The sequence below is a fragment of the Streptomyces sp. Sge12 genome (assembly GCF_002080455.1).
Classification (GTDB): Bacteria; Actinomycetota; Actinomycetes; order Streptomycetales; family Streptomycetaceae; genus Streptomyces.
Genome location: NZ_CP020555.1, coordinates 2,913,402 through 2,970,757, shown reverse-complemented (window position 1 = coordinate 2,970,757; position 57,356 = coordinate 2,913,402). Strand labels below are relative to the sequence as shown.

Genomic DNA, 57,356 nt, shown 5'->3' with positions numbered 1-57,356 from the left:
CCGAGGCCGATGCCCAGCGCCGTCTGAAGACCATGTTCGTGGAGAGCGCGCCGCCGCCGCTGTCCGCCGGACTGCTGGCACGCCTCCAGGGACTGCCCGGCGGCGGTCTCGACGACCCGTCCGGCCCCGCCGGTCCGCCCGGCCCCGGCGCGAGCGACCCGTTCGAGGCCTTCGCGTACGGGCTGCCGGTCGCCGTACGTCCGCAGCAGCAGGAGGGCTTCCGGATCCATGAGGTGGGCCGTCCGCGACGCCGGTTCGCCTTCGTGGCCGCCGGAGCCGTCTCGCTGGCCGCGCTCGCGCTCGGCGGCTCACTGCCGCTGGAGGCGGACCCGAACCTGCGCGGGGACTCCCCGGCCCCGGCCTCCCGGCCCGGTCCCGCCCTGCCCGTGACCGACGCGGGCGCCCGTGACCGCATGCCCACCCCGGCGGCCGTCCCGAGCCTCATGTCGGCCGTCGCGACCCCGCTGCCCCCGCTCCAGCCCTCCCCGCAGATCCCGGCCCGTCCGGTCTCCCTGCTGCGCTGACGCGGGACCTGATTGAATCTGCGGCACATGCGCATAGGTACGCGGGGAGCGCCGATGGCCGACAGGCAGCAGACCGATCCGGCTCCGCAGTGGTGGAGCCGGCCCGAGGGGACGCCCGACGAGGGCCGCCGCGGAGGGGTTCCCGCGCCGCGGCCCGAAGCAGGGGACGAGGCGGGCGCCGGGAACGGCGTACCGCTCCAGGACGCCTCCCCCGCCCCGGAGACCGCCGCACAGACCGCCCCCGCCGCCGACGCGGGCGACGGGGCCCGCCCGGTGCGGTACGACCCGTGGGCCGTGGAGCCCCTCCAGGTCGTGGACCGGGGCCGGGAGCCCCGCGGGATCCGGCTGTGGCAGGTGGTGGCCCTCGGCGTCGGGACGGCGCTGTTCGCAGGCGGGATCGGCGGATACCTCGGCGTGCTCGCCGAGCGGCAGAGCAGCACCCGGCTGGAGCTGCCCCAGGCGGCGGCCGCCGCCGACAAGGGCCGGGCACCCGAGAGCGTGGCCGGGATCGCCGCCACCGCCCTGCCCGGGGTCGTCACCCTGCACGTGCGGGGGGAGAAGGGCAGCGGCACGGGTACCGGCTTCGTCCTCGACCAGCAGGGCCACATCCTGACCAACAACCACGTGGTCGCCGACTCCAAGGAGATAGCGGTCACCTTCAGCACCGGCGAGAGCGTCACCGCCGAGCTGGTGGGCCGCGACTCCGGCTACGACCTGGCCGTGGTCAAGGTCAGCGGGGTGCGCGGGCTCCAGCCGCTGAGCCTGGGGAACTCCGAGAACGTGAAGGTCGGCGACCCGGTGGTGGCCATCGGCGCGCCGTTCGACCTCTCCAACACCGTCACCGCCGGCATCATCAGCGCCACCGGCCGGCCCGTCACTGCGGGCGGCGACAAGGGCGACGGCAGCGACATCAGCTACGTCGACGCGCTGCAGACGGACGCCCCCATCAACCCGGGGAACTCCGGCGGCCCCCTCCTCGACTCCAAGGCCCGCGTGGTCGGCATCAACAGCGCGATCCGCGGGGCCGACAAGGACGACCCCAGCCGGCAGGGCGGCTCCATCGGCCTCGGCTTCGCCATCCCCATCAACCAGGGCAAGCGCGTCGCCGAGGAGCTCATCCGCACCGGCCGCGCCACGCACCCCGTCATCGGGGTCACCCTCGACATGGACTACACGGGCGACGGAGCCCGGGTCGGGGACAAGGGCGAGGACGGCAAGCCGTCCGTGGTCGCCGGCGGACCGGGCGCGCGCGCCGGCATCCGGGCCGGGGACGTGATCACCAAGGTCGACGGCCAGCGGGTACGCGGCGGTGACGAGCTGATCATCAAGATCCGGGCCCACCGCCCGGGCGACCCGCTGACCCTCACGGTCCTGCGCGACGGCCGCGAAAGCACCCTGAAAGTGGTCCTCGGATCGGCGAACGGCTCATGATCGTGTCATGACGGCCGGGTGAAACCGCGGCGGAGGTGGTACGCAGGTATGGGCCCGCGGGCAACGGCGGGTACCGTGTGTCGGGGCCCGAAGTGATGGAGAGCCGAGGAGCGGCAAGGTGTTCAACGACATAGGCGCACTCGAACTTGTCACGATCGTGGTGCTCGGCATTCTCGTCTTCGGACCGGACAAGCTGCCCAAGGTCATTCAGGACGTCACGGGCTTCATCCGCAAGGTCCGTGCGTTCTCGGACAGCGCGAAGCACGACATCCGCTCCGAACTCGGCCCGGAATTCAAGGATTTCGAGTTCGAGGACCTGAATCCGAAGACCTTCATCCGCAAGCAGCTGAACGAGAACGAGGACCTCAAGGACCTCCGCAGCAGCTTCGACCTCCGCAAGGAGCTGAACGACGTCTCCGACGCGGTCAAGAGCTCCGCGTCCGACCCGGGCGCCCCGGCCTCCCCGAACACCGCCGCCACGCCCGCCGTGACCGGCCCGGACCTGCTGAAGAAGCCCGCCGCACCCGCCGCGGACCAGCGCTCGCGCTTCGACGCCGACGCCACCTGACGCGCGGCCTGCCCGGCGATCCGCGGTCGGATGGCTATCCTCCATCTGTCCGGATCGCAGGACGCCCGAGGGAGGGGGTCCCCCCAGCACAGCGAGGGGGAGGGCCGTTCCGGACCCCACGGAACGAGAGGCCGCCCAGATGGAGACGACGAGCAGCAGCCGGGTAGGGGCGCAGACCGCGGAGGCCCTCGCCCCCGCCGACGCGCCCGGCCAGGAGCCGGATACCGGACCGCACAGCCATACGCAGCCACAGGAGGCCGCCGCGCCCGTACCGGCGGCCCGCCGGACGGCCGAGGGGTTCCTGGCCGCCGACTTCCCCTGGTACGGGCTGGACGGGGCCTTCACGGGCCCCCGGTGGCTCATGCAGGTGGCCGTCGCCGCCGACGGCACCGTGGAGCACGGCTCCACCGGCCACGGGGACGAGCCCTCCGCCCGGGGCGAGATCGCCACCGGTGAGAAGGAGCGCTTCGCGGTGGTCATCACCGTGGCGAGCAATCCGCTGCGGCGCAGCGGGGACGGCACCGGCGTGCTGGAGGCCACCTCGGTCGCCTCGGCGGCCTGGCTGGCCGGCTCCGGGCTGCTGGCGTACAGCTGGCCCGGACAGATGGACCACTCGCTGCGCGACGACTGGCTGGACCAGCAGACCGAGGCCGCCTGGGAGCTGGCGGACGACCTGGACGGCGAGGACTGGTCCACGCTGTCGCTGCCGGTGGACGGGGAGCCGACGCCGTTCCACTACCGCGAGTCGGAGTTCGGGTGGGTGCTGGCCGGGTCCACCGGCAGCGGTGTCCACCTGGGTGCGTTCGGCCGCGGCATGAGCGCGTACGGGCTCGGCTTCGCCGCGATCGCGGACCTCGGTTCGTACGAGTGACGAGCAGCCGGTCCTCGGCGGCCACCGACCGCTGAGGACTGAGCACCGGCCCGCGGCGCGATGCGACGGACCGGTACGCGGAAGGGCGCCGCTCGGCGAGCGGCGCCCTTCCGCGTGGTGCGGGACCCGTCAGAACTTGTTGCGCGGGGTGATGCCCAGGGACATGCCCGACAGGCCGCGCGCCCGGCCGCCCAGCTTGCCCGCGATCGCGCGCAGGGCCGCGCCGGCCGGGGAGTCCGGGTCGGACAGGACCACGGGCTTGCCCTCGTCGCCGCCCTCGCGCAGCCGGACGTCGATGGGGATCGAGCCCAGCACCGGCACCGTCGCGCCGACCGTCTTGGTCAGGCCGTCGGCGACCTTCTGGCCACCGCCCGAGCCGAACACGTCGACCATCTCGTCGCAGTGCGGGCACGGCAGGCCCGACATGTTCTCGACGACGCCGACGATCTTCTGGTGGGTCTGCACGGCGATGGAGCCGGCCCGCTCGGCGACCTCGGCCGCGGCCTGCTGCGGGGTGGTGACGACGAGGATCTCCGCATTCGGCACGAGCTGCGCCACGGAGATCGCGATGTCGCCGGTGCCCGGCGGCAGGTCCAGCAGCAGTACGTCCAGGTCGCCCCAGAACACGTCGGCCAGGAACTGCTGGAGCGCGCGGTGGAGCATGGGACCGCGCCACACCACCGGCGCGTTGCCCGGGGTGAACATGCCGATGGAGATGACCTTCACGCCGTGCGCCGACGGCGGCATGATCATGTTCTCGACCTGGGTGGGACGCCCGTCCACACCCAGCATGCGCGGCACGCTGTGGCCGTAGATGTCCGCGTCGACCACACCGACCTTCAGGCCGTCGGCCGCCATCGCCGCGGCCAGGTTCACCGTGACGGAGGACTTGCCGACGCCGCCCTTGCCGGACGCGACCGCGTACACGCGGGTCAGCGAGCCCGGCTTGGCGAAGGGCACCTCGCGCTCGGCGGTACCGCCGCGCAGCGTGGCCGCCAGGTCCTTGCGCTGCTCGTCGCTCATCACGTCGAGGGTGACGGCGACGGAGGTGACGCCCGGGACCTTCTCGACGGCCTCGGTGACGTTCTTCGTGATGGTCTCGCGCATCGGACAGCCCGACACCGTGAGGTAGACCGTGACGGCGACCTCGCCGCCCTCACCGATCTCCACCGATTTGACCATGCCGAGCTCGGTGATCGGCCGGTGGATCTCGGGGTCGTTCACCGTCGCCAGTGCGTCCAGGATCGCGTCCTGCTCAGGCACGGCGGCGGAGCTTGTGTCGGTAGCCATGTACCCGATGGTACGGCTCGGCAGCAGGCCGCAGGAAAGCCCGTCAGCGGTCGCCTTCATCACGTTCGGCGGGGAATAGACGGCGCTCGTCCATCTCCTTGATCAGGTCCTGGAACTCGGACCTGATCCAGTCGCGCGTGGCGACCTCGCCCAGGCCCATCCGCAGGGCGGCGATTTCCCGCGTCAGGTACTCCGTGTCGGCGATGGACCGCTCGTTCTGCTTGCGGTCCTGCTCGTGCGTGACCCGGTCGCGGTCGTCCTGCCGGTTCTGCGCGAGCAGGATCAGCGGGGCCGCGTAGGAGGCCTGGAGCGACAGCATCAGCGTCAGGAAGATGAACGGGTACGGGTCGAACCGCAGGCCGTCCGGCGCGAAGATGTTCCACAGCACCCAGACGATGATGACCAGGGTCATCCAGACGATGAACCGTCCGGTGCCCAGGAACCGCGCCACCCGCTCCGAGAGCCGCCCGAAGGCCTCCGGGTCGTACTCGGGCAGCAGCGACCGGCGCGGCGCGCGCGGCTGGTCCAGGCGCACCCGCGAGCGCGTCAGCGCGCTCGACCCGGTGCTCGACGGCTTCGCCGGTCTTTCGCCGGAACGTTCCGCCGCGTCCGCCGCCAGCCCGTGCTCGCGGGCCTGCATCCGCGCCTGCTCGCGCCGCTCCCGGATCTGCTCACGGCGCCGCTCGCGCGCCTGCTCGCCCCGCCCCCGGTCGAAGCGTCCTCGCTCAGTGGCCACCCACGGCCTCCTCGGAATGGAAGTCCGTCTCCCGCCAGTCGTCCGGCAGCAGGTGGTCCAGTACGTCGTCCACGGTCACCGCGCCCAGCAGCGAGCCGCTCTCGTCGACCACCGGCACCGCCACCATGTTGTAGGCGGCGAGGTGCGTGGTCACCGCGGGCAGCGAGGCGTTCGGCCGCAGCGGCGGCAGGTCCGTGTCCACGATGGAGCTGACCAGCGTGAACGGCGGGTCCCGCAGCAGCCGCTGGAAGTGCACCGTGCCCAGGTACTTGCCCGTCGGCGTCTCGTCCGGCGGCCGGCACACGTACACCTGGGCCGCCAGCGCGGGCGACAGGTCCGCCTGCCGTACGCGGGCCAGCGCGTCCGCGACCGTCGCGTCCGGCCGCAGCACGATCGGCTCGGTGGTCATCAGACCGCCCGCGGTGTTCTCCTCGTAGGACAGCAGGCGGCGCACATCGGCCGCGTCGTCCGGCTGCATCAGCGTCAGCAGCCGCTCCTTGTCGTCCTCCGGCAGCTCGGACAGCAGGTCGGCCGCGTCGTCGGGGTCCATCGCCTCCAGGACGTCGGCGGCGCGCTCCTCCTTCAGCTTGCCGAGGATCTCCACCTGCTCGTCCTCCGGCAGTTCCTCCAGCACGTCCGCGAGCCGGTCGTCGTCGAGGGCGTTGGCCACCTCGGCGCGCCGCTTGGGCGTCAGGTGGTGCAGCACGTTCGCCACGTCGGCCGGGCGCATCTGCTCGAAGGTGGCGACCAGGTTCTCGGCGCCCTGCCCGTGCTCCTCCAGCGAGAAGCCCGTCACCGCCGACCACTCCACCGTCAGGGCCTCGCCGCGCCGGCGCAGCGCCCCCGACTTTCCCTTCCGTACGAAGATGCGGTCGATCTCCCAGTCCCGGCGGGCCGGCAGCTGCTGGATGGCCACGTCCAGGACGGTGACCTCCTCGCCGCTCGCGACCAGCGTCACCCGCCGGTCCAGCAGCTCGCCCAGGACCAGGCGTTCGGTCGGGCGCTGCTCGAAGCGCCGCATGTTGACGACACCGGTGGTGATGACCTGCCCGGACTCCACACCCGTGACCCGGGTCATCGGCAGGAAGATCCGGCGCCGGCTGACGACCTCGACCACCAGGCCCAGCAGTCGCGGCGGACGGCCGCCGACCCGGAGCATCGCCACGAGGTCGCGGACCCGGCCGACCTGGTCGCCGTTGGGGTCGAAGACGGGCACACCCGACAGATGCGAGACGAAGATCCGCGGGGCGCCTGCAACCATCCGAGCGCCTCCTAGAGCGTCGATCAAGAGTCGTGCCGCCCCTCAGGCTAGCCCGTGCCGCGGCCAAGCGTCCTGGTGGGGCGGTCCGCCCGGGGGCCGGTGCACACCGGGGCGCGGTCGCGGGACGAAGCCTACGGGCGGGTACGCTGCCTGCTGCTCGCAGACGACCGACGAGAGGCACCCACCCGTGACCGCCTACTTCCCTGCCGCGCGGCTGCGCCGGGCCGCCTTCATCGGTGCGCTGTGCGCAGGCCTCGCCGTCACCGGTACGGGCTGCGGGGACGATCCCGACGAGGGCACGAACGGCGTCGGCAAGCTCTCCGCCGACAAGATCGAGGCGAAGGCGAGGGCGGCCGCCACGGAGGCCGACTCGGTGCACCTGTCCGGCACCCTGGTCAGCGGCGGCAAGTCCTTCACGCTCGACATGCGGCTGAAGGCGGACGGCGGCTCGGGCGAGGTGAAGTCGAAGGACGACACCTTCCAGCTGCTGCGCGTGGGGGAGCAGCTGTACCTGAAGGCGAGCGCGGCGTTCTGGGGCCAGTCCGACTCGGCCGGCAAGCTCGGCGACAAGTACGTGAAGGTGCCCGAGGGCGACCCCTCGTACAAGCAGTTCCGCGGCTTCACCGACATGGACGTGCTGCTGGACGGGCTGCTCGGACTGGAGGGCAAGCTCGCCAAGGGCTCGTACACCAAGGTCGGGCACACCCGCGCGGTCCAGGTCACGGCGAACGAGGGCAAGGGCGGCAAGCTGTCGGTCTCGCTGGAGGGGACCCCGTACCCGCTGATGATGGAGCGGGCGGGCGGCGCCGGCCGGGTGGAACTGGCGGAGTGGGGCAAGACGTTCCCGCTGGAGGCGCCCGCGCAGGACCAGACGGTCGACTACGGGTCCCAGCTGCCCACGACCAAGGACCAGGGCGCCGGCTCCGCCCCGGCCCCCTCCAAGGGCTCCGGCCAGGGCGCGAACCCGACCAAGCCCTAGGCCGTCTTCCTGCGCTTCAGCAGCAGCTTCGGCAGGCCCGCCGGGATGGCCCGGCGGGTCGTCGCCGGGGACGGCAGCGGGGCCGCGACCAGCGAGCCGTCCGGCAGCCGGTCCCGGACCGCCTCCGGCTCCAGCCGCAGCAGCCGGCACTCCCGGGCCCACCGCTCCGTCATGTTCTCCGAGTCGGGCGCGTTCAGCCGCTTGCCCTTGAGCTCGGCGACCGCCGCCGTCCACTCCTCGCTGCGGGGCGCGATCTCCCGTACCGTCGCCGTCCAGGCCACCAGCCGGCCGCCCTTGTCCTTGCTCCGTACGGTCACCTCGGCGGTCGCACCGTCCGCCAGCCCGGGGAACGGCTGCTCGCCGGGCCCGTCGCCCAGCACGTGGGCCGCGCCCTCCACCCAGGCGTGCCACAGGGCGCGGTCGGCCCCGCCGCCGCGCACCCAGATCAGGCCGGACTTCTTGGTGGCCTCCTCGACGAGGGCCAGGTCGAGCGTGCTGAGAGTCATGCCGACAGGGTAGGCGTTCCGCCGGTACGCGCGAGCGGGCGTCCGGGGGACGGGCGGCCCGGGTCAGAGCCAGCCGTTGCGGCGCAGCGCGCGGTGGATCGTGAAGCAGGAGGCGGCGATCGCGGCCATCACCATCGGATAGCCGTAGCGCCAGTGCAGTTCGGGCATGTGCTCGAAGTTCATGCCGTACACCCCGCAGATCATCGTCGGCACGGCGATGATCGCCGCCCAGGAGGTGATCTTGCGCATGTCCTCGTTCTGGGCGACCGTCGCCTGCGCGAGGTTGGCCTGGAGGATCGAGTTCAGCAGTTCGTCGAAGCCCACGACCTGCTCGTGCACCCGCGCCAGGTGGTCGGCGACGTCCCGGAAGTACTTCTGGATGTCCGGGTCCACCAGCCGCATCGGCCGCTCGCTCAGCAGCTCCATCGGCCGCAGCAGCGGCGAGACCGCCCGCTTGAACTCCAGTACCTCGCGCTTGAGCTGGTAGATGCGGCCCGCGTCGCCGCCGCGCGCACTGCCCTTGGCGGGGGCCGCGAACACCTCGCTCTCCACCTCGTCGATGTCGTCCTGCACCGCCGCGGCGACCGCGATGTAGCCGTCGACGACGTGGTCGGCGAGGGAGTGCAGGACCGCCGAGGGGCCCTTGGCGAGGAGGTCGGGGTCGTCCTGGAGACGGTGGCGCAGCCCCTTGAGGGAGCCCTGCCCGCCGTGCCGGACGGTGATGACGAAGTCGGGGCCGGTGAAGCACATCACCTCGCCGGTCTCCACCACCTCGCTGGTGGCGGTCAGTTCGGCGTGGTCGACGTAGTGGATCGTCTTGAAGACGGTGAAGAGGGTGTCGTCGTAGCGCTCCAGCTTCGGACGCTGGTGCGCGTGGACCGCATCCTCCACGGCCAGCGGGTGCAGTCCGAAGGTGGCGGCGATCCCGGCGAACTCGGCCTCGGTCGGCTCGTGCAGGCCGATCCAGGCGAATCCGCCGTCCTCGCGGACCCGGCGGATCGCCTCACGGGGCGTCAGACAGGCCGGACCCAGCATCCGGCGCCCGCCCCGGTACACGGCGCAGTCGACCACCGCGCTGCTCGCCGACGGGTCGCGGGTGGTGTCGTAGCCGGGCTGTACGGGGGTGGCCCTGCGCAGGGACGGACGTACGGCCGCACGCAGGTAGGGCAGCATCGACATGGCAGGCTCCTTCTCGCGCACGGCTGCGGACCGTACGGGTGGGAGACCCTCCACCGCGGGCGGGCAGGCCCGAGCAGGGGGAGGGAACAGGACGGGAGGACAACGTTCTGCCGTCGCTCTTCTACTGATCAGCGGATCAGGGGGATCGAGCGGATCAAAGGGGGCGGGATGCGCCCGTCACAGAAGTGGAAGAGCGATTGGTACTGCACGATCGACTTCGGTCCACCGCAGCCCCACCTCCTCCGGCCGGTCCCCCGTGAGGGACGTCCTGTCGTCGGGGCACTGAGACACCGCTTCTGCGTGCGGCCCCGGACAGCTGTCAACACTATCAGCCGACGGATGGTCAAGACCCGCCCTTTACCCGGCTGATACGAGTTCTATGCTCGCTTCATGGCAGAAATTCTGGCTCTTGTGGAGGCCCGGCTGCGGACGGCGTTCGGTGAACCCGACGCACGCGCCGCCGTCACCTTCCTGGGCACCGACCGCATCGAGGTACTCCGTTTCGCCGAGGGCGACCTCGTGCGGTACGCGACCCTGGGGATGTCCGCGCATCCGATGACCGATCCGACCGCCGTGGTCGCCGACCCCGTACGGGGCCCGCGCGCCGAGCTGGTGCTGACCGTACGGGCCGGGCTGGCGGCCACGGACAAACTCCTGCGCCCGCTCGCGGTGCTGGCCGCGTCCCCGCAGGTGGAGGGCCTGATCGTGGCCCCCGGCGCCTCGCTGGACGTGGGCGAGCCGCTCTGGGACGGGGCCCCCTTCAGCTCGGTGCTCGTGGCGGAACCGGGCGGTCTGGTCGAGGACCTGGAGCTCGACGAGCCCATGGACCCGGTGCACTTCCTGCCCCTGCTGCCGATGACGGCGAACGAGGCGGCCTGGAAGCGCGTGCACGGGGCCGCCGCCCTCCAGGAGCGCTGGCTCGCGCGCGGGACGGACCTGAGGGACCCTTTGCGTACCGCTGTCGCACTGGACTGACAGCCCGGACGGGTGAGCGTGCCTTGACGGGGGGCCGGGCGGGGAGGAGCGTGGCTTCCTATGAGGGGTGAACCAAGTTGCCCGAAGTGCGGCGGACGGGTCAGGGCGCCCGGACTCTTCTCCGACTCCTGGCAGTGTGTGGTGCACGGTGCTGTCCACCCCCTGCAACCCGTCATCCCGCCCAGCGTCGAAGGTCTGAGCGTGGTGGCGCACCGGGCCCGGGTGCCCGTGTGGATGCCGTGGCCGCTTCCGGTGGGGTGGCTGTTCACGGGGGTCGCGTCCGCCGGTGACGACCGCAGCGGCGGGCGGGCGACGGCGGTGGCCTGTTCCGGCCCCGGACCGCTGGGCGGCATCGGAGAGCTGCTGCTGATCGCGGAGGAACTGGGCGTGGGCCTCGGCGCGCGGTACGCGGGCATCGACGGCCTCGACCCCGGCTCGTCCATCAACGTCTCGGCGCCGCCCCACGCCAAGGTGGTGGCCGCCGGCCGCCCCACACCGCTGTGGCACGTGAACGACGGCCCGGACGACCGGGCCGTCTTCGCCGGCGAGGCGCGCGGCCTGTGGCTCTGGGCGATCGTCTGGCCGGAGCAGTCAGGCCTGCTGATGTACGACGAGCTCGTCCTCACCGACCTGCGCGACGCGGGCGCCGAGGTCGAGCTCCTTCCGTGCGGGGCCCTGAGCCCGCGCATCCTGGGACCTGCCTGAGGGGTCCCTCCGCCCGGTTATCCTGGAGCGTCCCCCGTTCGTCCGATCCATGGAGCCAGGCTGTGCGCATCGACCTGCACGCCCACTCCACGGCCTCCGACGGTACGGACACCCCCGCCGAGCTGGTGCTGGCCGCCGCCGGCGCCGGGCTGGACGTGGTGGCGCTGACCGACCACGACACCGTACGCGGGCACGGCGAGGCGATCGCGGCCCTGCCCGCCGGGCTGACGCTGGTGACCGGGGCCGAACTCTCCTGTCGACTCGACGGCGTCGGCGTGCACATGCTGGCGTACCTCTTCGACGCCGAGGAGCCCGAGTTCGCCCGGGAGCGGGAGCTCGTCCGCGACGACCGCACCCCGCGCGCCCGGACCATGGTCGGCAAGCTCCAGGACCTCGGCGTCGACGTCACCTGGGAGCAGGTGGCGCGGATCGCCGGTGACGGCTCGGTCGGGCGGCCGCACATCGCCACCGCCCTCGTCGAACTGGGCGTCGTGGACACCGTCTCGGACGCCTTCACGCCGGACTGGCTGGCCGACGGCGGCCGCGCGTACGCCGAGAAGCACGAACTCGACCCCTTCGAGGCCGTGCGCCTGGTCAAGGCGGCCGGCGGCGTCACCGTCCTCGCCCACCCCGCCGCGGTCAAGCGCGGCCGCTGCGTGTCCGAGTCGACGCTGGCCGAACTCGCCGGTGCGGGCCTGGACGGCATCGAGGTGGACCACATGGACCACGACACCGACACCCGTGCGCGGCTGCGCGGCCTGGCGGCCGAGCTCGGCCTGCTGACGACCGGCTCCAGCGACTACCACGGCAGCCGCAAGACCTGCCGCCTCGGCGAGTACACGACCGACCCCGAGATCTACGGCGAGATCACGCGCCGCGCGACCGGGGCCTTCCCGGTGCCGGGCGCCGGCGGACGCGAGCGCTGACCGGCCGGATCCGGCCCGCTCCACCCGTCCCCCCTTCTTTTCTTCGCGACACCCCTCTCTCCTGCAAGGCATCACTGTGTTTGATTTCGCCGTCTTCGGATCCCTTTTTCTCACCCTTTTTGTGATTATGGACCCCCCGGGGATCACGCCGATCTTCCTCGCCCTGACCTCCGGCCGCCCCGTCAAGGTGCAGCGCCGCATGGCCTGGCAGGCCGTCTGCGTGGCCTTCGGTGTCATCGCGGTCTTCGGCATCTGCGGCCAGCAGATCCTGGACTACCTGCACGTCTCCGTCCCGGCGCTGATGATCGCCGGTGGTCTGCTGCTCCTCCTCATCGCGCTGGACCTGCTCACCGGCAAGACCGACGAGCCGAAGCAGACCAAGGACGTGAACGTCGCCCTGGTCCCGCTGGGCATGCCGCTGCTGGCCGGGCCCGGTGCCATCGTGTCCGTCATCCTGGCCGTGCAGAAGGCGGACGGCGCTGCCGGACAGGTCTCGGTCTGGGCCGCGATCGCCGCCATGCACGTCGTGCTGTGGATCACGATGCGCTACTCGCTCGTGATCATCCGGGTCATCAAGGACGGCGGCGTCGTCCTCGTCACCAGGCTCGCGGGCATGATGCTCTCGGCGATCGCCGTCCAGCAGATCATCAACGGCGTGCTCCAGGTCGTCCGCGGCGCCTGACGCCCGCGGAGCCGGCGCCCGCGCCCTGCGCGCCGGCTGCCGCGCGCCCGCTCATGCGAACGCCCCCGCACCGGGATCGGTGCGGGGGCGCGAACGTTCTTCGTGCGATGCGTCAGCAGGACGCACTCTCGGCCGGTCGGATCAGAATGCGCTGGCCGACGGCTGCGGCGTGCTGCACGATCCGGTTGACGGAGGCCGCGTCGACGACGGTGCTGTCCACGGCGGACCCGTTGACGTCGTCCAGGCGCAGAATCTCGAAGCGCATGGGGCTTCTCCCTTCGTCAGTGTTTCTCCTTGCACTGTGTCAACGAAGTGTAGGCCGCAATCATTCCCTACGCTAAGGAAATTTTTCGACTACCTAACTACAAGCTGGTGCAGGAGTCCCAGAACGAGGCCAGCGCACGGGCCGTCGTCGCCGGATCCTCGGCGTTCGGGGAGTGGTCCGTCCCCGGCACGATCACCCGCCGCGCACCCAGCCGCCGGGCCGTCTCGTCCAGCAGCGGCACGGGCCACGCCTGGTCCACGGCCCCGGACAGCACCAGCATCGGCAGGTCGACCCGGCTCAGCTCCTCGATCCGGTCGGGCTCGCTGATCAGCGTCCGGCCGGTGGCGATCAGCTGCTCGGGAACGGTGGCCAGCCACCGCTCGCGCAGGAAGTGCGCCAGCTCGGGGGAGTCCGCCGCCGCGTCCTCGGGATCGTGGGCCCGCATCGCCGCCCAGATCCCGGGCATGTCGTCGCCCATCGCCTCCAGCGCGGCCACCAGCAGCTTCGTCCGCGCCTGCTGCTCCTCGGAGATCGCGGCCGGTCCACTGCTCATCAGGGTCAGCGAGGCGAAAGGAGCGGGATCGCGCAGCACGGCGGCGCGCGAGATCAGCCCGCCGAGCGAGTGGCCGACCAGGTGCACACGGTCCCCGCCCAGCGCGCGGACCTGCGCGAGGACGTCCCGCGCCAGCTCCTCCAGGGCGTACGGGGCCTCCTCGCGCGGGCCCGGGCTCTCGTGCTGGCCCCGGCCGTCCACCGCGACCACCCGGTACCCGGCGGCGGCCAGCGGCTCCAGGAGGCCGATGAAGTCCTCCTTGCTGCCCGTGAAGCCGGGGACCAGCACGGCGGTGCCCCGGACGGGCTCACCGGCCTCGTGCACGGCGAAGGGACCGCGGTCGGTGTCGAGGAGGTACGCACGGGCGGCGGCGGGCAGGGTCAGGCGCGGCGGCTTGCTCATGGCCCGAGGTTACCGGCCCGTACGGCGCCGGGCACGGCGCGGACAGGCCGATGGCCCCGGCCCCCTCGGAAGGGGGCCGGGGCCATCGGCCCGGTGCTGTGTGCGGCCTACGCCTCGGGCGCGGCCGCGACCTTGCGGGTGCGGGTGCGCTTCGGCTTGACCGGCGCCTCCTCGGCCACACCGGCGGCCTCGGCGGCCGCAGAGGCCTCCGGGGCGACCGCGACGGCCTTGCGGGTCCGGGTGCGCTTCGGCTTGACCGGAGCCTCCTCCGCGACCGCGGCGGCCTCGGCGACGACCGGAGCGGCCTCCGCGACCTTGCGGGTGCGGGTGCGCTTCGGCTTGACCGGGGCCTCCTCGGCGATCACGGCGGCCTCGGCGACCGGGGTCGCCGCGACGGGGGCGACGGCCGGAGCGGCCTTGCGGGTGGGCGTGCGCCGGGCCCGGACGGGCTCGACCAGCGGCGGCATCTGGAAGTCCGGCTCCGGCTCGGTCGGGGCGACCTTGCGGGTACGGACGCGCTTCGGCCTGGCCGGTGCCTCCTCGGCGACCGGGGTCACCGGAGCGGCCTCGGCGACCGCGGCCGGAGCCTCGGCGACCGGCGCGGCCACGGCGGTCTGCGTCGAGACCGCGGCCACCCGGGTGCGGCGGCGGCGCGGACGGCGCGGCTCGTCGGCGGCCGGGGCCGCGGGGGCCTCGGGAGCCTGGACCGGGGTCACCGCGGCGGTGGCCTCGGCGCCCTCGGCGAGCTCCGATCCGCCCCGCGTACGGCGGCGCTGGCGCGGCGTACGGGTACGGGCCGGACGCTCCTCGGTCACCACGGCGGCGGCAGCCGGACCGGAGCGGCCGCCACGGCCACCGCGGCCGCCGGTCTCGCCCAGGTCCTCCAGGTTCTCGGCCTTCAGGCCGGCCCGCGTGCGCTCGGCGCGCGGCAGGATGCCCTTGGTGCCGGCCGGGATGTTCAGCTGCTCGAACAGGTGCGGCGACGTGGAGTACGTCTCGACCGGGTCGTGGAAGTTCAGCTCCAGCGCCTTGTTGATCAGCTGCCAGCGCGGGATGTCGTCCCAGTCGACCAGGGTGACGGCGATGCCCTTGTTGCCCGCGCGGCCGGTGCGGCCCACACGGTGCAGGAAGGTCTTCTCGTCCTCCGGCGTCTGGTAGTTGATGACGTGGGTCACACCCTCGACATCGATACCGCGCGCGGCGACGTCCGTGCACACCAGCACGTCGACCTTGCCGTTGCGGAACGCGCGCAGCGCCTGCTCGCGCGCACCCTGGCCCAGGTCGCCGTGGACGGCGCCGGAGGCGAAGCCGCGCTTCTCCAGCTGCTCGGCGATGTCGGCCGCCGTGCGCTTGGTACGGCAGAAGATCATGGCCAGGCCGCGGCCCTCGGCCTGCAGGATGCGGGAGACGAGCTCCGGCTTGTCCATGTTGTGCGCACGGAAGACGTGCTGCGTGATGTTGGCGACGGTCGCGCCCTCGCCGTCCTCGGAGACGGCGCGGATGTGGGTCGGCTGCGTCATGTACCGGCGGGCCAGACCGATGACCGCACCCGGCATGGTCGCCGAGAACAGCATCGTCTGACGCTTCGCGGGCAGGTAGGCCATGATCTTCTCGACGTCGGGCAGGAAGCCCAGGTCGAGCATCTCGTCGGCCTCGTCCAGCACGAGCGCCTTGACGCGCGAAAGGTCGAGCTTCTTCTGACCGGCCAGGTCGAGCAGGCGGCCCGGGGTGCCGACGATCACGTCGACGCCCTTCTTGAGCGCCTCGACCTGGGGCTCGTACGCGCGGCCGCCGTATATGGCGAGGACGCGGACGTTGCGGACCTTGCCCGCGGTCAGGAGGTCGTTGGTGACCTGGGTGCACAGCTCGCGGGTCGGAACCACCACGAGGGCCTGCGGGGCGTCGGTCAGCTGCGCGGGGGTGGCGCGGCCGGCCTCGACGTCCGCCGGGACGACGACCCGCTCCAGCAGGGGAAGGCCGAAACCGAGCGTCTTGCCGGTACCGGTCTTGGCCTGGCCGATGACGTCCGTGCCGGAGAGGGCGACGGGGAGGGTCATCTCCTGGATCGGGAAGGGGGACACAATGCCGACGGCCTCGAGGGCTTCGGCCGTCTCGGGAAAGATCCCGAGGTCTCGGAACGTAGTCAGGGTGCTGCCTCTTCTGTGAGACGCGGCGCGAGGCGGCGAGGGGGGTCGTACCGTGCCGTGCTTGCAGTACTGCTACGTACGAAGCTGCGCGGGACCACTAGCCTTCGCTCAAGCGCATCTGCCGCTGAGGGGGCCCCTCGTGGGAGGCGGTACATATGAACGTACGCACCACACCGAGGGCGGTCGGTTGGAGCCGATCGGGCCACCGACCGGGCATCCTCATTCGGATGGCCCGCCGAGTGTTCGGCAGGCGCATTACCACTGTACCCCGGAATCGCGCAGGTGTGTCGGGTGAATTCACCGGGCAGGCGCGTTTAGCTGGACAGGCAAGGATCCGGCGTGATGACTTGAAGGGCCATTCGGCGGGCTATTGTGCGGAGCATGTCGACCGTAGAAAACGCCTCGCCCGCCGACGACAGCGCCCCCACCGAAGCCGTGGGTATCGCCTCCCAGGACTGGGCCGCCGCCTCTGCCTCGCCGCAGTACCGGGCCGCCGTCGTGGACCTGCTCGGCGCGCTCGCGTACGGAGAGCTCGCGGCCTTCGAGCGCCTGGCGGAGGACGCGAAGCTCGCGCCCACCCTGGACGACAAGGCCGAGCTCGCCGCGATGGCCTCCGCCGAGTTCCACCACTTCGAGCGGCTGCGGGACCGGCTCGCGGCCATCGACGTCGAGCCCACCGCCGCCATGGAGCCCTTCGCGAAGGGCGTGGACGACTTCCACCGCCAGACCGCGCCGTCCGACTGGCTGGAGGGCCTGGTCAAGGCCTACGTCGGCGACTCCATCGCCAGTGACTTCTACCGTGAGGTCGCCTCCCACCTGGACAACGACACCCGTGCGCTCGTGCTCGGCGTGCTCGACGACACCGGCCACGGCAACTTCGCCGTCGAGAAGGTGCGCGCCGCGATCGAGGCGGACCCGCGCTGCGGCGGCCGGCTCGCGCTGTGGGCCCGCCGGCTGATGGGCGAGGCCCTCTCGCAGGCCCAGCGCGTGGTCGCCGAGCGCGACGCGCTCTCGACCATGCTGGTCGGCGGCGTCGACGGGATGGCGGCGGGCTTCGACCTGGCGGCCGTCGGCGAGATGTTCACCCGGATCACCAAGGCGCACACCAAGCGGATGGCGGCCCTCGGCCTCGCCGCCTGACCGGACGGCTCCGTACCGCTCGATGCCTCGGCCCCGGCGCGCTGTGTGCGTGCCGGGGCCGAGGCATGGGGTGCGAGGTCCAGCGGCCAGGGGCCGGGGGTCAGGGATCAGCGATCGGGGTCAGCCCCGCGACGGGAGCGAAAACGGAGTCCTGTGGGACTGCCTGCGGGGCCCTGTGGCCGGACGGAGCAGCAGCGAGAGCACCACGGCCGACACCAGCACGCCGCCGATGAGGGTCGCGGTCAGGGTGTTGTGCCCGGGGCCCAGCGCGAAGTGGGTGAGATACGCCCCGAACAGCGCTCCCAGCACTCCGCTGACCAGCACCACTCTGAGGGAAGGCAACCGGCTCGCGAGCACTCGGGCGGCCGTCGCGGACAGGGCGAGGCCCAACAGAGCGGAGCCGAGCACTTCCAGCAGCAGCATCAGGTCTCTCCCATACGTCAGGGCAAACCGGGTCACTGCGGTCCTACCCGAAGCGGAAGAAACAGAAACGGCCCGGTGGGATCAACCACCGGGCCGTTCCAAAGAGTTCTCAGAGCGCGCCGAAGCCGACCTTGCGCACGCTCGGCTCGCCCAGGTCGACATACGACAGGCGGTCGGACGGCACCAGGACCTTGCGGCCCTTGTTGTCGGTGAGGCTCAGCAGCGGCGCGGTGCCGGACAGCGCGGCGGTGACGATGCTCTCCAGCTCCTCGGCGCTCAGGTCGCTCTCCAGCACGATCTCCCGGGGTGCGTGCTGCACGCCGATCTTGACCTCCACGGCTTTGTCCCTCCGACGATCCGTTCGCGCGATCAGCCGCGCCGTACGCGGTCCACATTAGCCCGGAGAGGGGACGCGGACCGCGCAGAGCGGACACGCTCGCAGCGAACACCCGCCGCGATCCGGTCCGTCAGGACTCGGTGCCGTGGAGCGGGAAGCCCGCGATACCGCGCCAGGCCAGGGAGGTCAGCAGGCCGACCGCCGTGTCGCGGGCGACCGGGCTCTCGCTGGAGAGCCAGTAGCGGGCCACGACCTGCGACACCCCGCCCAGGCCCACGGCCAGCAGCATCGACTCGTCCTTGGACAGGCCGGTGTCCTCGGCGATGACGTCGGAGATGGCCTCGGCGCACTGGAGGGAGACCCGGTCGACGCGCTCGCGCACCGCCGGCTCGTTCGTCAGGTCGGACTCGAAGACCAGCCGGAAGGCGCCGCCCTCCTCCTCCACGTACGCGAAGTAGGCGTCCATCGTCGCCGCCACGCGCAGCTTGTTGTCCGTCGTCGACGCGAGGGCGGTGCGTACCGCCAGCAGCAGGGCCTCGCAGTGCTGGTCCAGCAGCGCCAGGTACAGGTCGAGCTTGCCGGGGAAGTGCTGGTACAGCACCGGCTTGCTCACGCCGGCCCGCTCGGCGATGTCGTCCATCGCCGCCGCGTGGTAGCCCTGCGCGACGAAAACCTCCTGGGCCGCGCCCAGGAGCTGGTTGCGCCGGGCTCGGCGCGGCAGTCGCGTGCCCCGCGGACGCGCTGCCTCGGTCTGCTCGATGGCTGTCACGCCGCCTCCCACTTTCTCTAAGAACACAGTGCGCTCTGCGCCGCGCGGCCATCGTACTTTTCGGTAACCGAATCTGGAGGGTTCAAGCCGAGTTTTCTCGCGGTACGGACGGCCCGGAGGCGCTGGTCAGCGGTTTGATCAGCACTTTGGTCGGTGCTCGGTCGGTGCCCGGTCGACCGGGGGTCAGCGGTAGTCGTCCTCGTCCAGCGGCACCACCCGGGCCTGCTCGGCGGCATCGCCGTCCGCGGCCTCGCCCGCAGCGCCGGCCGTGATCGGGTCGTCCTCGTCCGGCCGGAGCTCGGCCAGCTGCTCCGCCACATCCGCCTCGGGCGCCTCAGGATCGAGGGTTTCCGGAAACTGCTCCCGGAAGGTGTCCGGCTCCGCAGGGTCGACAGTCATGCCGCTCCCCTCGCTTCCTTGTGCTCACTTACGAGCCTAGGAGGATCGCGGACCCACCGCTATACGGATCCGCGCTTCTTCTTACCGGTCCGTTTTTTGTGATGGCGAACACAAGAAGTGGAGCGTGATCGTCTCGTAACATTGCCCGCATGTCTTCGACCGAGCTGCCGGGCGTACGCTCCACCACCGAGCCGTCCACCCCGGTGGGCGCCGTCCGGGTGGCCGAGGGTGAGCAGGTGCGCACCGTGTCCCTGCCCGGGCTGGAAGTGAACGTCCGGCACCGGCCGCCCCTGCGTACGGGGCTGCCGCCCGCGCTGTTCGTGCACGGACTCGGCGGTTCCTCGCAGAACTGGTCGGACCTCATGGCGCAGCTGGCCGACACCGTCGACGGCGAGGCCCTGGACCTGCCCGGCTTCGGCTGGTCCCCGCCACCCGCCGACCGGGACTACTCCGTCACCGCCTTCGCCCGCGTCGTCATCCGCCACCTCGACGCCGCCGGGCGCGGCCCGGTCCACCTGTTCGGGAACTCCCTCGGCGGAGCCGTCTCCACCCGGGTCGCGGCCGTCCGGCCCGACCTCGTGCGCACGCTGACCCTGGTCTCGCCCGCCCTGCCCGAACTGCGCGTGCAGAAGTCGGCCGTGCCGACCGCGCTGCTCGCCGTGCCCGGCGTGGCCGGGCTCTTCAACCGGATGATGCGGGGGATCGGCGCCGAGCAGCGCACCCGGGGGGTGACGGAGCTCTGCTACGGAGACCCCTCCCGGGTGACGCCCGAGGGATTCCGCAACGCCGTGGAGGAGATGGAGCGCCGGATGGCGCTGCCGTACTTCTGGGAGGCGATGACCCGCTCCTCGCGCGGCATCGTCGACGCCTACACCCTCGGTGGCCAGCACGGACTGTGGCGGCAGGCACAGCGGGTTCTCGCACCCTCCCTGCTGGTCTACGGTGGCCGGGACCAGCTGGTCTCGTACCGTATGGCGCACAGGGCGGCCGCTGCCTTCCGCGGTTCGCGGCTGCTGTGTCTGCCCGAGGCCGGACACGTGGCGATGATGGAGTACCCCGGGGTGGTGGCCGCCGCCTTCCGGGAGCTGCTGAACGACACCGGAACGGGCGAGAGTGACCGATATACCGAAAACGGCAGAGGCTGAGGACCGTGGGACGACATAGTCGCAAGGCCCCTGCCCCGGCACCCGCCCCGGCGCCCTTCCGGCCGCAGCCGGATCCGGAGCCCGCGCCGCGGCCGTACGAGGAGCCGCCCGCCGCGTACTGGCCCGAGCCGACCGTCACCCACCACGGGTACGTCTCCCCGGACCGGCCCGCCTCCGCCGCACGCACCGGGGGACACCCCCAGCAGTACGAGTCCGGCGGCGCCTGGGGGGCGCGCCCCGACTCCGTGTACGGCGACTGGCACGGCGTGCGGCGCCCGCCCGGCGCCACCACCACCACCACCGCGTCGGCCGCGGCCGCTCCCGCCGCCCTCCTGGACTCCGACACCCCGGCCTTCGGCACGCCCGCGGTGGGGTTCCCGCAGGTCACCCTGACGCAGCCGGGCGCTCCCGCGCCCGCCCCCGGACCGGCGCACGACTTCGGCTTCGACCTCGATCCCGTCACCTCCACCGGCGCGCACCGCCGCGTGCCCGGGCCGCGCAGGCCCGTCGATCCGGTCGAACCCGCGGACGCGGGCGCCGAGGCGGACGCCTCCGCCGAGGAACCGCCCGGCTCCGGCCGCGGCCTGAAGGTCCGTACGTACACGGGCATGGCCGCCGCGGCCGTCACCACCGTCCTCGCCGTCGTCGTCGCGGGCCAGGTGCTCATGGACGAGGACGGCGGCCGGGCCGGTGCGCAGGCCGCCGCCGGCAACAGCCGCGCCGACGAGGGCGCCTCGCGCTCCGACGGCCGCTCGATGCCGCCGCAGGCGGCCGCGCCCGCGGCGCCGTCCGCCCACGCGCCCGCGCCGGAGCTGTCGTACGAGCAGCAGATGGCGGTGCAGCTGCCGCTCGACGCGAAGCTCGCGGGCCCCGGGACCTTCGACACCGTGCCCGGCGTGGCCAAGGCGCCCGGCAAGGGCAAGCTTGTCCGCTACCGGGTCGACGTCGAACAGGGCCTGGGCCTGGACGCGCAGCTCTTCGCCGAGGCCGTCCACCGCACCCTCAACGACGACCGCAGCTGGGGCCACGGCGGCAGCAAGACCTTCGAGCGGGTCCCGGGCGGCGAGGCCGACTTCGTGATCACCCTCGCCAGCCCGGGGACCACCGGCGTGTGGTGCGCCAAGTCCGACCTGGACACGACCGTCGAGAACGTCTCCTGCGACTCCGCGCGCACCGAGCGGGTGATGATCAACGCCTTCCGCTGGGCGCAGGGCTCCGCCACGTACGGGCCGGAGCAGATGTTCGCCTACCGGCAGATGCTCATCAACCACGAGGTCGGACACCGGCTCGGACACGACCACGTGAACTGCCGGACGCCGGGCGCACTCGCGCCGATCATGCAGCAGCAGACCAAGTCCCTCACTATCAACGGCATCGAATGCAAGCCCAACCCATGGGTTTTCCCCGGGAATTGATGCCGGGGAATGCCGCCCCGCCCGTCGGCCGGGCGGGGATGCGCGTTGACAAGGCGTCCGATCATCGGCCATCGTTCTCCGCATGTCGCACCACCACACCATGACCGCGAGCGCCGCCATTGAGCTGGCGCTGCTTGGTGTGACCGCGCACAGCGTGGCCGACATCCTCTGTCGCTGACGCCTGCCCGCAAGCGCCGCGACCCTCTTCGAGTTCCTTCGCCGCGCCCGGGTGCACGTACGCCCGCAGGCGCGGCCTCCTCATGTTCCGGTGCCCCATTGGCACCGCTGTCGACCGCTGCCCCTCGCGTGGCCCTTCCGCCCTTCCTTCACGCCGAGAGGTCTTCACACCCATGTCTTCCGCCGGACCCGACCGTCATCTCATAGCGCGCCGCGTGGCCGCCGTCACCGTCAGCCTCGTCCTGGCCGGGGGCGCCGTGGCCTGCGGCCCCGAGGACGGTGCGGACAAGGCCGGTTCGGGCGGCAAGCCGGGCGCCGCCGGTGCGCCGCAGAAGGGCGGCACCCTGACCGTCCTCAACTCCGAGCCGCAGAGCGACTTCGACCCGGCCCGGCTCTACACCTCGGGCGGCGGAAACGTTCCCTCGCTGGTCTTCCGTACCCTGACCACCCGCAACCGCGAGGACGGCGCGGCCGGCGCCAAGGTCGTCCCGGACCTGGCCACCGACACCGGAAAGGCCAACGCCGACGCCACCGAGTGGACGTACACCCTCAAGGACGGGCTGAAGTACGAGGACGGCTCCCCGATCACCAGCGCCGACATCAAGTACGGCATCGAGCGGTCCTTCGCCGCCGAACTGTCGGGCGGCGCCCCCTACCTGCGGGACTGGCTGGTCGGCGGCGAGACGTACGAGGGCCCGTACAAGGACGGCGGCAAGGGCCTCGACTCGATCGTCGTGCCCGACCCGAAGACGATCGTCTTCAAACTCCGCAAGCCCGAGGGCGAGTTCCCCTTCGTCGCCACGCAGACGCAGTTCGCGCCCGTCCCCAAGGCCAAGGACACCGGGGTCAAGTACGAGGAACACCCCGTCTCCTCCGGCCCGTACAAGGTCGTCAAGAACGACAACGACGGCGAGCACCTCACCCTGGAGCGCAACGAGCACTGGGACGAGAAGACCGACGAGGAGCGCAAGGCCTACCCGGACAAGATCGACGTCCGCTCCGGCCTCGACGCCGCCGTCATCAACCAGCGCCTGACCACCAGCTCGGGCCCCGACGCCGCCGCCATCACCACCGACACCAACCTGGGCCCGGCCGAGCTCGCCCAGATCGGCGACAACAAGGAGCTCGCGGGCCGCGTCGGCACCGGCCACTTCGGCTACATCAACTACCTGGCCTTCAACCCGAAGGTGGCCCCCTTCGACAACCCGAAGGTGCGCCAGGCCATCTCCTACGCGATCAACCGCACCAGCGTGATCAACGCCGCGGGCGGCTCCGCACTGGCCGAACCGGCCACCACCTTCCTGCCCGAGCGCGAGGCCTTCGGCTTCGCCCCGTACGACCACTTCCCGGCGGGCAAGACCGGCGACCCGGTCAAGGCCAAGGAGCTGCTGAAGGAGGCCGGCTTCCCCGACGGCCTCTCCATCACCCTGACCCACTCCACCGCGCAGAACCGCCAGACCAGCCCCGAGGTCGCCACGGCCGTGCAGCAGGCGCTCGCCGCCGCCGGGATCACCGTCAAGCTGGAGGGCCTGGAGAACAACGCCTTCAACGAGAAGCGCTGGGACGTCAAGAACACCCCCGGCTTCTTCCTCTCCCGCTGGGGCGCCGACTGGCCCTCCGGCGCCCCCTTCCTCGCGCCGATCTTCGACGGCCGGCAGATCGTGACCAACGGCTCCAACTACAACCACGCCCAGCTCAACGACCCGGCCGTGAACGCCGAGATCGACGAGATCGCCAAGCTCACCGACCTCGCGGCGGCCGGCAAGCGCTGGGGCGCACTCGACAAGAAGATCGGTGAGCAGGCCCTGGACGTGCCGCTCTTCCACCCGGTCTACAAGCGGCTCGTCGGCAAGGACGTCAAGAACGTCGTGATCAGCGACTGGACCGGCGTCCTCGACATCTCGCAGGTCTCCGTCAAGTGAGCGTCGCCCTGAAACAGCCGGCACCGCACCCGCCGGTGCCCGCGCCCGGGGCCCCCGCCCCGGGCGCGGGCGTCGCCCGCCAGGTCTGGCGGCGCGTGCGCCGACGTCCGGCGGCCCTCGCGGCCGGCGGGGTGCTGGCCCTGCTCGTCCTCCTCGCCCTGGCCGCGCCCCTGCTCGCCCAGCTCACCGGCCAGGACCCGAACGCGTACCACGACGACCTCGTCGACTCCGCGCGCGGCGGCGTCCCGCTCGGCTCCTTCGGCGGGATCTCCGCCGACCACTGGCTCGGCGTCGAGCCGGGCACCGGCCGCGACCTGCTGACCCGGCTCCTGTACGGCGCGCGGATCTCCCTGCTCGTCGCCCTGGGCGCCGTCGTCGTACAGACCTTCGTCGGCGTCGGCGTCGGACTCGCCGCCGCGCTCGGCGGCCGGTTCTCGGGCCAGCTCATCGGCCGGTTCACCGACGTGATGATCGCGCTGCCCATGCTGGTCATCGGCATCGCCCTCACCGCCGTCGTCCCGCCCGACTTCCCGCGGCCGCTGCTGCTGATCCTCATCATCGGACTGCTCGACTGGGGCGGCACCGCCCGGATGGTGCGCGCCCAGGCCCTCGCCCTGCGGGGCCTGGACTTCGTGGACGCCGCCCGGCTCGCGGGGCGGGGCAGGCTGGGCATCGCCCGCCGCGAGCTGCTGCCCTCGCTGGCCGCGCCCGTCATCACCATCGCGGCGATCAAGGTGCCCACCGCCATCGTGGCCGAGGCCTCGCTGTCCTTCCTCGGGGTCGGCGTCAAACCGCCCACGCCCTCCTGGGGGCAGATGCTCTCCAGCGCGCAGACCTGGTTCCGCGCCGACCCGACCTACGTCCTGCTCCCGGCCGGGCTGCTCTTCGTCACCGTGCTCGCCTTCACCGTCCTCGGTGACGCCGTCCGCACGGCCCTCGACCCGCGCGAAGGCTCCCGCCTGCGGGTCGGCACCAGAAAGGAGCGCACGGCGTGACCCGCTTCGTGCTCAAACGGACCGGCGGGGCACTGCTCGTGCTGCTCACCCTGTCCGTCATCGTCTACGCCCTCTTCTACCTCGCCCCCGGCGACCCGGCCCGCCTCGCCTGCGGAGAGCGCTGCAACCCGGCGCAGATCGCCCAGGTCCGCGAACAGCTCGGACTGAACGAATCCGCCCCCACCCAGTACCTGCACTTCCTCCAGGGGCTGCTGGTGGGCCGCGACTACTCCGGCGGAGCAGGCCTGCTCCTGCACTGCGACGCGCCCTGCCTGGGATTCTCGTACCAGAACGACCAGCAGGTCACCGCGCTGATCCTGGACCGGCTGCCCGCCACCCTGTCGCTCGCGCTGGGCGCGCTGATGATCTGGCTGGTGGTCGGCGTCGGCACCGGACTGCTGTCCGCGCTGCGCCGCGGCGGCATCACCGAGCGGGCGCTGACCGTCCTCACCCTCGCCGGGACCGGCACCCCCGTCTTCATCCTCGGTCTGCTGCTGCTCATGACCGTCTGCGCCTACCTCCAGTGGCTGCCGTTCCCCACCTACGTGCCGCTGACCGAGGACCCCGAGCAGTGGGCCTGGAACCTGCTCCTGCCGTGGGTGACGCTCGGCCTCTTCGAGAGCGCCAAGTACGCCCGCCTCACCCGAAGTTCGACCCTGGAGACCCTTGCCGAGGACCACATCCGGACGTTCCGCGCCTACGGGGTGGGGGAGCGGGCAATCGTCACCCGGCACGCCGTGCGCGGCGCCGTCGCCCCCGTGATCGCGCTCAGCGCCGTGGACTTCGGCACGATGATCGGCGGCGCCGTGCTGACGGAGTCGCTGTTCGGGATCCCCGGCCTCGGCAAGACCCTCATCGACGGGGTACGGCTCGTGGACCTGCCCGTCGTGGTGGGCGTCGTCCTCGCCATCGGCACGGCCGTGGTCCTCGCGGGCGCGATCGCCGACCTGCTGTACGCCGCCGCGGACCGAAGGGTGACCCTCGCATGACGCCATCGCTGGTGGAGGTCACCGACCTCGTGGTCGACTTCCCGGTCGGCGGCGCGGGGGAGTACGTACGGGCCGTCGACGAGGTCTCCTTCACCCTGGAGGCCGGCCGCGCCCTGGGCATCGTGGGCGAGTCCGGCAGCGGCAAGTCCACCGTGGCCACGGCCCTGCTGGGACTGCACCGCGGTACGGGCACCCGCCTCGGCGGCACCGTCCGGGTGGGCGGCACCGACGTGGCCGCCGCCTCGGCGGCCGAACTGCGCCGGCTGCGCGGAGGTACCGCCGCCATGGTCTTCCAGGACCCGTTGAGCTCCCTGGACCCGTACTACGCCATCGGCGACCAGATCGCCGAGGTCCACCGGATCCACGCCGACGTCTCCCGGCGGGCCGCCCGCGCGCGGGCCGTCGAGGTGCTCGACCGGGTGGGCATCCCGGACGCGGTACGCCGATCCCGCGCGCGGCCGCACGAGTTCAGCGGCGGCATGCGCCAGCGGGCCCTCATCGCGATGGCGCTGGCCTGCGAGCCGCGGCTGCTGATCGCCGACGAACCGACCACCGCGCTGGACGTCACCGTCCAGGCCCAGATCCTCGACCTGCTGCACGGGCTGCGCGAGGAGCGCGGGCTCGGGCTGCTGCTGGTCACCCACGACGTGGGCGTGGCGGCGGAGAGCGTGGACGAGGTGCTGGTCATGCGGGGCGGCCGCGCCGTCGAGCGGGGTGAGGTGGCCTCCGTGCTGGCCGCACCGTCGCAGGCGTACACGCGGGAACTCCTGGCCGCCGTACCGAGGCTGGACGGTCCGCGCCGCTCCCGGGGCCCCGCCCCGGAACCTGCGCCCCGAACGCCGGCGGGGCCGGATGAGGGGCCGCAGGTGCCGCCCGTCGTGGAGGCCTTCTCCCTGCGGCGGGAGTTCGGGAGGGGGCGGCGGAAGGTCGCCGCCGTCGCCGGGGTGTCCCTCGCCGTGCACGCCGGGGAGACCCTCGGGATCGTCGGCGAGAGCGGCTCCGGCAAGAGCACCCTCGGACGGATGCTGGTCGGACTGCTGGAACCCGGCTCCGGGCAGGTGCGCCGGGACGGCGTACCGGTCACCGGCATCGCGAGCGGGGTGCAGATGGTGTTCCAGGACCCGGTGTCCTCCCTCAACCCGCGCCGTTCCGTGGGCGAGTCGATCGCCGACCCGCTGCGCGCCGCCGGGGAACGGGACGAGGCGGCCGTACGCGGCCGGGTGGAGGAGCTGCTGCTGCGCGTCGGGCTGGAGGCCGAGCACTACGACCGGTATCCGCACGAGTTCAGCGGAGGCCAGCGCCAGCGGGTCGGCATCGCGCGGGCACTCGCGCCCCGGCCCCGGCTGATCGTCTGCGACGAGCCGGTCTCCGCCCTGGACGTGACCACCCAGGCGCAGGTCACCGCCCTGCTGGCGGAGCTCCAGCGGGAGCTCGGCATCGCGCTCGTCTTCATCGCGCACGACCTGGCGGTGGTCCGTCAGGTCAGCGACCGGGTGGCCGTCATGCGGGCCGGCGAGATCGTCGAGGAGGGTCCGGTGGACGAGGTCTACGACCGCCCGGCCCACGCCTACACCCGGCAGCTGCTGGCCGCCGTACCGGCACTCGATCCGGCGCTGGCCGCGGGCCGCCGCAGGTCGCGGCAGGAGGTCTTCGCCTAGGCGCCTTCCGGCGGGGCCGGGGCTGTACTTCTAGCGTGCTCGAACGCGAACCGTACGGGAAAGTTACGACTCTTCACCCCTTCCGGTGGCGCGACGGACAACCGTCCGTCGCGCCTTCGGCATATCCGCTTGAGTTCTCCCGCGGCGGGTCGCCTGACCGAACGGCGACCGCCTGAACGGGAGATCGGGGGTGCCACTCGTGCGGATCGGACTGCTCACGGAAGGTGGTTATCCGTATGCGACGGGAGAGGCGAGGCTGTGGTGCGACCGGCTCGTGCGCGGGCTCCCGCAGCACGAGTTCGAGGTCTACGCACTGAGCCGCAGCGCCGAGCAGGAACGCGCCCGGGTGCCCCTGCCCGAGCACGTCACCCGGGTCCGGACGGCCCCCCTGTGGGCCCCCGCCGACGACGGGCGCAGCTACTCCCGGCGCGAGCGCCGGCGCTTCGTGGACTGCTTCCGGGAGCTGGTCCACGGGATCTGCGCCGGGCAGCCGCAGCCCTTCGCCGCCGGGCTGTACGGGCTTGCCGGACTCGCCCGCGAACAGGGCGGGATGTACGCGGCGCTGCGCTCCGAGTCCGCGGTGCGCGCCCTGGAGTCCGCCTGCCGGGCCCCCGGCGCGGCGCGCACCGTGGCGACCGCCCAGGTGAGCGACCTGCTCCAGTTCGTGGACGAACTGGAGGTCATGCTGAGGCCGTTGTCCCTCGACTGGTACGAGGAGCCGGGCGGTCTCGGCGAGGCCGACATCTGCCACGCGGCCGCGGGCGGCGTGGCGGCACTCCCCGGACTCCTGGCCAAACGCTTCTTCGGGGTCCCCCTGCTGGTCACCGAGTACGGGGTCCAGCTCCGGGCCCACTACCTGGCCCAGCTCGACACCGGTGACGAGCCGGAGACCCGCCCCGCCGTACGCGCGCTGCTCGCCGCCTTCCACCTGCGGCTGGCCACCGAGATCTACGCCCGCGCCGACTTCCTGACCCCCGGCAACGCCCACGCCCGGCGCTGGCAGGAGCGGTGCGGAGCCACCCGGGAGCGGCTGCGGACGGTCTACCCGGGCATGGAGGCGGACCGATTCGCCACCGTCGGCGAGGCCCCGGACTGCGGGGACCCCGACACACTGGTGTGGGTGGGCCGCATAGAGCCCGCCAAGGACCTCATCGCCCTGCTGCACGCCTTCGCCGAGGTCCGCCGGGCGGCACCCGGCACCCGGCTGCGGATCTTCGCCACGGCCGTGGTCCCCGGCTACCTCGCCGACTGCCGGTCCCTGGCCGCCCAGCTCTTCCCCGACGAGGCCGCCGACTCGGTCACCGTCGGGGAGAACCCGGTCACCTTCGAGGAGGTCGGCGGACCCGACGCCCCCACCTCCGCCGAGGCCTACGGCGCCGGGCGCGTCGTCGTGCTGTCCTCGGTGATCGAGGGCTTCCCCGTCACGCTCGCCGAGGCGATGCTCTGCGGGCGCGCCACCGTCTCCACCGACGTGGGCGCGGTGTGCGAGGTCATCGGCGGTACGGGGCTCGTCGTGCCGCCGCGCAACCCCCGGGCACTCGCCGAGGCCTGCCTGTCCCTGCTGCAGGACCCCGAACGGGCGCAGCGGCTGGGCGCCGCCGCCCGGGCACGGGCCCTGGAGCTCTTCACGGTCGAGCAGAACGTGGCCGCCTTCCAGGACATCTACCTGCGGCTGCTCGCCAAGGGCTCCGCGCGGCCCGACGGCGGGATCCCCTTCGCCCGGCCCCCGGAGGCCCGGGTGCCCGGCCACTGGACCAGCCCGACGTGGGCCGAGCCCCTGCCGGACTCGCCGTCGGAGGCCGCCGTATGACCACCGTCGACCCCGAGATCGCGCCCCCGCCGCATTCAGCCCCGCTGAATTCAGCCTCGCCGGCGTTTGACGCGCGGGGGTCCGGGGGCAGCGCCCCCGGCAACGGAGCCGCGCCGGACCGTACGCCAGAGGGCGGCGAGGCGGCGGCGAGGCCGGCTCGGCGCCGGGCCGCCGGGGATCCCGTCAAGGCCCTGCTGCACCGTCACCGGGAGCTGTGCGAGCGGGCCGTGGACCCGCTGGAGATCGCCGCCGGGCTGGAGGCCCACGGCATCACCGACCGCACCGCCGCGCGCTTCCGCCACCGGGACGTCTTCTCGCTCGCCGAGGAGCTGTACGCGCGCAGCCCCCACGAGGAGGTCTCCGCCGCCGCGCCCGCCCTGGTCCCGGCGGGGCCCGCCGCCTTCCGGCGGTTCGGGTACGCGCTGCTGCCCGCCGCCCTCGCCTGCGCCGCGGCCGCCGCCGGGCAGACGTGGGCCGCGGCCGCCGCCGTGGTGGCCGTCGCCGCCGCCCTGGTGTGGCCCGGCCGGGCCGCCGGGGGCCGGTTCCCCTACGTGGCGCACCTGCTGGCCGCCGCCGTCGCCGGCTGGGCCGTGTACCGGCACGGCACCGCCCTCGCGGTCGGCCTCGCGCTGGCCGTGGCCCCCGGGCACCTGGCCGCCGCCGCCTTCGCCGCCGGGGCCCGGGCCCGGCTCGACGGGAGCCGCGCCCTGGAGGACTTCGCGGACCGGGCCCGTCCGCTGCTGCTCGGGGCCGTCGCCCTGTTCGGCGGGGCCGCCGCCGTGGCCGCCCAACTCGCCGGGACACCGCTCCCGGTGGCCGTGCCGCTCGCCCTCGTGTTCTTCCTGACCCGGCTCCTGCTCCGGCACGGAGCCCACCGCGCCCCCGTCGGCGTCGCCCTCGCCCTCGCCCTGGTCCCGGTACCCGCCGCGGCCCCGGCCGCCGCGGCAGGACTGCTCGTACACGCCGTTCTCGCCCTGTCCCGCGCATCCGCGCATGCACGGCCCTGACGTCCCCGGGACGTCCCCAGACCTTCGGAGCCGACGCCGAGGCGCTTTACCCGTACCCCGCCCCACCCGACCGTCCACCCGTCCGCAAGGAGAAACAGACATGACCGGCCAGCCAACCAACCAAGGGGTCACGCGATGAGGGTGCTGCTGATCGGAGCCAACGGATACCTCGGCCGCTACGTCGCCGACCGGCTGCTCGCCGACCCCGCCGTCCAGCTCACCGCGCTCGGCCGCGGCGACGACGCCGACGTCCGCTTCGACCTCGCCACCGGCAGCCCCGGCGCGCTCACCCGCTTCCTCGACGCCGTCCACCCGGGCGTCGTCATCAACTGCGCCGGAGCCACCCGGGGCGGGGCCCGGGAACTCACCCGGCACAACACCGTCGCCGTCGCGACGATCTGCGAGTCGCTGCGCCGCAGCGGCTGCGGGGCCCGGCTGGTGCAGCTCGGCTGCGCCGCCGAGTACGGGCCCAGTCAGCCCGGATCGTCCACGGCCGAGGACGCCGTGCCGAGACCCGGTGGACCGTACGGGGTGAGCAAACTCGCCGCCACCGAGCTGGTCCTGGGCTCCGGACTGGACGCCGTCGTCCTGCGGATCTTCTCGCCCGTCGGTCCCGGCACCCCCGCCGGATCCCCGCTGGGCCGGCTCGCCGAGGCGATGCGCCGCGCGATGCAGGCGGGCGACGGCGAGCTGAAGCTCAGCGGGCTCGGCGTGCAGCGCGACTTCGTCGACGTACGGGACGTGGCGCGCGCCGTGCACGCCGCCTCCCTGTCCGCCGCCCAGGGCGTGGTCAACATCGGCACCGGCCGCGCGGTCCGGCTGCGCGACGCGGCCGCCGTCCTGGCCCGGGTCGCCGGGTACGGGGGCGCCCTGCACGAGCTGGACGTCCCGCACGGCGGACCCCAGCAGGGGCACGGGCACCCTGGCCGCCCGGCCGGCCTCGCCACCATCGGCTCGCCCCGCTCCGAAGCCACCGCCGAGCAGATCGCCGCCGCGGCCCCCCAGCCGTACCCCTACCCGGACGGCTGCGGGGCCTGGCAGCAGGCGGACGTCCGTACCGCGCGGGACCGGCTGGGCTGGCGGCCCCGGATCAACCTGGAGGAATCCCTCGCGGACATCTGGATGGAGGCGGCGTGCCGCATCTGACGACCCCGCCGGGTGCCATGACCGCCGCCGCGACCGAGGCCGGCCGCCTCGGTCTCGGCATCCCCGGCTACGCGCACCCGCTGCTCGCCCCCGTCGAGTGGGCCGAACTGACCCGCCCCGGCACCCCGTTGCACTGGGCCGTGCTCAACGTGTCGGACGGCCCGGGCGGGCGGCCCGACCCGCACTGCACGGAAGCCGCCGCGAAGCTGCGGGGCGCGGGGGGCACCGTCCTCGGTCATCTCGCGATGCGGGACGGATCGCGGTCCTTCGGGGAGTTGATCTCCGACGCCCACCGCTTCCGCGACTGGTACGGGGTCGGCGGCTTCTACCTCGCGGCGGCCCCGGCCGACCGGGCGGAGCTGGCCTCGGTGTGCCGGGTCGTCGACACCCTGCGGAGCCTGGGCGGGGACCTGCGGATCGTGCTCGGGCACGGCACGCACCCCTACGAGGGCTATGCGGAGATCGCCGACCAGCTCGTCACCTTCTCCGGGTCCTGGGCCGACTACCGCTGGTCGCAGGTGGCGGAGTGGACGGCGGACCACCCGGCCGAGCGGTTCTGCCACCTCGTCCACGGGGTGCCGCGCACGCATCTGGAGGAGGCGATGCGGGTCGCCCGCTGGCAGGGAGCGGGCACGATCTGGTTCACCGACCGGCTCGGTGTGCGAGGCAGCGATCCGTGGGCCTCGATGCCCGCGTACTGGGACGAAATCGTCTCACGCATCGGGACAGGTGTCTTGGAATGAAGACGGGCGTGGCAGTGTTACGGGGAGAACAACCATTCAGTTCGCTCCCTGCACCTGCGGGGATGCTCCCACCTCCGGAGTGCCCGTGTCGCTGCCACCGCTGGTCGAGCCAGCAGCTGAGCTCACCGTTGACGAGGTCCGCCGGTATTCGCGGCACCTGATCATCCCGGACGTCGGGATGGACGGCCAGAAGCGCCTGAAGAACGCCAAGGTGCTGGCCGTGGGTGCCGGCGGTCTCGGTTCGCCCGCCCTCATGTACCTCGCCGCGGCCGGCGTCGGCACGCTCGGCATCGTGGAGTTCGACGAGGTCGACGAGTCGAACCTGCAGCGCCAGATCATCCACAGCCAGGCGGACATCGGCCGTTCCAAGGCCGAGTCGGCCCGCGACAGCGTGCTGGGCATCAACCCGTACGTGAACGTGGTCCTTCACGAAGAGCGGCTCGAGGCCGAGAACGTGATGGAGATCTTCAGCCAGTACGACCTCATCGTCGACGGCACGGACAACTTCGCCACCCGCTACCTGGTGAACGACGCCTGCGTGCTGCTGAACAAGCCGTACGTATGGGGTTCGATCTACCGCTTCGACGGCCAGGCCTCGGTCTTCTGGTCCGAGCACGGCCCGTGCTACCGCTGCCTCTACCCGGAGCCCCCGCCGCCGGGCATGGTCCCGAGCTGCGCCGAGGGCGGCGTGCTGGGCGTGCTCTGCGCGTCCATCGGGTCCATCCAGGTCACCGAGGCCATCAAGGTGCTCACGGGTGTCGGCGAGCCGCTGGTCGGCCGCCTGATGATCTACGACGCCCTGGAGATGCAGTACCGCCAGGTCAAGGTCCGCAAGGACCCCGACTGCGCGGTCTGCGGTCCGAACGCGACCGTCACCGAGCTCATCGACTACGAGGCCTTCTGCGGCGTCGTGTCGGAGGAGGCGCAGGAGGCGGCCGCCGGTTCGACGATCACTCCCAAGCAGCTCAAGGAGTGGATCGACTCCGACGAGCCCATCGAGATCATCGACGTCCGCGAGAAGAACGAGTACGAGATCGTCTCGATCCCCGGCGCGAAGCTGATCCCCAAGGGCGAGTTCCTGATGGGCACCGCCCTCCAGGACCTGCCTCAGGACAAGCGCATCGTCCTGCATTGCAAGACGGGTGTCCGCAGTGCGGAAGTCCTCGCGGTTCTGAAGTCCGCGGGCTTCTCGGACGCGGTGCACGTCGGCGGCGGCGTGATCGGCTGGGTCCACCAGATCGAGCCCGAGAAGCCGGTCTACTAGAGCGGCGGGCCGGTCCACCGGCAGCAGCCCGAAGGGGCCGTACCCGAACGCGGGTACGGCCCCTTCGGCGTGCGGCGCCCGCGGACCGGGTCAGACGGCCGGCGGCGGCTCCGGCGACCCGGGCGTCGCCGACGGTTCGGCGGCGGCCGTGCACACGGTGCCCTCGGCCGGCGTCTTCCCGTCCAGCAAGTACGTGTCGACCGCCTTCTGCACGCACGGGTCGCCGCTGTTGTACGCGCCGTGCCCCTCGCCCTTGTAGGTCAGCTCCACACCGACGCCCGGGCCGAGCCGCTCCACCATCTTGCGGGCGCCCTCGTACGGGGTGGCCGGGTCGCCGGTGTTGCCGATCACCAGGATCGGGTCGGAGCCCGGCGCGGAGACGTCCGGGGTCTCCCAGGTGCCCGCGACCGGCCAGCCGGTGCAGGACATCATGGCCCAGCCGAGCAGGTCCCCGAAGACGGGCGAGGCGGCGCGGAACGTCGCCAGCTTGGCCTTCGTCTGCTCCAGGGTGTAGCGCTCCTTGTCGTCCACGCAGTTGATGGCGGTGTTCGCGGCGCCGATGTTGCTGTAACGCCCCTGCTGGTCACGGCCGTTGAGCGCGTCCGACAGGGCCATCAGCAGCTGCCCCTGACCGCCCTCCGCCTCGTCGAGCCCCTGCTCCAGCAGCGGCCACAGCTCCTGGGAGTACAGGGCCTGCGCGATGCCGTTGGTCGCCTGGGTCTCGGTGAGCATCCGCCCCCCGATGCCCGGGATGGGCTTGACGGCCAGCGCCTTCTGCAGCTTGATGATGTTGTTCTCGATCTCCTTGGGCGTGCTGCCCTGGAGCCGGCACTCGTCCCCGCGGTCCACGCAGTCCTGGGCGAAGTTGCCGAGCGCGAGCTGGAAGCCCTTGGCCTGCCCCAGGGCGCTCTCCTCGGCGGTCTTGGTCGGGTCCACGACGGCGTCGAAGACGGCCCGGCCCACGTTCTTCGGGAACAGGTGGGCGTAGACCCCGCCGAGCTCGGTGCCGTAGGAGATGCCGAAGTAGTTCAGCTTCTCGTCGCCGAGGGCCTGGCGGATGCGGTCCAGGTCGCGGGCGGCGTTCTCGGTGCCGACGTGGGGGAGCAGCTTCGCCGAGTTCTTCTCGCAGGCGGCCTGGTACTTCCGGATGTTCTCGACGAAGGCCTTCTCCTCCTCCGGGGTCTCGGGGGAGGAGTCCTCGCCGAAGTACTGGTCCAGCTGCTTGTCGTTCTCGCACAGGACCGGGTCGCTGCCGCCCACCCCGCGGGGGTCGAAGCTCACCAGGTCGTACCGGGCGCGCAGGGCCTCGTACTCCTTCGCGGCGCCCGGCAGCGTACTGATCCCGGAGCCGCCGGGGCCGCCGAAGTTGAAGACCAGCGAGCCCAGCCGGTTCTTCTGGTCGCGGGCCTTGGCCCGGATCAGGGCGATCGGGATCGTCTCGCCCTCGGGCTTCGCGTAGTCGAGCGGCACGTCGAGGGTGGCGCACTGCCAGTCCTTGGGCGGGGCCTGGCCGCCGCCCTGGGCGGCGGTCGGGGCATCGCAGTCACCCCACTTCAGGGGCTTGACCTCCGGCGTGCCGTCGGCCGTCGTCTTCTTCCCGTCGCCGTCGTCGGAGCAGGCGGCCGTGGTGAGCAGCCCGGCGGCGAGCGCGGCGGCGGCGGTGACCCGCCAGGCATGTGTCGGCATGTCCCCATCCTGTGCGCCCGGCGGCGGCCCCGCCCGCGCGCTGACCCGAACGGGGGGCGGCCCCGCGCCGGACTCCTGCGCGGGTCCGGGCGAACCCCGGGCCACCCGGGCCGCCTGCGCGGCCGGGACCGAGGTCAGGGACTCCTGCCGGCCGGGAGCGGAACTCCCGCGCGTACCGGGCCGGTTCCGTGGCCCACCACACGGTGGCCACGGCGGTGGCGGCCCCCCCCGACGACCCTGCTCCCGGCCTTCCGAGGCGCGGGCGCGCAGCGCCGTAGGGGGACGGGAGCACCCGGCACCGGCACCCGGCACCCGGCACCGGCACCCGGCACCGGCACCCGGCACCGGCACCCGGCACCCGGCACCCCCCGCACCGGCGGGACGGGAGCCGAATCCGCCGACCGGGCCGGAGGCTAGATGGCTTCCTTGCGGGTCAAGAAGTTGAACGAGATCCACCCCGGCAGCACCGGCAGCCAGAAGGTCATCAGGCGGAACAGCAGCACCGCCGAGATCGCGACCTCCTTCTCCAGCCCGGCCGCGACCAGGCCCAGCGTCAAGGTGGCCTCCACCGCGCCCATGCCGCCCGGCGTCGGCGCCGCCGACCCCAGCGCGTTGCCCGCCAGGAACACCACCGCGATGCTCGCGTAGCTGATGGCCTCGCCGCCCCCGAACGCACGGATCGACGCGTCCAGGCACATCACGAAGCAGCCCGTCAGAAGCAGCATCCCGCCGATGCCGGTCATCAGCTTCTTCGGCCGCTGGAGCACGTCCAGCATGCGCGGCACCACGCCCGCGAACAGCGCCCGGATCCGTGTCACCACGAACTTCCGCATGAACGGGACGGCCGTCACCACCAGCACCAGGACGGCCACCGTCAGCAGACCCGCGATGACCGCCCGGGACGGGGTCATCTCCGGGGTCTTCTCGGTCCCGGTCAGATAGCCGAAGGACAGCAGCAGCACGATGTGGCTGGCCAGCCCGAACAGCTGGGAGGCGCCCACGCTCGCGACGGCCAGCCCGGGCCGGACGCCCGCCCGCTGGAGGAACCGCGTGTTCAGCGCCACACCGCCGACGGCCGCCGGGGCCACCAGCTTCACGAACGACCCCGCCACCTGCGCGACCACGGTCCGCAGGAAGGACACCCGCTCCGGCACGAAGCCCAGCAGGCTCATCGCCGCCGCGAAGTACGTCAGCGCCGAGAAGGCCAGCGCCGCCCCGACCCAGCCCCACTCCGCCTCGCCGATGATGGTCGCGAAGTCCACGTGGGCGAGCTGCGTCAGCAGGAAGTACGCGCCGAACGCGCCCGCGATGAACGAGACCAGCGTGCGCGGCCGGATCCGCTCCAGCCGGGCCGGCTCCACCGGCGCCTGCGGCCGGATCAGCAGCACCTGGTGGCGGATCTGGGTCAGCAGATCCTCCTCGCGGGCCCCGTCCAGCGCATTCTCCAGGGCCCTCTTCTCGGCCTTGCGGTCGGCGGCGGCCGACGCGGAGACCGGGGTCGCGGAGGCCGCGGACTCCGCCTCGCGCGCCGCCTTCGCCGCCCGCGAGGACTCCAGTACGGCTTCCCGCTGCCGGTCGGCGCGCTCCCGGGCCAGCTTGCGCAGCGTCGCCCGGGTGGAACGGCTCAGCGCGATCGGCTGGAGCAGCGGCAGGCAGTCCGCCACCGCGTCCGGGCCGAGCACCGAGACGGCCGAGGCCACCGCGCGCTCCGCGCCGACCCGCAGTCCGACCGTGGTCAGCAGCTGGGCGATGTCCATCCGCAGCACCAGATCGCCCGCGGCGATCTCACCGCCGCGCAGGTCGGTCAGGATGACATTGCCGGAACGATCCACCACCAGGGCGTCGCCGGTGAGCCGCCGGTGTGCGATCCGCCGCGACTGCAGGGCCCGTACCTGCTTCCACGTGCTGTGGATCAGCTCGTCGGTGATCTCCTCGTCGGCGAGCGCGTCGAGGGGCCGGGCGTCCAGGTGCTCGTACACGAGCATCACGGCGTCCGGGCCGAGCTCGGAGGTGGCGATCAGCTTCGGCGCGTTCGCCCCGGCCGCGATGGCCGCGTACGCGAGCAGCGCCTCCTGCTCCAGCGCCTGGCGCAGCGATTGCAGGCTGCGGCCCGTGGTGATGCCGCGCAGGGTGAGCCGGCGCCAGACCCGGTAGAAGAAGCCGTGGGCCTGCTGCTCGCGGTCGACGATCGTGACGTCGAGCGGCGGCCCGTCCTCGAGGGTCACGTGGTAGCGGCGCCCCCGGTCGTTGGCCTCGGACGGCTCGGGGCCCTCGGGCAGCTCCGCGCGCATCGCGCTGACCGGCTGGAAGCCGACCCGTCGCAGCCCGGCGAGGAGGTGCTGCCCGGTGGGGCGCACGTTGGGCGAGCCGACGGCGTACAGGGTGCCGTAGGCGACGCTCCAGCCGATCAGCACGGTCAGGATGATCGAGAAGGGGGTGGTGTACCCGTTGACCAGCATGGCCAGGGCGTTCAGCAGCAGGACCACCCACAGCGCGACGCGCCAGTGGGGTCTGCGGGTCATGCCGACCGCGGTCATGTACGCGATGACGGGCGCCAGGTAGCCGTGGACCGGGTCGGTCAGGGTGCCGCCGGCCGCGGGGCGGGTGAGGGCGTCCTGGATGGTGTCGGGGGCGGCCTGCGAGACCCACAGGTCGGTGGCGAGGGTGACGCCGTGCGCGAGGACGGCGGCGAGCACCCCGTCGGCGATGCGCAGCCCGTCGCGTTTGATCAACCGCTCGATGGCGAAGGCGACGGGCAGCAGCAGCACCGCGATGCTGGACACGAGCGCGGCGACCTTGATCAGCAGGGCGGGCGCCTGGCCGGTGCCCTTGCTGATGTCCTCCTCCAGGCCGACGGTGGTGCCGTGGGCGAAGGCGGCGATGCCGAGGAGGACGGCGATGCCGAGGATGCCGACGAGCAGGCGTACGAGGTCGGAGGGCCGGTGCACGCGGGCGGCGAGCAGCGGTTCGTCGACCTCGACCCGGTCGGCGGCGGTGGAGGCGTGGCCGTGCGACCCCTCGGCGTCCGGGACCTCCGCGGGGTTCGCGGCGTCCTGGACCTCAGCGGCGTCCGGGACCTCCGGGACCTCCGCGGCGTCCGGGTCCTTCGCGGCCTCGGGGGCCTTCGCGGCTCCGGCCGCGTCCGGCGGCGTGTCCGCGCCGGCGGCGTGCGGCGGCTGCGGACGGGGCTCCGGGACGGGCTCGCGGTGGGAGGCGGGGCCGTCGTCGGGGCGTGCGCCGTCGTCAGGGCGTGCGCCGTCGTCAGGGCGTGCGCCGTCGTCCGTCGCCGCGCCGTCCGGAGGGCTCACACCCTGCTCCTTCGTCGTCACTTCCGTCTCTTCTTGATCACGTATCACCAGTCACCGCCCGGAAGATGGTGGCACGGACCGACGGGCCTGCGGGGCATCAGGGTGCGCGCCGGTGCGGAAGCGAGACCTCCGCCGGAGTGCGGCCGATGTACTGCACCATGTGCTGAATGAGTGAGGAGCTGCCCGCCTACGCGGAGCGCGTGCTGGAGGTGGTCGAGCGTATTCCGCCCGGCCGGGTGATGACGTACGGGGACGTGGCCGAGTGGCTCGGCGAGGGAGGACCGCGTCAGGTCGGGCGTGTCATGGCCCTGTACGGGGGAGCCGTGCCCTGGTGGCGCGTGGTGCGCGCGGACGGCCTGCCGCTCCCCGACCACGAGGTGCGCGCCCTGGAGCACTACCGGACCGAAGGCACCCCGCTGCGCCTGACGGCGGGCGGCGAGCCGCGGCTGGACATGCGCCGGGCGCGCTGGGACGGGGACCCCGCACAGGACGGCGGACAGGACGGCACGCGCGACGAGGCTCACATCTGACAGCTTCGGCCATGCGGCGCCGGGGCGGGCGATCGGGCGACGGTCCGAACGCCCGTCCGGGGTACCCGGGGGGACTGCGCGGCATCGGCGGGTTGCCGTAGCGTGGCCCCTTCGGCTCCCGCCTCCGCCGCGGCCTCGGCTTCCGCGCGAGCCGTCACGGCAGCACCGCCACACCCCGCAGACCCACCAGGACCGGCACCCCACGTGATCACCTCTTCCTCGGACCGCACCGAACGGCGGCATACGCGGACCCCCGACGCGTACCGCCTCGTGCGCACCGGGCCGGAACGGGTGGATCCCCCTGAGCTGGACGCAGCGCAGCAGGCTGTGGTTGACCACACCGGCGGACCACTGCTGGTCCTCGCCGGACCGGGCACCGGAAAGACGACCACCCTGGTCGAGGCCGTCACCGCCCGTGTGGAAGCGGGCACCGACCCCGCCCGGATCCTCATCCTCACCTTCAGCCGCAAGGCGGCGGTGGAACTGCGCGACCGGGCCGCGCTGCGCCTCGGCGGCGCACGGGCGCCGCAGGCCACCACCTTCCACTCCTTCTGCTACGGACTGGTCCGCGCCCACCAGGACACCGACCTCTTCGCCGACCCGCTGCGGCTGCTGTCCGGCCCCGAGCAGGACGTCATGGTCCGCACCCTCCTGGAGGGCCAGCGCCGGATCCGCTCCATCCGCTGGCCGGACGACCTGCGGGCGGCGCTGACCACGCGCGGCTTCGCCGACGAGGTCCGTGCGGTACTGGCCCGCGCCCGCGAGCTGGGCCTCGGCCCGCAGGCCCTCTCCTCGTTCGCCGACCGCATCGGCCGCCCGGACTGGAAGGCGGCGGCGGCGTTCCTCTCCGAGTACCTGGACGTCCTGGACATGCAGGGCACGCTGGACTACGCGGAGCTCCTGCACCGCGCGGTGCTCCTCGCGGAACGCACGCCGTCCCTCGCCTCGGCCTACGACGCGATCTTCGTCGACGAGTACCAGGACACGGACGCCTCCCAGCTGCGGCTGCTGCGGGCCCTGACCGGCCCGGGCGGCACGCTGGTCGCCTTCGGCGACCCCGACCAGTCGATCTACGCCTTCCGCGGCGCCGACATCAACAACATCCTGGACTTCGAGTCGGCCTTCCCGGGCGCGCGGGTCAGGGCGCTGACCGTCGGCCGCCGCTCCGGCGCGGCCCTCCTGGCCGCGACCCGCCTGCTCACCACCCGGATGCCGGTCCCGCGGCTGCCGTCCGAGGCGGTCCGCGCCCACCGCAACCTCGCACCCGTGCGGGAGGGCGGCCGGGTGGAGGTCCTCACGTACCCGACGGCGGGCGCCGAGCTGGACAACATCGCGGACATCCTGCGCCGGGCCCACCTGGAGGACGGCGTGCCCTGGCAGGACATGGCCGTCCTGGTCCGCGCCGGCGGCCGCACCCTCCCGGCGATGCGCCGCGCCCTGATCGCGGCGGGGGTCCCCACCGAGACGGACGCCACGGACACCCCGCTGCGCCACGAACCGGCCGTCGCCCCCCTCCTGACGGCCCTCCGCCTCACAGCCACCGAAGCCGACGCACCAGTCCCAGCCCCGTCCGAAGGCGCCCCGGACGCCGCCGAAGCCGGCCCGGGGCGGAGCACCGACGACCACGCCGGCGACGCGGCCGAGCCGGGACCGGGGGCGGCCCCCGGGCTGCACGCCCTGCCCGCCAGCGGTCCGGAGCAGGCCGCAGCCCTCGCCGGAGGCGACTCCGACGCCGTCGAGGCCGGGCCGGGGCGGGGCCCCGGGGACTTCGGCGACCCCGCCGGAGGCGTTGAGGCGGCGCTCACGCTGCTCGCCTCCCCCCTCGGCGGGATGGACGCCGCCGACCTGCGGCGGCTCGGCCGCGCCCTGCGGGACGAGGAGCGCGCCGCAGGCGTCAAGGTGCCCGCGCCCTCCGACGTACTGCTCGCCCGCGCCCTCGCCGAGCCCGAGCGGCTCACTGCGCACGACCCCGCCTACGCCCGCGGCGCGCAACGCCTCGGCCTGCTCCTGCGCAAGGCCCGTGAGCTGCTCCAGGGCGGCGGCACCGCCGAGGAGGCCCTCTGGGTCCTGTGGGACGGCACCCCCTGGCCGCAGCGGCTGGAGCGCAGCGCCCGCCGCGGCGGCGCGGCCGGCCGCAACGCCGACCGCGACCTCGACGCCGTCTGCGCCCTCTTCGACACCGCCGCCCGCGCCGAGGAGCGCACCGGCGGCCGCGGCGCGCTCAACTTCCTCGAACAACTGGAGGCGGAGGACATCGCCGCCGACACGTTGACGGCCCGCGCCACCCGCTCCGACGCCGTCCGGCTGATGACCGCCCACCGTTCCAAGGGCCTGGAGTGGTCCCTCGTCGTCGTCGCCGGCGTCCAGGAGGGCCTGTGGCCCGACCTCCGCCGCCGCGGCTCCCTCCTGGAGGCCGACCGTATCGGCCGTGACGGTCTCGCCGAGCCCCTCACTCCCGGCGCGCTGCTCGCCGAGGAGCGCCGGCTCTTCTACGTCGCCGCCACCCGCGCCCGCGACCGCCTCGTCGTCACCGCCGTCAAGGCTCCCGCCGACGACGGCGACCAGCCCTCCCGCTTCCTCACCGAGCTCGGCGTCCCCCCGCGCGACGTCACCGGCCGCCCCCGCCGCCCCCTCGCCGTCGCCGCGCTCGTCGCCGAGCTGCGCGCCACCACCGTCGACCCGGACGCCTCGCCCGCCCTGCGCGACGCGGCCGCCCGGCGCCTCGCCCGCCTCGCCGCGCTCACCGACGACGAGGACCGCCCGCTGGTCCCCGCCGCGCACCCGCAGCGCTGGTGGGGCCTGTACGAGCCCACCCGCAGCAGCGTCCCGCTGCGCGACCGGGACCGGCCCGTCGCCCTGTCCGGCAGCGCCCTGGAGCAGCTCGCCAACACCTGCTCCCTCCAGTGGTTCCTCGGCCGTGAGGTCAAGGCCGACACCCCCTCCACCGCCGCCCAGGGCTTCGGCAACGTCGTCCACGTCCTCGCCGACGAGGTCGCCTCCGGACGCACCCCCGCCGACCTGGCCGTCCTCATGGAACGCCTCGACTCGGTGTGGGACGCCCTCGCCTTCGACGCCCCCTGGAAGTCCCGCCAGGAGAAGGACAACGCTCGCGCCGCCCTGGAGCGCTTCCTGCGCTGGCACAACACCGACCGCGGGGGCCGGGCGGCCGTCGCCACGGAGCACGATTTCGACGTCACACTCGAAGCCGGGGACGTCGCCGTACGCATCAGGGGCTCCATGGACCGGGTCGAAGCGGACCCGCAGGGGCGTGCGTACGTCGTCGACTTCAAGACCGGCAAGTCCGCGCCCACCCGCGACGAGGTGGCCCGCCACCCCCAGCTCGCCGTCTACCAGCTCGCCGTGCGCGAGGGCGCCGTCGACGAGGTCTTCGACGGCCTGCGCCCCGCGTCCGGCGGCGCCGAACTCGTCCAGCTCCGCCAGGCCGCGCCCAAGAAGGAGGGCGGCGACACGGTCCCGAAGATCCAGGCCCAGCAGCCGCTCGACGGCGAGTGGGTCGGCGACCTGCTGGCCACCGCCGCCGGCCGGGTCCTGGACGAACGCTTCGCGCCCGCGACCGGCCGCCACTGCGACCACTGTTCCTTCCGCAGCTCGTGCAGCGCCCGCCCGGAGGGCCGCCAGACCGTCGAGTGAGGTCGGCGGCCGGAGCGGTCGGCCGGGTTCGTCCGGCCCGGGTTCGTCCGGTCGGGGCTGTCGGTGGGGGCGGCTAGCCTTTTCAGGTGCCCGCGCGTCCGCCCGCCCTCACCGACCCCGAGCAGCTCAAGGAGCTCCTCGGGATCCCTTTCACGCCCGAGCAGATGGCCTGCGTCACCGCCCCGCCCGCCCCCCAGGTCGTCGTCGCGGGCGCCGGCTCCGGCAAGACCACCGTCATGGCCGCCCGAGTGGTCTGGCTCGTCGGCACCGGCGCGGTCGCGCCCGAGCAGGTCCTCGGCCTGACCTTCACCAACAAGGCCGCCGGCGAACTGTCCGAGCGCGTACGCAAGGCACTGGCGCGGGCCGGCATCACCGACCCCGACCCCTCCCCGGCCGACACCGACGCGGCCGGCGGCGAGCCGCGCATCTCCACGTACCACGCCTTCGCCGGACAGCTCCTGAAGGACCACGGCCTGCGCATCGGCCTGGAGCCCAGCTCCCGGCTGCTCGCCGACGCCACCCGCTTCCAGCTCGCCGCGAAGGTGCTCCGCGAGGCCCCCGGCCCGTACCCCTCGCTCACCAAGTCCGTTCCCGACCTGGTCGGCGACCTCCTCGCGCTCGACGGGGAGCTCTCCGAGCACCTGGTCGAGCCCGAGCGGCTGCGCCTGCACGACACCGAGCTGCTGGGCGTGCTCGCCGGCACCAAGCTCACCAACGAAGACCTCCGCAAGGTCCCGGAGGCCGTGCGCGGCCGCCTCGAACTGCTGGAGCTGGTCGCCCGTTACCGCGCCGCCAAGCGCTCCCGCGACCTCTTCGACTTCAGCGACCAGATAGCCCTCTCCGCGCAGCTCGCCACCACCCGGCCCGAGGTGGGGGCCATGCTGCGCGAGGAGTTCCGGGTGGTCCTGCTCGACGAGTACCAGGACACCTCCGTCGCGCAGCGGCTGCTGCTGTCCGGCCTCTTCGGCGCGGGTTCCGGCCACGCCGTGACCGCCGTCGGCGACCCCTGCCAGGCGATCTACGGCTGGCGCGGGGCCTCCGTCGCCAACCTCGACGACTTCCCGGAACACTTCCCGCACGCCGACGGGACCCCCGCCACCCGGCTCTCCCTCAGCGAGAACCGGCGCAGCGGCGGCCGCCTGCTCGACCTCGCCAACGGCCTCGCCGCCCCGCTGCGCGCCATGCACGAGGGCGTGGAGGCGCTGCGCCCGGCGCCGGGCGCGGAGGCCGCCGGGCAGGTCCGCTGCGCCCTGCTGGAGACCCACGCGCAGGAGCTCGACTGGCTCGCCGACTCCGTCGCCCACCTGGTCCGCACCGGGACGGAGCCGCGCGAGATCGCCGTACTGTGCCGCTCCGCCGGGGACTTCGCGCAGATCCAGGCCGTTCTGGTGGACCGGGACGTCCCGGTGGAGGTCGTCGGGCTCTCCGGGCTGCTGCACCTGCCCGAGGTCGCCGACCTCGTCGCCGTCTGCGAGGTCCTCCAGGACCCCGGCGCCAACGCCTCCCTGGTCCGGCTCCTGATCGGCCCGCGGTGGCGGATCGGCGCGCGGGACCTGGCCCTGCTGGGCCGCCGCGCCCGGCTCCTGGTGAGCCGCGCGCCCGCCGGGGCGGACCCGGACGAACGCCTCGCGGCGGCCGTGGAGGGCGTGGACCCGGCCGAGATCGTGTCGCTGGCCGACGCACTGGAGACCTTCCTCGACGGCGCCGGACAGGCCCCGGACGACCTCCCCTTCTCGGCGGAGGCCCGGATCCGCTTCGCGCACCTCGCCCAGGAACTGCGCGATCTGCGGCGCTCCCTCGCGGACCCGCTGATGGACGTCCTGCACCGGGTGCTGACCGCCACCGGCCTGGAGGTGGAGCTGTCCGCCTCCCCGCACGCGCTGGCGGCCCGCCGCCGCGAGACCCTGTCGAACTTCATGGACGTGGCGGCCGGTTTCGCCGCCCTGGACGGCGAGGCCACGCTGCTGGCCTTCCTGGCCTTCCTGCGCACCGCCGCCCAGTACGAGAAGGGCCTGGACCACGCCCTGCCGGGCGGCGAGAACACGGTCAAGGTGCTCACCGCCCACAAGTCCAAGGGCCTGGAGTGGGACGTCGTGGTGGTCCCGGACCTGTGCGCGGGCGCCTTCCCGAAGGAGAAGCCGCCGGAGGCCTGGACCTCGTACGCGAAGGTGCTCCCGTACGCGCTGCGCGGCGACGCCCCCACCCTGCCCGGGGACCCGGCCTGGACCTCGGCCGGCCTGAAGTCCTTCAAGGCCGAGCTGAAGCACCACAAGTCGGTGGAAGAGCTCCGCCTCGGCTACGTGACCTTCACCCGGCCGCGCTCCCTGCTGCTGGCCTCGGGCCACTGGTGGGGGCCGAGCCAGAAGAAGCGCCGCGGCCCCTCGGCGTTCCTGGAGGCCCTGTACGAGCACTGCTCGGCCGGTTTCGGCGAGATCGAGGCGTGGGCGGACGAGCCCGACCCCACCGCCGAGAACCCGGCGCTGTCCGGCGAATCCACCCCCGACCACTCCTGGCCCCTCCCGCTCGACCCGCACTCGCTGACCCTGCGCCGTGCGGCGGCCGCCCTGGTGGAGTCCTACCTCGCGGCCCCGCCCCCGCCCCCGGAGGAGGACAAGTACCTCTGGCCCCCGGACTGCGAGGAGCCATGGCCGGCTGAAGACCCCTGGGACCCGCAACCCCCGTCCGACGGCCCCTGGGCCCCCGAGTCCGCAGCGGACGGCCCCGGGCCCGTGAGCCGAGCCGACGGCCCCGGTACGGCCCCGGCCGACGTCGCCGGGCCGGACCCCGACGACCTCTGGTCCGGCGAGGCTTGGGCCCGTCCGGGGACCGGCGCGCCCCACGGGGCCCGGGGCAGCGCCCCGGTTTCGGGAAGGGGCGGGGCGGGGGACGAATCCGACCCGGCCACCCCCGCCGCGGACGCCCCCGCCGGGGGCCGGCCCGGCCCGGAGGGCGAGGACCTGTGGCCGGGGGCCGACCCGTGGGCCGGCGAGGCCGGGCCGGCCGACGCGGCGACCCCGCGTCGGGGTCCGGCCGGGGCGGCCGCCGCGGCGGATCGGCGTCCGGCCGGTCACGGCAGCGGCGGCCTCGTGCCCGAAGAGGCTCGCGCCGTCGCCTCCTGGGACCGTGACCTCGACGCCCTCGAGGGCGAGCTCCGCCGTGCCCGCGCGGCCGTCCGCGACGTCGAGCTGCCGTCCGCCCTGTCCGCCAGCCAGCTGCTCCGGCTCGCCGCCGACGAGCAGGGCTTCGTACGCGACCTGGCCCGCCCGATGCCGCGCCCCCCGCAGCCCGCCGCCCGCCAGGGCACCCGGTTCCACGCCTGGGTGGAGTCCCGCTTCGACGAGCTGCCGCTGCCGTTCCTCGATGTCCTGGACCCCGTCACCGACCTCCCCGGCGCCGGCTCCGACCAGGAGATCGCCGACGAGGCCGACCTCGAGTCCCTCAAGGCGGCCTTCGAGCGCAGCCCGTACGCGGACCGGCCCCCCCACCGCATGGAGGCCCCGGTCCAGCTCACCCTCGCCGGCCGGGTCGTCCGCGGCCGGATCGACGCCGTCTACCGGAACGAGGACGGCTCGTACGAGATCGTCGACTGGAAGACCGGCCGCACCACCGAGGCCGATCCCCTCCAGCTCGCCGTCTACCGCGTGGCCTGGGCCGAGGCCACGAACACCCCCCTCGACCGGGTCTCCGCCGCCTTCCTGCACGTCCGCAGCGGCCGCGTCATCCGCCCCCGCAACCTCCCGGACCGGGCCCGTCTTGAGCGGATCCTCCAAGGCGAATCGGACCCGGACGGTGACCATCAGGCGGACGGCTAGGCTCGTGGGCATGAGCGACACCCCGCCGGACAACGTCGTCCGCACGTACATCGACACCCACCGCGCCGCCTTCCTCGACGACCTCGCCGAGTGGCTCCGCATCCCCTCCGTCTCGGCCCAGCCCGAGCACGCGGGCGACGTACGCCGCAGCGCCGAATGGCTCGCGGCGAAGCTCAAGGAGACCGGCTTCCCGGTCGCCGAGGTGTGGGAGACCCCCGGCGCGCCCGCCGTCTTCGCGCACTGGCCGAGCGAGGACCCGGACGCGCCCACGGTCCTCGTGTACGGGCACCACGACGTGCAGCCCGCCGCCCTCGCGGACGGCTGGCACACCGATCCGTTCGAGCCGGTGATCCGCGACGGCCGGATGTACGCCCGCGGCGCCGCCGACGACAAGGGCCAGGTGTTCTTCCACACCCTCGGGGTGCGGGCGCACCTGGCGGCCACCGGCGCCGCCGCCCCCGCCGTGCACCTCAAGCTGATCGTGGAGGGCGAGGAGGAGTCCGGCTCCGCCCACTTCCGCGAGCTCGTCGAGGCCCGCGCCGCGGAGCTCGCCGCCGATGTCGTGATCGTCTCCGACACCGGCATGTGGTCCGAGACCACCCCCACCGTCTGCACCGGCATGCGCGGCCTCGCCGACTGCGAGATCGACCTGCACGGTCCGGACCAGGACATCCACTCCGGCGCCTTCGGCGGGGCCGTGCCCAATCCGGCGACCGCCGCCGCCCGCCTGGTCGCGGCCCTGCACGACGCCGACGGGCGGGTCACGATCCCCGGCTTCTACGACAACATCGCCGAACTGACGGACGCGGAGCGCGCGCTCATCGCCGAGCTGCCCTTCGACGAGTCCGAGTGGCTGCGTACGGCCAAGTCCCACGCGGCCGCGGGCGAGGCCGGGTACTCCACCCTGGAGCGCGTCTGGGCCCGCCCCACGGCCGAGGTCAACGGCATCGGCGGCGGCTACCAGGGCCCCGGCGGCAAGACCATCGTGCCCGCCTCCGCCCACCTGAAGCTTTCGTTCCGCCTGGTGTCCGGCCAGGACCCGTACGAGGTCGAGGCAGCCGTCAGGGACTGGGTCGCGGCCGGGATCCCGGCCGGAATCCGCCACTCCATCACCTTCGGCGCACCGACCCGGCCGTGCCTGACCCCGCTGGACCACCCGGCCCTCCAGTCCGTCGTCCGGGCCATGGGCCGCGCCTTCGGCCAGAAGATCCGCTTCACGCGGGAGGGCGGCTCCGGCCCCGCGGCGGACCTCCAGGACGTCCTGGACGCGCCCGTCCTCTTCCTCGGGATCTCGGTCCCGTCCGACGGCTGGCACGCGCCGAACGAGAAGGTCGAGCTGGACCTCCTGCTCAAGGGCGTCGAAACGAGCGCCTACCTCTGGGGAGACCTCGCCGCCGCCCACCACCGCACCACCGCCTGACACCCGACGCACACACCTGCCGTACCGAGCCTGCCTGTCCCACCACCGGGGGAGTTGGAAGTACCTGTGAGCACCCATACCGAGCGCCCTCTCACCGAGCGCCCTCTTTCGCTCGCCGCGCCCAGCGGGATCGACCGCGCCGCGCACCACCGTCTCGACGAGGCGTGGCTCGCCGCGGCCTGGAGCCACCCGACGACCCGCGTCTTCGTCGTCTCCGGCGGGCAGGTCCTCATCGACGACACCCCCGACGGCGGCACCGGCATCGTGATGACCCCGGCCTTCGAGGCCCCGGTCACCGAGACCCACCGCTACTTCCTGGGCACCGACGAGGACGGCGTACGGTACTTCGCGCTGCAGAAGGACGCGCTGCCCGGCCGCATGGACCAGTCGGCCCGCCCGGCCGGCCTGCGCGAGGCCGGACTGCTGCTGTCCCCGCGCGACGCCGGACTGATGGTGCACGCGGTCGCGTTGGAGAACTGGCAGCGGATGCACCGATTCTGCTCGCGCTGCGGCGAGCGCACGGTGGTCGCGGCCGCCGGGCACATCCGCCGCTGCCCGGGCTGCGGCGCCGAGCACTACCCGCGGACCGACCCGGCCGTGATCATGCTGGTCACGGACGACCGGGACCGGGCGCTGCTGGGCCGCCAGGTGCACTGGCCCGAGGGCCGCTTCTCCACCCTCGCGGGCTTCGTGGAGCCGGGCGAGTCGATAGAGCAGTCCGTCATCCGCGAGGTGTGGGAGGAGGCGGGCGTCAGGGTCGGCGAGGTCGAGTACGTGGCCAGCCAGCCGTGGCCCTTCCCGTACAGCCTGATGCTGGGCTTCAGGGCCCGCGCCACCACCTCGGAGATCACGGTGGACGGCGAGGAGATCCAGGAGGCCCGCTGGTTCTCGCGGGAGGAGCTGCGCGCGGCGTTCGCGTCGGGCGAGGTGCTTCCCCCGTCGGGCATTTCCATCGCCGCGCGGCTGGTCGAGCTCTGGTACGGCGAGCCGCTGCCGAAGGCGGCCGCGTAACCTTCGTCACTTCCCGCTCCGTGACACAGCGGAGGGCCCCCGCCTCGGCGGGGGCCCTCCGCTGTGTTCGTTCGTTCGCGCCCGCTCGCATCCGTTCCCGGAGCCGCTCGGGCTGCCGCTCAGACGGCGAGGGCCTGCTTGACCTGGGCCAGGCTCGGGTTCGTCATGACGGACTCGCTGCCCGCGGCGGACTTCACGAGGACGGTGGGAACGGTCTGGTTGCCGCCGTTGGCCTTCTCCACGAACGCCGCGGACTCCGGGTCGAGCTCGATGTTGATCTCGTTGTACGCGATGCCTTCCCGGTCCAGCTGGGTCTTCAGCCGACGGCAGTAGCCGCACCAGGTCGTGCTGTACATCGTGACGGTGCCCGTGTCCTGCATGCTGCGCTCTCCTTCGTGAGGGCTCGGTGGTCCGAGTACACGAACGTACGGGACCCGGCGGCCATTCCCGTACGGCCGCCGCCGGGCGCCCGGTGTGACTGATACGACTGATACGTGCTGCCTGTGGACAACTTTCCCGCCCGACCCACGAGACCTGGCAGCATGGCGGGGTGACAGCAGCAACGCACTCCTCATCGTTCCCGGGTGGCCCCGACTCCGCCGACTCGGCCGACGCGGTGCTCCTGGGCCTCGACCCGGAGCAGCGCGAGGTCGCGACGACCCTGCGCGGACCGGTGTGCGTGCTGGCGGGTGCCGGTACCGGCAAGACCCGCGCGATCACCCACCGCATCGCCTACGGCGTCCGGTCCGGGCAGCTCATGCCGGCCAGTGTGCTCGCCGTCACCTTCACCAACCGCGCCGCGGGCGAGATGCGCGGCCGCCTGCGCACCCTGGGCGCGGGCGGGGTGCAGGCCCGCACCTTCCACTCCGCCGCCCTGCGTCAGCTCCAGTACTTCTGGCCGAAAGCGGTCGGCGGGGAGGTGCCCCGGCTGCTGGAGCGCAAGATCCAGTTCGTCGCCGAGGCCGGCGCCCGCTGCCGCATCCGCCTCGACCGCAACGAGCTGCGCGACGTCACGGGCGAGATCGAGTGGGCCAAGGTCACCCAGACCGTGCCCGCCGACTATCCGGTGGCCGCCCTGAAGTCGGGCCGCGAGGCCCCCCGGGACCTGGCCGAGATCGCCCAGATCTACGGCACGTACGAACAGCTCAAGCGCGACCGCGGCATGATCGACTTCGAGGACGTGCTGCTCCTGACCGTCGGCATCCTCCAGGACCGCCACGACATCGCCGAGCAGATCCGCACCCAGTACCAGCACTTCGTCGTCGACGAGTACCAGGACGTCAGCCCGCTCCAGCAGCGGCTGCTGGACCTGTGGCTCGGCGAGCGCGACAGCCTCTGCGTGGTCGGTGACGCCAGCCAGACCATCTACTCCTTCACCGGCGCCACCCCCGACCACCTGCTGAACTTCCGCACCCGCTACCCGCAGGCCACCGTGGTCAAGCTGGTCCGCGACTACCGCTCCACCCCCCAGGTGGTCCACCTCGCCAACGGGCTCCTGAACCAGGCCAAGGGCCGCGCCGCCGAGCACCGGCTGGAGCTCGTCTCGCAGCGCGAGCGGGGTCCCGACCCCGTCTACGCCGAGTACGCCGACGAGCCCGCCGAGGCGGAGGGCGTCGCCCACCGCATCCGCGACCTGATCGCCGCGGGCGTCCCGGCCGGCGAGATCGCCGTGCTCTACCGCATCAACGCCCAGTCCGAGGTCTACGAGCAGGCCCTCGCCGACGCCGGGGTCCCCTACCAGCTGCGCGGCGCCGAGCGGTTTTTCGAGCGCCAGGAGGTCCAGAGGGCCATCCTCGCGCTGCGCGGAGCCGCCCGCTCCGGCGGGAACGACCCCCTGCTCGACGACGTCGTGGAGCTCGGCCCGCAGGTCCGCGCGGTGCTCAGCTCCACCGGCTGGAGCGGCGAGCCGCCCGCCGGCTCCGGCGCCGTGCGCGACCAGTGGGAGTCGCTGGCCGCCCTGGTCCGGCTCGCCGAGGACTTCGCCCGCGGCCGGCCCGGGGCCACCCTCGCCGACCTCACGGTCGAGCTGGAGGAGCGCAAGGCCGCCCAGCACGCCCCGACCGTCCAGGGCGTGACCCTGGCCTCGCTGCACGCGGCCAAGGGCCTGGAATGGGACGCCGTGTTCCTCGCGGGTCTCACCGACGGCATGATGCCGATCACCTATGCCAAGACCGACGAGCAGGTCGAGGAGGAACGGCGGCTGCTCTACGTCGGCGTCACCCGGGCGCGATTGCACCTGACCCTCTCCTGGTCCCTCTCCCGCGCTCCCGGCGGCAGGCCCTCCCGGCGGCCCAGCCGCTTCCTGAACGGCTTGCGGCCGGGCTCGGCGGCCCCGGCCCCCGGCCCGGGCTCCGCGGACGGGAGAGCGGCGCGGGGGCGCGGCCGCCGCGGTCCGGCGCTGTGCCGGGTCTGCGGCAAGACGCTGACCGAGGCCGGCGAGCTGAAGCTGATGCGCTGTGAGGACTGCCCGTCCGACATGGACGAGGGACTCTACGAGCGGCTGCGGGAGTGGCGCGCGGCCCAGTCGAAGGAGCAGGGCCTGCCCGCCTACTGCGTCTTCACCGACAAGACGCTGATCGCCATCGCGGAGGCCGCGCCCTCCGAGGAGGGGGAGCTCTCGATGATCTCCGGAGTGGGCGGCCGTAAGCTTGCGCGGTACGGAGCCGAGGTCCTGGCCATCTGCGCAGGTCAGGAGGTTGGGGCCGGGCATCCTGACGACGCGTAGAAACTCGTCGGAAAAATAGTTTGCACATGCCCAGCGAAGACCCATAGGTTCTTAGCAACGGAAACGGTGGCTTCTCCGAAGCCCTGGATCCGTGCTGTACTTATCCGAATACGCATGGGACAGGCCCTCGGGCCGAGTCCCCGAGACGCCGAGAGGAGGCGAGACCAGTGACCAGCTTCATGACCTTCACCAAAATGACCGATCGCTCGGTCGACGCTTCCTGCCTGCTCGGTTCCGTCTCCATCCTGGGTACCGGTGTGTCCGCGATTTCCGCCGACCGCCCCGCCCTGCTGGCGACCCTTCCGGTCAGCGAGCGCAATGAGCGACCGACCCAGGCACCGGTGGCAGTACTGGCAGCAGAAGCGCAGACGCATGGCGCCTATGGATTCGCTGCCGCAGCCGGTGCCGGATCCCTGAAGAAGCAGACGAAGCAGCAGCACCACCTGATGTGGGCCTTCCGCGGGCTCGAACCCTGGAGTGATCCAGCCTGATCGCATGATCAGGCCGGCGCCTTCAGGGCCGCGGAACCCCACCCGGGATCCGCGGCCCTTCTGTTTGTCCCCGACCGGGGGCGACGGAGCGAAGGGGTCTCGGGACTGGCAGTGCCAGTCGGTGTGAGAGCACAACCCAGCCGAACCCGGCCGACCGGCCGGAACGACTAGCCGAACAAGACGAGGAAGAAACCACCGTGCAACTCGAAGCGCACGCCCCGTCCGTACCGCAGACCCAACTGATCTCCCCGCCCGCAGTCCCGGAGGACCACACCTTGACCCCGCTCACCGCGCTCACCGCGCTCGACGACGCCATCGAGAACCTCGGTGTGCCCGTACCGTGCCGCACCTTCGACCCCGAGGTCTTCTTCGCCGAGTCCCCGGCCGACGTCGAGTACGCCAAGTCCCTCTGCCGCACCTGCCCGCTGGTCGAGGCCTGCCTCGCCGGGGCGATCGAGCGCCGCGAGCCCTGGGGTGTCTGGGGTGGCGAGCTCTTCGTCCAGGGTGTCGTCGTCGCCCGCAAGCGTCCCCGTGGCCGTCCGCGCAAGAACCCGGTTGTCTCGGCATGACCGCCATCGGAACCATCGACCGCCCCTTGACGCACGACCCCTTGAAGCAGGCCCTCATGACCGCCCACACCACGAGCGAGCAGCCCCACGGCGCCGCCCACGCAGACTTCATCACCGCCGGCGCGATGACCTCGCGTCAGAACAGGACCCGCGAAATGCAACTCATCCCAGAAGCCCTGGCTCGTGCCCATATGGACGAGCTCATGCGTGAGGTGGACGTCGAACGTCACGCCGTACGCCTGGTCGCCGCCCGCCGCATGCAGCGGCGTGCCGAGCGCGTCTCCATGCGCGCCCGGCGTGCGCTGGCCATGGCCGTCATGCACTGATAGCCGAAAACAGCATCCCCGGGGGGACCGGTCCGCACGGACCGGTCCCCCCGGTGCGTTGCGGACCGCTCTCCGCCGCGGACGGGGATATCGTCTGGAGGTGGACCAGCCGACTCACCGTCCCGGCCCGTCGGGATCCGAGGCCCAGCCCGTCGTCTGCGCGAGCTGTGGCACGAGGCCCCCGGGCGAGATCCCGCCCACCTGGACCTGCTCCGTGGAGAACGGGACCAGACAGTACTTCTGCGTCGACTGCGCGCGCGCCAACCTGCGGGCGATCGAGGGCAGGCTCGACTCGTCCTGGTGGTGACGCAGGGCCCGCCCCGGGGCCGTCACTCGGCCGCGGCGAACCCCGGCAGCCAGGTGTCCAGTTCGTCCCGCAGCCGCACCGTCGCGCCCAGCTGGCACAGCACCCCGATGGTGCTCAGCGTCACACGGTGGATCAGCAGGTACGACGGCGGCAGATTGATCTGCCGGCCCAACTGGTGCGCGGGGGAGCGGGGATCGGCGATCCGCGCCGCCTGGCCGCGCAGCCACGGCCGGGTGAAGGTGAACTCCTCGGCCTCGGCGGGCTCGATGATCGGCTTCAGGTAGTCCAGCACCGCGTCGGGGTCCAGCTCGATGGACTCCTTCACGAACCCCTCGGCGCACAGGTGCCCGTAGACCCCCTCGGCGTCACCGTCCAGCGTCATCCGCAGCGACCTGCCGATGGGCTTGGGCCAGCCGCCGGGCAGCCGGTCGACCGTGCCGAAGTCCAGGACCCCCAGCCGCATCCGGCCGTCCGCCCCCGGTATCAGCCGGAAGTTGCCCGGGTGCGGGTCCGCGTGCAGCAGACCGGTGCGCGCCGGCCCGGAGAACAGGAACCGGGCCAGCAGCTGTCCGGCGCGATCCCGCTCCTCCTGGGTGCCGTCGGCTATCACCTCCGACAGCGGGGTCCCCTCCATCCACTCGGTCACCAGCACCTGGTCGCCCTGGTGCACGACCTCCGGCACGACCACGTCCGGGTCGTCCACGAAGGCGTCCGCGTGCGTGCGCTGGGCCTCGGCCTCCAGCTCGTAGTCGAGTTCCTCCGCGACCCGGTCGCGCAACTCCTTGATCAGCGGCTTGATCTCCATGCCGGGGATCAGCGGCCCCAGCAGCCCCGCGAACCGGCCCAGCTGCTTGAGGTCCGACAGCAGCGCCTCGCCCGCCCCCGGGTACTGGACCTTGACGGCCACCTGCCGCCCGTCGTGCCACACCGCCCGGTGCACCTGCCCGATGGAGGCCGCCGCGGCCGGCTTGTCCTCGAACTCCTCGAACAAGTCCCGCCAGTCGGCACCCAGACGGTCCGTCAGCACCTGGTGCACCGTCGCCGCGGGCAGCGGCGGAGCCGCCTCCTGAAGCTTGGTCAGCGCCGCCCGATAGGGCCCCGCGACCTCCTCGGGCAGCGCCGACTCGAAGACCGACAGGGCCTGCCCGAACTTCATGGCACCGCCCTTCAGCTCCCCGAGCGTGCGGAACAACTGCTCGGCGGTGCGCTGTTGGAGCTCGCGCGCCACGATCTCCGCGGACTTGCCCCCGATCCGCTTGCCCAGCCCCCACGTGGCCCGTCCCGCGATGCCGAGCGGCAGCGCGGCCAGCTTGACGGTACGGGTGACCGCCTTCCGGGGAAGATCAGACATACGCCCCTCCATGTCCCAGACAGCTGCGCCGCGAACAGCGGTTCTCCGCATCCTGTCATGGCCTCCTCGCGGCTCGGAGGAGGGCACCTTCTCCAGCTTCCCGCCGGGTGTCCGTGCGCTCCCCGGCCGCCCCGCAGGGGCAGTCGGGATGGGGCAGGACCGGGGTGGATTCCCAGTGGAGGGCGGGGAGGGCCGCCTCCCAGCGGGCCGCCGTGGACGCGGGAAGTCCGCCGTCGAGGAAGGCGAGGGCGTGGGCCGCGGCCAGTCCGGCCACCGCCGTGGACAGGCCCAGGTCGCACGCGGCGCCCCCGCGGCGGCGGTGGGCCGAGCGCCACTGGACGAGCATCCTCGGCCAGGCCGCGTCCCGGTCCACGCGGTCGCGCTCCATGCACCCCGCGCAGGCCGTCGCACCGGGCAGCACCAGCGGTCCCACCAGGCCCGTGCCCTCCAACACCCCCGCGTACAGGTGGGGGATGCCCGCGCAGACCCAGTCGGCCGCGGTGTCCGGATCCGGGGCCCACGCGTGCAGGCCGTCCCGGGGCGCGACCACCACCAGGGACAGCCCCGGCTCCGCCCCCTCGTCCTCGCCGGCCCGCGGGGCCCGGCCCGGCGCCGACTCGCGGACCAGCCGGCCCGCACACTCCGCACGCGGCCGGCCCACGCCGGCGGGATCCAGCCCGCCCGGCGCCACGTCCGCCGGCTCCGCCCGGCCGCCGTCGAGCACCTCGACCCGGCCCACGCCCGCTGCCGCCAGGACCGCGGCGATCACGGCCCCCACCCGGCCGCTCCCGCGCACCCGGACCCGTATCGCCCGGCGGGCGGCCATCCCCCGCAAGTCCCCTCCGGGCTCCCGGTGGACCAGCGACAGGGAACCCAGGTCCGGCCCCAGCCGCTCCACGGTCTCCGGATGCCCCCGCAGGGCCTGGGCCCGCGGGCCGCCCGCCGTGGCGTCGTCGAGCAGGCCGGCCCCCGCCAGCGTCCTGACCACCTCGTCGGCCCGGCCGTCCGGCAGTCCCATTCCGCGGGCCTCGGTCCGCAGTAACTCCATCCCCCGGGTCCCGTCGATCCGGTCGATCAGCGTGCCCGTCGCCGTGTCCACGGGTGCGAGCACCACCGCATGGGCGGGCGTCACCCCGAACTGAACCGTCTGCAGATCCCGCCATGCCCGCGCCAGCGCCGGCTTCACCTTCGGATACATGTCCCGTCCCCCTCGATCCCGATATCCCGGGCGCATCCGAGCCGCCCGTTTCCCGTTCTTCCGCAACAGTGCCCGCCCGCCGGAATCCATGCAGGAATTTGTCCACAGGTGCGAGGTATTAGGCATATGAGATGAAGGGAAATGGCGTTCCGGAAATCGGCCGCGAATCCCCCGTGTTCGAACCCCGGACGGGCGGGACTTCCGCCATCACGACCGGGTACCGTCGTGGCGTGTCCGCCGACCCCCCGCAGCGCGCCGTCGAAGTCCGCCGGAGCGCGCGCCGCCGCAGGACCGTATCCGCCTATCGCGAGGGTGACCGTACGGTCGTCCTCATCCCTGCCCGGATGTCCGAGGCGGAGGAGCAGCGCTGGGTGGGCGTCATGCTCGACAAGCTGGCGGCGCAGGAGAGCAGACGCACCTTCGGGGACGCGGAACTCACCGAGCGCGCCGCACAGCTGTCCGAGCAGTACTTCGACGGCCGCGCCCGCCCCCGTACGGTCCGCTGGGTCACCAACCAGAACACCCGCTGGGGCTCCTGCACCCCCGCCGAAGGCAGCATCCGGCTCTCCCACCGGCTCCAGGGGATGCCCGAGTACGTCGTCGACTACGTGCTCCTGCACGAGCTGGCCCACCTCCTCGTACCCGGCCACGGGCCCCGCTTCTGGGAACTGCTGGAGGCCTATCCGCGCACCGAGCGGGCCCGCGGCTACCTGGAGGGCGTGGTCGCCGCCGAGCGGCTGCCGAAGGTTCCGGCCGCCCGCGAGGAGTGAGCCCGCGGCCGGCGGCGCCGGTCCGTCACGTCACGCAGAGTGTTTTGTACCGGGTCGGTACCGGCTTGGCCGGATGTCGGCAGTTGCCGTTAGCCTGAGCGGCACGCATTCACAGTCGGGATGGGGGACGGTCGTACGTATGGCCAGGGAATTCCAACGCGGCCACAAGGCCAAGATCAGTGATCTCACGGCGGGCACCGATCTGTACGTAGGTGTCCAGATCGCCGGGTCCGGACTCGCCTTCGACATCAGCTGTTTCGGCCTCGACGCCAATGAGCAGCTGTCGGACGACCGTTACTTCGTCTTCTTCAATCAGCCGAAGTCGCCGGAAGAGTCCATTCAGCAACTCGGTGCACAGGCGGGCGACACCGAATCCTTCCGGGTGACGCTGGACCGCATTCCGGCATCCATCCACAAACTGTCCTTCACCGCCACCATCGACGGCGCCGGACAGATGTCGCAGATCGGCCCGGGCTACATCCGGATCGTGGCCGGCGGCGAAGAGGTCGTCCGGTACGCGTTCACCGGTGCGGAGTTCACCACCGAGCGGGCCGTGATGCTCGGCGACTTCTACCTGAAGGACGTGTGGCGCTTCGCCGCCGTCGGCCAGGGCTTCGACGGCGGACTCGACGCGCTCCTGCGAAACTTCGGCGGCGAGGTCGCCGAGGAGGCGCCGCAGCAGCAGGCCCCGGCCGCCGCCTCGCCCGGATTCGCCCCGCCGCCGCAGGCGGCCGCCCCGGCCCCGTCCTTCGGCGCTCCCGCCCCGGCGCCGCAGGCCCCCCAGGCCCCGGCCCCCGCGCCGTCCTTCGGCGCGCCCGTGCCGGCGCCCGGCGCCGCGCCGCAGCCGCAGTACCAGCAGTCC

Annotated in this window: 51 protein-coding genes (2 of these 51 cut by a window edge); 34 read left to right on the top strand and 17 right to left on the bottom strand. The window is 73.1% G+C overall.

What is annotated here, in order from left to right; genetic code table 11:
• The 4 genes from B6R96_RS12840 to B6R96_RS12825 all read left to right on the top strand — a co-directional run.
• Positions 1-524 carry the 3' portion of a zf-HC2 domain-containing protein gene (locus B6R96_RS12840; protein WP_081522514.1) on the top strand. 133 nt of this gene lie to the left of the window's left edge, so the window shows 524 of its 657 coding nt (coding positions 134-657); its start codon lies beyond the left edge, outside the window; it ends in the stop codon at positions 522-524.
• A gap of 54 nt (positions 525-578) precedes the next feature.
• Positions 579-1,955, top strand: a complete 1,377-nt coding sequence (locus B6R96_RS12835; RefSeq protein WP_081522513.1) for a S1C family serine protease — start codon at positions 579-581, stop codon at positions 1,953-1,955.
• Between the two features lie 118 nt (positions 1,956-2,073).
• Positions 2,074-2,523, top strand: coding sequence for a sec-independent translocase (locus B6R96_RS12830; protein WP_030385887.1), 450 nt, complete (start codon positions 2,074-2,076; stop codon positions 2,521-2,523).
• 139 nt (positions 2,524-2,662) lie between these two features.
• A complete protein-coding gene (locus tag B6R96_RS12825) occupies positions 2,663-3,394 on the top strand; it encodes a hypothetical protein (RefSeq protein ID WP_081522512.1) in 732 nt (243 codons plus the stop codon).
• A 129-nt stretch (positions 3,395-3,523) separates the two neighbouring features.
• Here B6R96_RS12825 and B6R96_RS12820 read toward each other — a convergent pair whose 3' ends face one another.
• From B6R96_RS12820 to B6R96_RS12810, 3 genes are all read right to left on the bottom strand, one after another.
• Positions 3,524-4,639, bottom strand: a complete 1,116-nt coding sequence (locus tag B6R96_RS12820) for an Mrp/NBP35 family ATP-binding protein (protein ID WP_030385889.1) — start codon at positions 4,637-4,639, stop codon at positions 3,524-3,526.
• 88 nt (positions 4,640-4,727) lie between these two features.
• Positions 4,728-5,324 (bottom strand): DUF1003 domain-containing protein, encoded by a 597-nt coding sequence (locus B6R96_RS12815; protein ID WP_051779198.1) that lies wholly within the window; start codon positions 5,322-5,324, stop codon positions 4,728-4,730.
• Positions 5,325-5,409: 85 nt separating this feature from the next.
• Positions 5,410-6,681: a magnesium transporter MgtE N-terminal domain-containing protein gene (locus B6R96_RS12810; RefSeq protein ID WP_030385891.1), complete on the bottom strand. Its 1,272-nt coding sequence runs from the start codon at positions 6,679-6,681 to the stop codon at positions 5,410-5,412.
• Positions 6,682-6,868: 187 nt separating this feature from the next.
• Between B6R96_RS12810 and B6R96_RS12805 the strand changes: the two genes are divergently transcribed.
• Positions 6,869-7,660, top strand: a complete 792-nt coding sequence (locus B6R96_RS12805) for a hypothetical protein (RefSeq protein ID WP_051779184.1) — start codon at positions 6,869-6,871, stop codon at positions 7,658-7,660.
• Here B6R96_RS12805 and B6R96_RS12800 read toward each other — a convergent pair.
• Positions 7,657-8,166, bottom strand: coding sequence for a hypothetical protein (locus B6R96_RS12800; RefSeq protein ID WP_081522511.1), 510 nt, complete (start codon positions 8,164-8,166; stop codon positions 7,657-7,659). The genes B6R96_RS12805 and B6R96_RS12800 overlap by 4 nt on opposite strands.
• Before the next feature lie 63 nt (positions 8,167-8,229).
• Positions 8,230-9,345 (bottom strand): magnesium and cobalt transport protein CorA, encoded by a 1,116-nt coding sequence (locus B6R96_RS12795; protein ID WP_030385894.1) that lies wholly within the window; start codon positions 9,343-9,345, stop codon positions 8,230-8,232.
• A gap of 390 nt (positions 9,346-9,735) precedes the next feature.
• On the opposite strand from B6R96_RS12795, the gene B6R96_RS12790 reads away from it, so the two are divergent.
• The 4 genes from B6R96_RS12790 to B6R96_RS12775 all read left to right on the top strand — a co-directional run bounded on the left by B6R96_RS12790 (position 9,736) and on the right by B6R96_RS12775 (position 12,633).
• Positions 9,736-10,320, top strand: a complete 585-nt coding sequence (locus tag B6R96_RS12790) for a suppressor of fused domain protein (protein ID WP_053703051.1) — start codon at positions 9,736-9,738, stop codon at positions 10,318-10,320.
• Positions 10,321-10,380: 60 nt separating this feature from the next.
• Entirely contained in the window at positions 10,381-11,025 is a 645-nt protein-coding gene (locus tag B6R96_RS12785) for a DUF6758 family protein (protein ID WP_030385896.1), read from the top strand.
• 62 nt (positions 11,026-11,087) lie between these two features.
• A complete protein-coding gene (locus B6R96_RS12780) occupies positions 11,088-11,951 on the top strand; it encodes a PHP domain-containing protein (protein ID WP_081522510.1) in 864 nt (287 codons plus the stop codon).
• 76 nt (positions 11,952-12,027) lie between these two features.
• Entirely contained in the window at positions 12,028-12,633 is a 606-nt protein-coding gene (locus tag B6R96_RS12775) for a MarC family protein (RefSeq protein WP_030385898.1), read from the top strand.
• A 112-nt stretch (positions 12,634-12,745) separates the two neighbouring features.
• On the opposite strand, the gene B6R96_RS37675 is transcribed toward B6R96_RS12775, so the two are convergent.
• The 3 genes from B6R96_RS37675 to B6R96_RS12765 all read right to left on the bottom strand — a co-directional run bounded on the left by B6R96_RS37675 (position 12,746) and on the right by B6R96_RS12765 (position 15,910).
• Positions 12,746-12,898 (bottom strand): hypothetical protein, encoded by a 153-nt coding sequence (locus tag B6R96_RS37675; RefSeq protein ID WP_184791650.1) that lies wholly within the window; start codon positions 12,896-12,898, stop codon positions 12,746-12,748.
• Positions 12,899-12,995: 97 nt separating this feature from the next.
• Positions 12,996-13,853, bottom strand: a complete 858-nt coding sequence (locus B6R96_RS12770) for an alpha/beta fold hydrolase (protein ID WP_053703053.1) — start codon at positions 13,851-13,853, stop codon at positions 12,996-12,998.
• A 107-nt stretch (positions 13,854-13,960) separates the two neighbouring features.
• The gene (locus tag B6R96_RS12765; protein ID WP_237291407.1) at positions 13,961-15,910 is read right to left on the bottom strand and encodes a DEAD/DEAH box helicase; all 1,950 of its coding nucleotides are present in this window, start codon (positions 15,908-15,910) and stop codon (positions 13,961-13,963) included.
• A gap of 471 nt (positions 15,911-16,381) precedes the next feature.
• Between B6R96_RS12765 and B6R96_RS12760 the strand changes: the two genes are divergently transcribed.
• The gene (locus tag B6R96_RS12760; protein ID WP_030385901.1) at positions 16,382-17,140 is read left to right on the top strand and encodes a ferritin-like fold-containing protein; all 759 of its coding nucleotides are present in this window, start codon (positions 16,382-16,384) and stop codon (positions 17,138-17,140) included.
• Positions 17,141-17,260: 120 nt separating this feature from the next.
• On the opposite strand, the gene B6R96_RS12755 is transcribed toward B6R96_RS12760, so the two are convergent.
• The 4 genes from B6R96_RS12755 to B6R96_RS12740 all read right to left on the bottom strand — a co-directional run bounded on the left by B6R96_RS12755 (position 17,261) and on the right by B6R96_RS12740 (position 19,068).
• Entirely contained in the window at positions 17,261-17,563 is a 303-nt protein-coding gene (locus B6R96_RS12755; protein ID WP_384512635.1) for a hypothetical protein, read from the bottom strand.
• A gap of 109 nt (positions 17,564-17,672) precedes the next feature.
• The gene (locus tag B6R96_RS12750; protein WP_030011334.1) at positions 17,673-17,900 is read right to left on the bottom strand and encodes a DUF3107 domain-containing protein; all 228 of its coding nucleotides are present in this window, start codon (positions 17,898-17,900) and stop codon (positions 17,673-17,675) included.
• A gap of 130 nt (positions 17,901-18,030) precedes the next feature.
• Complete coding sequence (locus B6R96_RS12745; protein ID WP_030385903.1) at positions 18,031-18,669, bottom strand: TetR/AcrR family transcriptional regulator; 639 nt, start codon at positions 18,667-18,669, stop codon at positions 18,031-18,033.
• Between the two features lie 183 nt (positions 18,670-18,852).
• Entirely contained in the window at positions 18,853-19,068 is a 216-nt protein-coding gene (locus B6R96_RS12740; protein ID WP_030385904.1) for a hypothetical protein, read from the bottom strand.
• A gap of 149 nt (positions 19,069-19,217) precedes the next feature.
• Here B6R96_RS12740 and B6R96_RS12735 point away from each other — a divergent pair, with 149 nt between their 5' ends.
• The 12 genes from B6R96_RS12735 to moeZ all read left to right on the top strand — a co-directional run bounded on the left by B6R96_RS12735 (position 19,218) and on the right by moeZ (position 33,339).
• A complete protein-coding gene (locus B6R96_RS12735; protein ID WP_081522509.1) occupies positions 19,218-20,213 on the top strand; it encodes an alpha/beta fold hydrolase in 996 nt (331 codons plus the stop codon).
• A gap of 5 nt (positions 20,214-20,218) precedes the next feature.
• Entirely contained in the window at positions 20,219-21,628 is a 1,410-nt protein-coding gene (locus tag B6R96_RS12730) for a DUF3152 domain-containing protein (protein ID WP_081522508.1), read from the top strand.
• Between the two features lie 82 nt (positions 21,629-21,710).
• Positions 21,711-21,806: an Ms4533A family Cys-rich leader peptide gene (locus B6R96_RS38780; RefSeq protein WP_323185344.1), complete on the top strand. Its 96-nt coding sequence runs from the start codon at positions 21,711-21,713 to the stop codon at positions 21,804-21,806.
• A 172-nt stretch (positions 21,807-21,978) separates the two neighbouring features.
• The gene (locus tag B6R96_RS12725) at positions 21,979-23,727 is read left to right on the top strand and encodes an ABC transporter substrate-binding protein (protein ID WP_203351621.1); all 1,749 of its coding nucleotides are present in this window, start codon (positions 21,979-21,981) and stop codon (positions 23,725-23,727) included.
• Complete coding sequence (locus B6R96_RS12720) at positions 23,724-24,722, top strand: ABC transporter permease (protein WP_443069889.1); 999 nt, start codon at positions 23,724-23,726, stop codon at positions 24,720-24,722. The genes B6R96_RS12725 and B6R96_RS12720 overlap by 4 nt, the downstream gene beginning before the upstream one ends.
• The gene (locus B6R96_RS12715; protein WP_081522506.1) at positions 24,719-25,711 is read left to right on the top strand and encodes an ABC transporter permease; all 993 of its coding nucleotides are present in this window, start codon (positions 24,719-24,721) and stop codon (positions 25,709-25,711) included. The genes B6R96_RS12720 and B6R96_RS12715 overlap by 4 nt, the downstream gene beginning before the upstream one ends.
• Entirely contained in the window at positions 25,708-27,369 is a 1,662-nt protein-coding gene (locus B6R96_RS12710) for a dipeptide ABC transporter ATP-binding protein (RefSeq protein ID WP_081522505.1), read from the top strand. The genes B6R96_RS12715 and B6R96_RS12710 overlap by 4 nt, the downstream gene beginning before the upstream one ends.
• Before the next feature lie 199 nt (positions 27,370-27,568).
• Positions 27,569-29,179 (top strand): DUF3492 domain-containing protein, encoded by a 1,611-nt coding sequence (locus tag B6R96_RS12705; protein WP_081525082.1) that lies wholly within the window; start codon positions 27,569-27,571, stop codon positions 29,177-29,179.
• Entirely contained in the window at positions 29,176-30,186 is a 1,011-nt protein-coding gene (locus tag B6R96_RS12700; protein WP_237291406.1) for a hypothetical protein, read from the top strand. The genes B6R96_RS12705 and B6R96_RS12700 overlap by 4 nt, the downstream gene beginning before the upstream one ends.
• Before the next feature lie 135 nt (positions 30,187-30,321).
• Positions 30,322-31,332: an NAD-dependent epimerase/dehydratase gene (locus B6R96_RS12695; RefSeq protein WP_030385913.1), complete on the top strand. Its 1,011-nt coding sequence runs from the start codon at positions 30,322-30,324 to the stop codon at positions 31,330-31,332.
• Positions 31,320-32,075 carry a spherulation-specific family 4 protein gene (locus B6R96_RS12690; RefSeq protein WP_030385914.1) on the top strand — a complete coding sequence of 252 codons (756 nt, stop codon included), beginning with the start codon at positions 31,320-31,322 and terminating at the stop codon, positions 32,073-32,075. Before B6R96_RS12695 ends, B6R96_RS12690 begins: the two co-directional genes overlap by 13 nt.
• Before the next feature lie 85 nt (positions 32,076-32,160).
• Positions 32,161-33,339, top strand: coding sequence for an adenylyltransferase/sulfurtransferase MoeZ (gene moeZ / locus B6R96_RS12685; RefSeq protein ID WP_030385915.1), 1,179 nt, complete (start codon positions 32,161-32,163; stop codon positions 33,337-33,339).
• A 90-nt stretch (positions 33,340-33,429) separates the two neighbouring features.
• Here the strand turns inward: moeZ and B6R96_RS12680 are convergent, their stop codons facing one another.
• Together B6R96_RS12680 and B6R96_RS12675 are read right to left on the bottom strand one after the other, a co-directional pair.
• Positions 33,430-35,025 carry an alpha/beta hydrolase gene (locus B6R96_RS12680; protein ID WP_053703062.1) on the bottom strand — a complete coding sequence of 532 codons (1,596 nt, stop codon included), beginning with the start codon at positions 35,023-35,025 and terminating at the stop codon, positions 33,430-33,432.
• Positions 35,026-35,438: 413 nt separating this feature from the next.
• Positions 35,439-38,381, bottom strand: coding sequence for a lysylphosphatidylglycerol synthase transmembrane domain-containing protein (locus B6R96_RS12675; RefSeq protein WP_081522504.1), 2,943 nt, complete (start codon positions 38,379-38,381; stop codon positions 35,439-35,441).
• Positions 38,382-38,500: 119 nt separating this feature from the next.
• On the opposite strand from B6R96_RS12675, the gene B6R96_RS12670 reads away from it, so the two are divergent.
• The 5 genes from B6R96_RS12670 to nudC all read left to right on the top strand — a co-directional run bounded on the left by B6R96_RS12670 (position 38,501) and on the right by nudC (position 48,757).
• A complete protein-coding gene (locus B6R96_RS12670) occupies positions 38,501-38,863 on the top strand; it encodes an MGMT family protein (RefSeq protein WP_079406042.1) in 363 nt (120 codons plus the stop codon).
• A 207-nt stretch (positions 38,864-39,070) separates the two neighbouring features.
• On the top strand, positions 39,071-42,514 hold the full coding sequence (locus B6R96_RS12665) for an ATP-dependent helicase (protein WP_081525081.1): 3,444 nt from the start codon (positions 39,071-39,073) through the stop codon (positions 42,512-42,514).
• Positions 42,515-42,600: 86 nt separating this feature from the next.
• Positions 42,601-46,326, top strand: a complete 3,726-nt coding sequence (locus B6R96_RS12660; RefSeq protein ID WP_237291405.1) for an ATP-dependent DNA helicase — start codon at positions 42,601-42,603, stop codon at positions 46,324-46,326.
• A 10-nt stretch (positions 46,327-46,336) separates the two neighbouring features.
• A complete protein-coding gene (locus B6R96_RS12655; RefSeq protein ID WP_053167994.1) occupies positions 46,337-47,746 on the top strand; it encodes a dipeptidase in 1,410 nt (469 codons plus the stop codon).
• A gap of 54 nt (positions 47,747-47,800) precedes the next feature.
• Positions 47,801-48,757: an NAD(+) diphosphatase gene (nudC, locus tag B6R96_RS12650; protein ID WP_189972245.1), complete on the top strand. Its 957-nt coding sequence runs from the start codon at positions 47,801-47,803 to the stop codon at positions 48,755-48,757.
• A 119-nt stretch (positions 48,758-48,876) separates the two neighbouring features.
• Here the strand turns inward: nudC and B6R96_RS12645 are convergent, their stop codons facing one another.
• A complete protein-coding gene (locus B6R96_RS12645; RefSeq protein ID WP_030011087.1) occupies positions 48,877-49,137 on the bottom strand; it encodes a mycoredoxin in 261 nt (86 codons plus the stop codon).
• Positions 49,138-49,307: 170 nt separating this feature from the next.
• Here B6R96_RS12645 and B6R96_RS12640 point away from each other — a divergent pair, with 170 nt between their 5' ends.
• The 5 genes from B6R96_RS12640 to B6R96_RS12620 all read left to right on the top strand — a co-directional run bounded on the left by B6R96_RS12640 (position 49,308) and on the right by B6R96_RS12620 (position 53,175).
• The gene (locus B6R96_RS12640) at positions 49,308-51,482 is read left to right on the top strand and encodes an ATP-dependent DNA helicase UvrD2 (protein ID WP_078937666.1); all 2,175 of its coding nucleotides are present in this window, start codon (positions 49,308-49,310) and stop codon (positions 51,480-51,482) included.
• A 179-nt stretch (positions 51,483-51,661) separates the two neighbouring features.
• The gene (locus B6R96_RS12635) at positions 51,662-51,973 is read left to right on the top strand and encodes a hypothetical protein (RefSeq protein ID WP_030385924.1); all 312 of its coding nucleotides are present in this window, start codon (positions 51,662-51,664) and stop codon (positions 51,971-51,973) included.
• Between the two features lie 197 nt (positions 51,974-52,170).
• A complete protein-coding gene (locus tag B6R96_RS12630) occupies positions 52,171-52,542 on the top strand; it encodes a WhiB family transcriptional regulator (protein WP_030385925.1) in 372 nt (123 codons plus the stop codon).
• On the top strand, positions 52,539-52,868 hold the full coding sequence (locus B6R96_RS12625; protein WP_030385926.1) for a hypothetical protein: 330 nt from the start codon (positions 52,539-52,541) through the stop codon (positions 52,866-52,868). Before B6R96_RS12630 ends, B6R96_RS12625 begins: the two co-directional genes overlap by 4 nt.
• A gap of 100 nt (positions 52,869-52,968) precedes the next feature.
• Positions 52,969-53,175 (top strand): hypothetical protein, encoded by a 207-nt coding sequence (locus B6R96_RS12620; protein WP_078626260.1) that lies wholly within the window; start codon positions 52,969-52,971, stop codon positions 53,173-53,175.
• Between the two features lie 22 nt (positions 53,176-53,197).
• Here B6R96_RS12620 and B6R96_RS12615 read toward each other — a convergent pair whose 3' ends face one another.
• Both B6R96_RS12615 and B6R96_RS12610 read right to left on the bottom strand, forming a co-directional pair.
• Complete coding sequence (locus tag B6R96_RS12615; RefSeq protein ID WP_053167867.1) at positions 53,198-54,526, bottom strand: ABC1 kinase family protein; 1,329 nt, start codon at positions 54,524-54,526, stop codon at positions 53,198-53,200.
• Between the two features lie 55 nt (positions 54,527-54,581).
• Complete coding sequence (locus B6R96_RS12610) at positions 54,582-55,724, bottom strand: ThiF family adenylyltransferase (protein WP_081522503.1); 1,143 nt, start codon at positions 55,722-55,724, stop codon at positions 54,582-54,584.
• 131 nt (positions 55,725-55,855) lie between these two features.
• Here B6R96_RS12610 and B6R96_RS12605 point away from each other — a divergent pair, with 131 nt between their 5' ends.
• Both B6R96_RS12605 and B6R96_RS12600 read left to right on the top strand, forming a co-directional pair.
• Positions 55,856-56,494 (top strand): M48 metallopeptidase family protein, encoded by a 639-nt coding sequence (locus tag B6R96_RS12605; RefSeq protein WP_384512326.1) that lies wholly within the window; start codon positions 55,856-55,858, stop codon positions 56,492-56,494.
• Between the two features lie 139 nt (positions 56,495-56,633).
• On the top strand, positions 56,634-57,356 hold the 5' portion of the coding sequence (locus tag B6R96_RS12600; RefSeq protein ID WP_081522502.1) for a TerD family protein. The gene runs 951 nt beyond the window's last position; 723 of the gene's 1,674 nt are visible here — the first part of the coding sequence; the start codon lies at positions 56,634-56,636; its stop codon lies beyond the right edge, outside the window.

Coding starts and splice junctions, on each gene's coding strand:
- B6R96_RS12835 (WP_081522513.1), top strand. CDS start 579: ATGGCCGACAGGCAGCAGACCGATCCGGCTCCGCAGTGGTGGAGCCGG.
- B6R96_RS12825 (WP_081522512.1), top strand. CDS start 2,663: ATGGAGACGACGAGCAGCAGCCGGGTAGGGGCGCAGACCGCGGAGGCC.
- B6R96_RS12815 (WP_051779198.1), bottom strand. CDS start 5,324: ATGCAGGCCCGCGAGCACGGGCTGGCGGCGGACGCGGCGGAACGTTCC.
- B6R96_RS12810 (WP_030385891.1), bottom strand. CDS start 6,681: ATGGTTGCAGGCGCCCCGCGGATCTTCGTCTCGCATCTGTCGGGTGTG.
- B6R96_RS12800 (WP_081522511.1), bottom strand. CDS start 8,166: ATGACTCTCAGCACGCTCGACCTGGCCCTCGTCGAGGAGGCCACCAAG.
- B6R96_RS12795 (WP_030385894.1), bottom strand. CDS start 9,345: ATGTCGATGCTGCCCTACCTGCGTGCGGCCGTACGTCCGTCCCTGCGC.
- B6R96_RS12790 (WP_053703051.1), top strand. CDS start 9,736: ATGGCAGAAATTCTGGCTCTTGTGGAGGCCCGGCTGCGGACGGCGTTC.
- B6R96_RS12785 (WP_030385896.1), top strand. CDS start 10,381: ATGAGGGGTGAACCAAGTTGCCCGAAGTGCGGCGGACGGGTCAGGGCG.
- B6R96_RS37675 (WP_184791650.1), bottom strand. CDS start 12,898: ATGCGCTTCGAGATTCTGCGCCTGGACGACGTCAACGGGTCCGCCGTG.
- B6R96_RS12770 (WP_053703053.1), bottom strand. CDS start 13,853: ATGAGCAAGCCGCCGCGCCTGACCCTGCCCGCCGCCGCCCGTGCGTAC.
- B6R96_RS12765 (WP_237291407.1), bottom strand. CDS start 15,910: ATGACCCTCCCCGTCGCCCTCTCCGGCACGGACGTCATCGGCCAGGCC.
- B6R96_RS12760 (WP_030385901.1), top strand. CDS start 16,382: ATGTCGACCGTAGAAAACGCCTCGCCCGCCGACGACAGCGCCCCCACC.
- B6R96_RS12755 (WP_384512635.1), bottom strand. CDS start 17,563: ATGCTGCTGCTGGAAGTGCTCGGCTCCGCTCTGTTGGGCCTCGCCCTG.
- B6R96_RS12740 (WP_030385904.1), bottom strand. CDS start 19,068: ATGACTGTCGACCCTGCGGAGCCGGACACCTTCCGGGAGCAGTTTCCG.
- B6R96_RS12735 (WP_081522509.1), top strand. CDS start 19,218: ATGTCTTCGACCGAGCTGCCGGGCGTACGCTCCACCACCGAGCCGTCC.
- B6R96_RS38780 (WP_323185344.1), top strand. CDS start 21,711: ATGTCGCACCACCACACCATGACCGCGAGCGCCGCCATTGAGCTGGCG.
- B6R96_RS12725 (WP_203351621.1), top strand. CDS start 21,979: ATGTCTTCCGCCGGACCCGACCGTCATCTCATAGCGCGCCGCGTGGCC.
- B6R96_RS12710 (WP_081522505.1), top strand. CDS start 25,708: ATGACGCCATCGCTGGTGGAGGTCACCGACCTCGTGGTCGACTTCCCG.
- B6R96_RS12700 (WP_237291406.1), top strand. CDS start 29,176: ATGACCACCGTCGACCCCGAGATCGCGCCCCCGCCGCATTCAGCCCCG.
- B6R96_RS12695 (WP_030385913.1), top strand. CDS start 30,322: ATGAGGGTGCTGCTGATCGGAGCCAACGGATACCTCGGCCGCTACGTC.
- B6R96_RS12680 (WP_053703062.1), bottom strand. CDS start 35,025: ATGCCGACACATGCCTGGCGGGTCACCGCCGCCGCCGCGCTCGCCGCC.
- B6R96_RS12670 (WP_079406042.1), top strand. CDS start 38,501: ATGAGTGAGGAGCTGCCCGCCTACGCGGAGCGCGTGCTGGAGGTGGTC.
- B6R96_RS12655 (WP_053167994.1), top strand. CDS start 46,337: ATGAGCGACACCCCGCCGGACAACGTCGTCCGCACGTACATCGACACC.
- B6R96_RS12645 (WP_030011087.1), bottom strand. CDS start 49,137: ATGCAGGACACGGGCACCGTCACGATGTACAGCACGACCTGGTGCGGC.
- B6R96_RS12635 (WP_030385924.1), top strand. CDS start 51,662: ATGACCTTCACCAAAATGACCGATCGCTCGGTCGACGCTTCCTGCCTG.
- B6R96_RS12625 (WP_030385926.1), top strand. CDS start 52,539: ATGACCGCCATCGGAACCATCGACCGCCCCTTGACGCACGACCCCTTG.
- B6R96_RS12615 (WP_053167867.1), bottom strand. CDS start 54,526: ATGTCTGATCTTCCCCGGAAGGCGGTCACCCGTACCGTCAAGCTGGCC.
- B6R96_RS12610 (WP_081522503.1), bottom strand. CDS start 55,724: ATGTATCCGAAGGTGAAGCCGGCGCTGGCGCGGGCATGGCGGGATCTG.
- B6R96_RS12605 (WP_384512326.1), top strand. CDS start 55,856: ATGAAGGGAAATGGCGTTCCGGAAATCGGCCGCGAATCCCCCGTGTTC.